The following is a 57671-nucleotide window of genomic DNA, read 5'->3' on the forward strand; positions in this document are numbered from 1 at the left end:
TAGCGGGTGATGAGGCCGAAGTTGCCGCCGCCGCCCCCGGTGTGGGCCCACCACAGCTCCCGGTGGGGGTCGTCCTTCTCGCGGGTGGCCAGCACGGTGCGGGCCTTGCCCTTGGCGTCGACGACGACGACCTCGACCGCGTACAGGTGGTCGGAGACCAGGCCGTGGGCGCGCGAGAGCAGGCCGTAGCCGCCGCCGCTGATGTGCCCGCCGGCGCCGACGCTGTAGCAGATGCCGCCGGGCACGGCCACGCCCCAGCCCTTGTAGAGGGTTTCGTAGACATTGAGCAGGCGGGCGCCGGGCTCGACGGTGAAGGCCCGCATCCGCTCGTCGTAGCCGACGGCCGTCATCGGGGAGAAGTCCAGGATGACCTGGGTGTCGGGGTGGGCGGCGAAGTCGGCGAAGCAGTGGCCGCCGCTGCGCACCGAGATCCGCTTGCCGTCCTTGACGGCCTGCTCCAGGGCTGCTTCGGCGTCCGCCGCCGATGTGATCAATTTGATGTAGTCGGGTCTGGCCACGAACCGCTGGTTGTTGCCGGTGGTCAGCAGCGGGTAGCGGGGGTCGTCGGGGCCGATGAGGGCCCCGGCCGCCCGCGGCGCACGCGCGGCCGGGGCCGCGGCGGCGGGGGTGCTCAGCAGGGCGGGGGCACCGGCTGTGGCGGCGACCGCGGCCCCCGCGACCGCGGCGCCGCGCCCTATGAGCGTGCGGCGATCGACATCGTTCATCGTCAGCTACCTCGTCTTTCGACAGCTCGTCACAAGCCCGCGCCACAGGCGGGGCCCGGGAGCGGACCGGCCCGGCGGATGCCGGGCCGGAGCACTTCGCCCCAAGGGGGCGGCGGAACAAGGGGGTTGAAGGGGCTGGAAGAGGGTGGGAGGGGGTCGGTAAGAGGGGGGTGGTCAGGCGGGGGCCTGGGCGGGGGCCGTGCCCGTCTCCTGCGGCTGGGTGTCACCGGCCTCGGCGGCGGGACCGCCGTCCGGGGAGCGTCCGCGGCCGCGGCGGTCCAGGCGCACCGAGTACGCGGCCACCGCCAGCGCGCCGCCGGCCAGGAGCGCGCCGATCCAGTTCGGCGCGGTGTAGCCCAGGTCGTGGTCGATGGCGAAGCCGCCCAGCCAGGCGCCCACGGCGTTGCCCAGGTTGAAGGCGGCGATGTTGGCCGCCGAGGCGAGTGCCGGGGCGCCCTCGGCCTTCTGCAGCACCCGCATCTGCAGCGCGGGCACGGTGGCGAAGCCCGCGGCGCCGAACAGGCCCAGGGTGATGGCCGCGGGCACCTGTGCGTGCGCGGTGAACACGAAGATCACCAGGACGGCGCTGAGGGCGGCAAGGGCGATCGACAGGGTGCGCATCAGGGCGCGGTCGGCCAGGCGGCCGCCGAGCACGTTGCCCGCGCACAGGCCGACTCCGAAGATGACGAGCAGCCAGCTGACCGCGCCGTCGGAGAACCCGGCGACCTTGGTCATCATCGGGGCGATGTAGGTGAAGGAGGCGAAGACCGCGCCGAAGCCGAGCGCGGTGACCGCCAGGGCCAGCCACACCTGGCCGCGGCGGAAGACGGCGAGTTCGCTGCGCAGCCCGCCGGAGTCCTCGCGCGGCTGGGGCGGCACCAGGGCCAGGATGCCCAGCAGGCCCACCACGCCCAGGCCGGTGACCACCCAGAAGGTGGAGCGCCAGCCGAAGTGCTGGCCCAGGAAGGTGCCCATCGGCACGCCCAGGACGTTGGCGACGGTCAGGCCGATGAACATCAGGGAGATCGCGCGGGCCTTGCGTTCGGGCGCGACCAGGTTGGCGGCGACCACCGAGCCGATGCCGAAGAACGCGCCGTGGGTCAGGGCGGCCACCAGACGGCCCGTCATCAGCAGGGCGTAGCTGCCGGCGACCGCGCACAGCAGGTTGCCCAGGATGAACACGGCCATCAGCACGGCCAGCATGGTCTTGCGCGGCAGCCGGGTCCCGGCGGCGGTCATCAGCGGGGCCCCGACGACCACACCGAGCGCGTAGCCGGTCACCAGCAGGCCGGCGGAGGGGATCGAGACGCTGAGATCGTCGGCGACCTCCTCCAGCAGGCCCACGATCACGAACTCCGTGGTGCCGATGCCGAAGGCGCCTAAAGCCAGCGCCAGAAGGGCGATGGGCATCTTCTAACTCTCCTTGTCGTGGTGGTGCCAGGTGTGGGTGCGCACACCGCGTCCCGGGTGGTCCTCGAGCAGGGCCCGCAGGCGTCTGCGGCCGCGGTGCAGCCGGGAGTTGACGGTGCCGGAGGGGATGCCGACGGCCGTGGCGATCTCCTCGTAGCGCAGGCCCTCGACATCGGCGAGGTAGACCACGATGCGCAGCGCGGCGGGCAGGGAGCGCATGGCCTGGCTGATCGCCGCGTCGGGGATGCGGTCGACGACCTGGGCCTCCACCGAGGCGAGCCCGGCGGAGGTGTGGGAGGCGGCGCCCGCCTGCTGCCAGTCCTCGATGTCGGGCACCGGCGCGAAGTGCGGCCTGCTCTTCTGGCGCCGGTAGGAGGTGAGGAAGGCGTTGGTCAGGATGCGCGACAGCCAGGCCCCCAGGCTGGTGCCGGGGCGGAACTGGTGGAACCCGCGGTAGGCGCGGGTGTACGTCTCCTGCACCAGGTCCTCGGCGTCGGCCCGGTTGCGGGTCAGCCGCAGCGCGTAGGCGTACAGGCGGGCCCGGTGGGCCAGCGCGTCGCGTTCGAAGCGGGCCGTGCGCTGCTCGGCCGTCTCCGGCCCCGGCAGGGCGGGCCCTGGGCCGGGGCCGGGCGGGGCCTTCGCCGCCCGCACCGCATGCCAGGGGCCCTCCGGCGCCGCGGGGCGGGTCGGGCTGGACAGGGTGCTGGTGCCGCTGCGGGCCGCGGCGGCCGCGGGCTGCGGTTCCATGGGGCGTTTCCTTCGGTACGGGGGCAAAGGGGCGAGTGCGGGACGAACAGGAGGGTGCGGAGCGGGCGGAAGAAGAGCGGGAGGGGCGGTGCGTCCCCGGCGGGGGAGACTCAGGACGCACCGCCGGTCTGGTGTCCCCGCGGCGGGCGCTGCCCCGCGGTGCTGCTCCCCCGCGTCCGGAGGCGGGCGGGCGGGCCGGGGGCTGCTACTGGGGGTGGCCGTGCTCGATGGTGTCGGCGAAGTGCTGCCAGGCTCTGGCGCATTCGGCGGCGGCGGCCGCGACCATGCCCGCCCGGTAGGAGGGCACGGAGGCGGTGATGCGTCTGAACTGGGCGGGCAGATGCATCTCCAGCAGGCGCAGCAGCAGCCGTCCCGTCTCGCTCTGGCGCAGCGAGGGGTCCTTGCACAGGCTGGTGAAGACCCGCTCCAGGCCCGGCCCCTGGCCCGTGGTGCGCGCCGCGGGTGCCGGGCGGTCCTGCGGCGTGGGCGCGGCCCGTTCGCGCCCGCCGGGCGCCGGGCGGACCGGGCCGGGGGCAGGTTCGGGGGCCGGTGCGGGGGCGGGGTCGGGGGGGCGCAGGGCCGGGGGCAGGGGGTCCTCGCCGCGCTCGAGGCGGGCGCGCACATCGCGCACGGTGCCCGGGGAGACGCCCGCGCGGCGCGCGATGTGGCGCAGCGAGGCCTGCGGTTCGGCGCTGATGAGCCGGCTGGCCGCGCGGCGTCCGGCCACCGGGTCCACGGGGCGGAACTTGCCGTCCTGGCCCACGCGCACCGCGGGGGCCGCCTCGGGCGGCATGCCGCGGCGGCGCAGGGCGGCGACCGTTTTGGGGTCCAGGCCCGCGACCGCGGCGATGGCCCGGTCCGACCACTGGGCGTGGGTGATGATGATGCGGGCGGCGGCCGCGGCGCGTTCGGCCAGGGTCAGCGGCATGCCGTGGGCGATGTTGCTCTCCACGGCGAGGACGAAGGCGTCTTCGGTGCTGCCGTCGAAGTAGGTGACCTCCACCAGGTCGCGCTGCTGCATCAGCGCCGCGCGCAGCCGGTGCATGCCGTCGATGACCCGCATCGTCTCGCGGTGCACCAGGATCGGCGGCAGCACCGCGCCGCAGGCGCCCAGGGTCCGCGCGTGCTGGAGGTTCTCCCCGATGCGCGGTGAGTCGGCCGGGCGCAGGATGCCGATGGGCACCTGGTGCACCGACCGGTCCAGGGCCGCCTCGACACCGGGGGCCGCCGTGCCGGGCGGGCCCGGCGGCTCCAGCAGGTTTGACCGGTGCGGGAAGCCGGGGTGTTCTGGGGGGTTGACGCCCATGCTCGGTGCACCTCCTCCACAAGGGGGTCGAAACCGGCGTCGGCGGTGCGCGCGAGGCGGCCCGCCGCTGGCGCGGGGGATGCCCCGTCCAGCACCCCCCGACCGTACATAGCTGTCGTTCGGTTTCTCCGCCGCCCGCGGGCGCCGCGGCGCGACCTGGGCAAGTCCCGCGGCCCGGGCGGGGCCGGGGTGTGCAACCGGGGAGTTTCCGCGGTTGCACACCCCGGGCGGGGCGGCTCCCGGTGTGCGGCCGGGGCCCGGCCTGGCGCGGCGGGGTCAGGCCGCGGAGGCCAGTGAGTGCTGCGCCACGAAGTCGCGCAGCCAGGAGCGGAATTCCGGGCCCAGGTCCTCGCGCTCCCAGGCCAGGCGCACGGTGGCGCGCAGGTAGTCCGCGCGGTCGCCGGTGTCGTAGCGCCGGCCGCGGAAGACCACGCCGTGCACCGGCCCGGCCGACGCGGTCGCGGCCAGGGTGCGCAGCGCGTCGGTGAGCTGGATCTCGCCGCCGCGGCCCGGGGCGGTGGTGCGCAGTGCCTGGAAGATCTCCGGGGCCAGGACGTAGCGGCCGATGACCGCGTAGTTGCTGGGGGCGGTGCCCGGCTCGGGCTTTTCCACCAGGTCGGCGATGGCCACCACGTCGCCGCCGGCGCCGGGGCGCAGGCGGGCGCAGCCGTACAGGTGGGTCTGGGCGGGGTCGACCTCCATCAGGGCCACCACGCTGCCGCCGTGCTGGGCCTGGATCTGGGCCATCTGGGCGAGCAGCGGGTCGCGCGGGTCGATGAGGTCATCGCCCAGGAGCACCGCGAAGGGCTCGGCGCCCACGTGGCGGGCCGCGCACAGCACGGCGTGGCCCAGGCCGCGCGGGTCGCCCTGGCGGATGTAGTGGATGTCGGCGAGGTCCGTGGGGGCGCTGACCCGCTGGAGGCGGTCGGCGTCGCCCTTGCGGCGCAGGGTCTCCTCCAGTTCGTGATTGCGGTCGAAGTGGTCCTCCAGCGGCCGCTTGTTGCGCCCGGTCACCATGAGGATGTCGGACATTCCTGCGGACACCGCTTCCTCGACGACGTATTGGATAGCGGGTTTGTCCACGACCGGAAGCATTTCCTTGGGCGTGGCCTTGGTCGCCGGGAGGAATCGGGTGCCCAGGCCCGCGACGGGAACAACTGCCTTGGTAATACCGACAGACGCGACATTCATGGGATTCACGCTAGGGGCGTGTTACCGGGCGTGGAAGCAATAGGGGGCGCGCAAGGGCGACTTCGGCAATTGTGCGGGGCACTGTTGTGGTGGGTGTTCTCCCCTCCCGTCTAGACTGCGCTGCTGACGGGGAATTCCGGCGGCCGCCCACGGCGGGCGGGCGGCACCGAGTGCGGGAGCGGGTACGACGTGAGGGCTGAGACGGCCGGGCGGCGCGGCGGGCAGCAGGTGCCCTCCATGGAGCTGGCGCAGCTCGCGGCGCGGCTGTGTGCCGCGCTGGATGCCACCACCAACAGCAGGGTGGCCCAGCACGGGCTGACCCGGGCGGACTACGACGTGCTGGCCGCGCTGCGCGGCGCGGGCGGTGAGCTGCGGCTCAAGCCCACCGAGCTGGCGGCGCGCTGCCGGCTCTCCTCGGGCGGCACCAGCAATGTGCTGCGCCGGATGTCGGAGTCGGGCTATGTGGTGCGCGAGGCCGACCTGGCCGACGGGCGCAGCGCCTGGGCCCAGCTGACCGAGGAGGGCCTGCTGATCACCTCGCGGATCCAGGACGGGGTCGCGGCCGTGCAGGAGCGCCGCCTGGCGCTGCTGCCGCCGGGCGCGGTGGACGCGCTGTCGGCGCTGCTGGCCCAGGCCGCCGAGGTCCTTGAGGCCCCCGAGTAGGACATCAGGGTGCTCAGGCCGGTACGCGGCTGCGGGCGTGCAGGGTGTGCACGGCGCGCAGCAGGCGGGCGGCGTCGGGGACGCCTTCGGTGCGCCAGGAGCCGATGACCAGGGTCGGCACGGTGTGGATGCGGTGGGTGCGCCGGGCCTCCTCCTGGCTGGCGCGGTGGTGTTCGGCCGCCTCCGGGGAGGCGGTCCAGGAGGTGAACCGCCTGCGGTCCAGGCCGCTCTGGCCGGCCAGGTCGGCCAGGGTGTCCAGGTCGGCGATGTCCTGGTCGTGGTGGAAGTAGGCGTCGAAGACGGCCGTGTCGTAGGCGTGTCCGGCGCCGTGGCGCCAGGCGAAGGTGTGCCCGTGCATGGCCAGGTCGGTGCGCGGCAGCGGCCCGGAGGGGGCGGTGGTGAAGGGCACGCCGAGCCGGTCGGCCATGGGCACCACGGAATTCTCCCAGACGCCTTGCGGATAGTCCTTCTTGCCGCCGGCCGGTATGCCCCCGGGGTGCAGTTCGTAGGGGCGCCAGCGCACGGCGTGGTCCTGGGCGAGGCCGGTGTCGGCGATCACTTTGCCCGTCATGACGGAGAAGGGGCACAGATAGTCGAACCAGACGTCGATGGTGAGGGACATCAGGACTCCTTACACAAAAACAAAAGCAGGAGGGGCGCGGTTTGCGGGGCGGCGCCGCGGGCTGCGGTGCCGCCCGCGGAAAGGCCGGCGCCGGGTGCCTGGGCCCGCGGCCCGGCACCGAAGGCAGGAAGAGGGGCCGGTGCCGCGGGGCGGGGCGAGACAAGTGCGGTGTGGCGGGAGGCTGTTGTCGCAGGGGGCAGGGGCGGGGGGGATATCAGGGCAGGGGGTGGTCTCCGGCACGGCAGAGCGCGGCCGGGACGCCCGGGGCTGCCGGGGCGGGGGGCTGGCAGATGACGACGTCGTCGAGGACGGCGATCAGGCGCGGGACCGCGCCCGCGGCCTCGGCCTCGGTCTCGGTGAGGTCGGTGAGGTCGCTCAGGGGGTGGATGGCGATGGCCAGCCGGCAGGTGCCGGTGGTGCCGTCAGCGTGGTGGGTGCGCAGGCCAAGGAGCAGGCCCAGGGCCTGCCCGGCGGGCCGGGGGCCGGGCGCGGCCAGGGCGAGCTCCTGGATGCTCACGCGCTCCAGCGCCTGCCCGGGCGGGCCGGGCCGGGCCCGCCGGGGCGAGCGGGCGGGCGAGCGGGCGGGCAGCCAGGCGGCCAGGGCGCGTTCCAGGCGGTCGAAGGGGATGGCCAGGGCGGTGCAGGTCACCGGGTCGCTCCGTGGCGGCACACGCAGAACCAGTAGAAGCTGTGGCCGGTCAGGCTCAGCTGGTAGGGGCGCGGGCCGATCGCGGGGAAGGTGGTCTGGCCGGTGACCTCCACCGGGATGACGCCGTTGTAGGCGCGCAGGTCGAGTTCGACCGGCTGGGGGTGGCGCGAGAGGTTGTTGACGCACAGCATCTCGGTGGGGTGGCCGTCCTCGTCGAAGTGGCGGCGCACATAGGCCAGGACCGCGGCGTTGGAGGTGGGTATCTCCTCGAAGTCGCCCAGGCCGAAGGCCTTGTGGTGGCGGCGCCGGGCGGCCAGCATGCGGCGCGTCCAGCGCAGCAGGGAGGCGCGGTTGTCGCGCTGGCTCTCCACGTTGACGGCCGGGTAGCCGTAGACGGGGCCCAGGTTGGTGGGCAGGGTCAGGCTGGCCGGGTCGCCGTCGGAGAACCCGGCGTTGCGGTCGGGCGTCCACTGCATGGGGGTGCGCACCGCGTCGCGGTCGCCCAGCCAGATGTTGTCGCCCATGCCGATCTCGTCGCCGTAGTAGAGGATCGGCGAGCCGGGCAGGGACAGCAGGAGCGCGGTGAACAGCTCGATCTGGTCGCGGTCGTTCTCCAGCAGGGGCGCGAGGCGCCGGCGGATGCCGATGTTGGCGCGCATGCGCGGGTCCTTGGCGTACTCCGCGTACATGTAGTCGCGTTCCTCGTCGGTGACCGTCTCCAGGGTCAGCTCGTCGTGGTTGCGCAGGAACAGGCCCCACTGGCAGGCGGCGGGCAGTTTGGGGGTCTTGGCGAGGATCTCCGAGACGGGGAACTTCGACTCCTTGCGCACGGCCATGAACAGGCGCGGCATGAGCGGGAAGTGGAAGGCCATGTGGCATTCGTCGCCGCCGCGTTCGTAGTCGCCGAAGTAGTCCACGACGTCCTCGGGCCACTGGTTGGCCTCGGCCAGCAGGATGCGGCCGGGGTAGTGGGTGTCGATGACCTCGCGCACCCGCTTGAGGAAGGCGTGGGTGGCGGGCAGGTTCTCGCAGTTGGTGCCCTCGGCCGCGTACAGGTAGGGCACGGCGTCCAGGCGGAAGCCGTCGATGCCCAGGTCGAGCCAGAATCTGAGGGCGGAGATGATCTCGTCCTGGACGGCCGGGTTGTCGAAGTTCAGGTCGGGCTGGTGGGAGAAGAAGCGGTGCCAGTAGTACTGCTTGCGCACCGGGTCGAAGGTCCAGTTGGAGGTTTCGGTGTCGACGAAGATGATGCGGGCGTCGGGGTACTTCTCGTCGTCGTCGGCCCACACGTAGTAGTCGCCGTAGGGGCCCTCGGGGTCGGCGCGCGAGGCCTTGAACCAGGCGTGCTGGTCGCTGGTGTGGTTCATCACGAAGTCGGTGATGATGCGCAGGCCGCGGGCGTGGGCGGCCTCCAGCAGGGCGCGGAAGTCCTCCAGGGTGCCGAACTCGGGCTGCACCGCGCGGTAGTCGGACACGTCGTAGCCGCCGTCGCGCAGCGGCGACTTGAAGAACGGCGGCAGCCACAGGCAGTCCACGCCCAGCCACTGCAGATAGTCCAGCTGGGAGGTCAGTCCCTTCAGGTCGCCGACGCCGTCGCCGTCGCTGTCCTTGAAGGAGCGCACCAGCACCTCGTAGAACACCGCCCGCTTGTACCAGTCGGGGGGGTCGGTCACCGCTTTGGTGGACGGGGTGACGGGCACGGGCGCGCGCCGGGCGGTGGTGGCTTCGGCCTGGTCGGTGCTCAAGGGTTCCTCCAGGTGACGATGCGGGTCCCGGAGTGCTCCGGGCGGTTCGAGGGGGCGTCGCTGAGCGGGGGTGCCGCGCGCCCGCCGCTGTCTTTCACCTCGTGTACGCGGGGCGGTGGCGGGCGGGCGGGGGGTGGGGCGGCACGGCGGGGGCCCGGCGGGGGCCGCAGGCCGCGGCGGTGCGGGGGTTGCGGGGGCCGGGTGCCGGGGTGCGGCGTGCGGCGGGGCCGGTGCCAGGGGTGCGGTCAGGGGCGGCGGGGCCGCTCATCGTCCACCCCCTTGGGCGGTCGTCGTTGACCTGGCAAGGGTTTCAGCATTCTGAGGCCTTCCGGCGCGGGCAAGGAATGGCCTTTCATCCCGGCAAGTTGCCCAAGTCGCCTAATCTCCGCGGGAATTGCCGGTGCGCTTTCGCGGCTTTCAGCGGAGGCCGCGAGCAGGCGCATCGCGGGTTTTTCCACCGCGTGGTGGAGCAGTGCGGCAAGGAGCAGGCTCACCGTGAAGGCGGCGGCCAGGACGAGCAGGGCGGCCGGGGTGCTGAACGCGCGCCGCCCCAGCGCCTGGTGGCCGTGGATGAGGACCAGGCGGTGCACCAGGTACAGCGCGAAGGACAGCCCGCCCAGGCGGACCCACACGGGCCGGGCCAGGGGGGTGGGGCGCCCGGTGGCATCGGCGTGGGCCAGGGCGCCGATCAGCAGGGCGATCGGCACGACGGTGGCGGCCACCAGCCCGGCCAGGTAGGGCAGCCGGGTGGCCAGCACATAGCCGGCGCCCAGCAGCAGGGCCGCGGGCAGCGGGCGCGGGCCCCTCCAGCGGCCCTCGCGCACGATCCGGGCCACGACCATGCCCAGCGCGAACTCCGCCGCGCGCACCGGCGGGAAGACGTACAGCAGCCAGTACTGCCACTGGCCGGTGGTGCCGTCGGGCAGCACCAGGGCCGGGGTGGCGGGCAGCAGCGCGACGGCGGCGGGCAGGGCCATCACCACCGCCGCCAGGCCCGCGGCCAGCGGCGCCAGGGCGCGGGCGGGCAGGGCGCGCAGGGCCCGCCACAGCAGCGGGAAGGCCAGGTAGAACAGCAGCTCGCAGGAGAGCGACCAGCTGACCGGGTTGCCGCTGACGTACAGGTGCGGCTGGGGGAAGAACGACTGCAGCAGCGTCACGTTGGCCGCCACCGCGCCGGGGCCGGGGGCCGCTGCGGTGGCGGCGAGCAGGACGAAGGCGGCCAGGGCGGTCACCAGATGGCTGGGGTAGATCTTGGCGAGGCGGCGCCGCCAGAAGCGGTGCGCGCGCTCGGCGGGCCGGGCCGACCAGGTCAGCACGAAGCCGCTGAGCACGAAGAAGAACGACACCCCCACCCAGCCCGCCTTGGACAGCGCCTCGGCCAGGCGGTGCTGGGTGCCCGCGTCGGCGAAGAAGCCCGCGAAGGAGGCGTGGAAGGCGAACACCGAGGCGGCGGCGGCGAAGCGCATGCCGGTCAGGGAGGGCAGGCGGTGCGGGCGGACGACAGCGACGGCGGCGGCCATGCGAAACACTCCTGGGCGATCACGGCACGCGGCCCCCGGCCCGGGCGGCACCAGGGGGTCTGCCCCGGATCCGGGGCGGCGCGGCGGGGCGCGGCGGGGCGCGGGGCCCCCGCCCGCCGGGGTCCGGCGGGGCGCGGGGCGGCGCGGGCTACAGGGCGGGCACGAGGGGGCTCGGCGGGCGGCGGGGCGGTGTGCGCGGGGCGGGGCTTGGCGGTGCGCGGGGCGCGGGGCGGCAGGCGCGGGGCGGGCGGTGCGGTGCGGTGCACAGGGCGGGCGCGGCACGCACGGGCGGGCTTGGCGGTGCGCGGGGCGCCGGGTGCGGGCGGGCCGGGCCGTGCGCGGGGCGGCGCGGATCACGGGGCGGGGGCGGGGCGGGGGCGGTGTGTGCGGAAGGCCGGGGGGGCGGGGCGGGAATGGGCGGGGTGTTCTCTTCACAGGTGACCAGTGAATTCGCCGCACCCTCGTACGGATTTGGTGACTCCGTTGCGACTGGGGCAAGTTGGCCGAGTCTCCCGATGCGTGCCGCCGTTTATTGCCCCCTTGCGCGAACAGCGGGTTGACTCCGAATGTCCCTGAATTCGGCCATCGGCCGGGCTATTTCTTCTCTCGCGGGGACGGATCTCATCCGACGACAGGGAGACCTCGTGTCCAAACGCATCCTGGTCGTGCTTTCCGAATACGGCTACTGGGGCGAGGAACTCGTGGGCCCAATCGAGGCTTTCGACGCACGCGGGTATCGCACCACGTTCATGACTCCGCACGGCAAGCGGGCGCAGGCCCTGCCGCCCAGTCTCGATTCCGAGTACATCGACCCACCGCTGGGCCGTGCGGTCACCTCGCGGGACATGGCCCGCCGCGCGAGGGCGCTGGATGACTCCAGCCGTCTGGACAATCCCCTGAGCCTGGCGGAGATGATCCCCGAGCGCCCGTACTACAGCGCGCTGAACCACCTGCGGGAGCTGGAGAGTTACCACAGCAACCTGGCGGCGGCGGTGCAGGAGCTGCTGGGCGGCTTCGACGCGCTGGTCATCGTCGGCGGCAGCGGCCCGATCGTGGACCTGGCCAACAACGAGCGGCTGCACGAGCTGGTCCTGGCCTTCGCCCGGGCCGACAAGCCGATCCTGGCCGAGTGCTACGGCGTGGCCGCGCTCGCCTTCGCCCGGGACTGGGACACGCGGGCCAGCCTGCTGTGGGGCAAGCACGTCACCGGTCACCCCAAGGAGTACGACTACAAGGACGGCACCGGGTTCGTGGGCGTCGACTTCAACATGGGGCCGCCGCCCTACCCGCTGGAGTACATCCTGCGCGATGCCACCGGCCCCGACGGCGCCTTCCACGGCAACGTCGGCAAGGAGGTCTCGGTCGTCGTGGACTTCCCGTTCATCACCGCGCGCTCCACGCCGGACTCGGTGACGGCCGGGGAGATGCTCATCGAGGTCCTGGAGAACGGCCTGCGCCGCTACGGCTGGTGAGCGTTCCGGGCGAGGGTGAAGGAGGAGAGGCCCATGACCGCCAGGCCCGCCAAGGCCGCGGTGTTCGAGCAGCTGGCCGCCGACGGGGTGCGTCATCTGTTCGGCAATCCCGGCACGGTCGAGCAGGGCCTGCTGGACCTCGCCGGTGACAGCGAGGTCGGCTATGTGCTGGCCCTGCACGAGAGCGTCGCGGTGGCCATGGCCGACGGCTACGCGCGCGCCGCCCAGCGCCCCGGCGTCGTGCAGCTGCACAGCGCGGTGGGCCTGGGCAACGCGATCGGCATGCTGTACCAGGCGCGGCGCGGCGGTTCGCCGCTGGTGGTCCTGGCCGGGGAGGCCGGGGTGCGCTATGCGGCGCTCGACGCGCAGATGGCCGCCGATCTGGTGGCCATCGCACAGCCGGTGACCAAGTACGCCGCCCGGGTCCTGGACGCCTCCTCGGTGCTGCGGGAGCTGCGCCGGGCGGTGAAGATCGCCATGACGCCGCCGCGCGGCCCGGTCCTGGTGGTGCTGCCCGCCGACGTCCTGGAGCAGCCCACCGCCGAGCCGGCGGTGCCCGCCTCGATCCCGCACACCCGTGCCGTGCCCGAGCCGGCCGCCCTGGCGCGGGCGGCTGCGCTGCTGGCCGGCGGGGCCCGCCCGCTGATCCTGATGGGGGACGGCGTCGCCGCCAGCGGCGCCCAGCAGGCCCTGACCCGCGTCGCGGAGGCGCTGGGCGCGCCGGTGTGGGGGGTGAACTCCTCCGAGGTCAACTTCGATGCCGCCCATCCGCTGTTCGGCGGCCTGCTCGGGCACATGTTCGGCGCCGACAGTGCGCGGGTGGTGGGCGGCGCGGACGCGGTCCTGATCGTGGGCACCTATGTGTTCCCCGAGGTCTTCCCCGAGCTGGCAAGCCCCTTCGCCCGGGGCGCGGCGATCGTGCACATCGACGCCGACGCCTATGAGATCGCCAAGAACTTTCCCGTCGATCTGGGGCTTGCCGCCGACCCCGCCCTGGCCCTGGACGCCCTCGCCGACCACCTCGCCGTGCTGGCGGGGCGGGCGGGGGGCGCACGCGGGCCGAGGGCCGCGCCCGCCACCGCCCCGGCCCAGGGGCGGGAGCGGCAGACGGACGGGGCGGACGGGGCGGAGTCGCTGATGGAGTGCTTCACCCGGGAGCTGGCCGCCCAGGCCCCGCCCGGCCTGGTGGTGTTCGACGAGGCGCTGACCGCCTGCGCCCCGCTGCTGCGCCACCTGCCGCCGCGGCGGGCGGGAAGCTACTTCCAGACCCGCGGCGGCTCGCTGGGGGTGGGCATCCCCGGCGCCCTGGGCGCCAAACTGGCCCGCCCCGAGCTGCCGGTGGTGGCCTTCACCGGCGACGGGGCGAGCATGTACACCATCCAGGCGCTGTGGAGCGCGGCCCGCTACCGCATCGGCGCCGCTTTCGTGATCTGCAACAACCGCCGCTACCAGCTGCTGGACGACAACATCGAGCGGTACTGGGCCGAGCTGGGCATCGCCCCGCACGCCCACCCCGAGGCCTTCGACCTGTCCGGGCCGGACATCGACTTCACCGCCCTGGCCGGCGCCCTGGGCGTGCCGGGGCGGCGGGTGGACAAGCCCGGCCAGGTGCCCGGCGCCGTGCGCGCCCTGCTCGCCCACCGGGGCCCCTACCTGGTGGACCTCAACACCGCCTAGCCCTGTCTGCCCCCGCCCTCCTTTCCAGGTCCGCCCCTGTGGGCGCAGGCCTGCCGGGGGGGGTGGGGGCGGGCGAGTCCTCGTGGAGCCAAGGAGCCTTGCCATGTCCCCCCTGCGGACCCCACCCGCCGAGCACACCGCCACCGCGGCGATCGGCCGGCTGGTCACCGACTGGTACCGGGCGCTGGACCGGCACGATCCGCTGCCGGTGCTGACCGCGCTGGTCACCGACGATGTGGTGCTGCACCTGCCCGAGGGCGCGGTGCACGGCCACACCGGCCTGGCCCAGTGGTACGAGGCCGTCACCCACCGCTTCTTCGACGAGGAGCACACCCTGACCTCGCTGGAGGTGCGCCTGGCGGCGGGCCCCTGCGCGGAGGTGGACCTCGTCGTGAACTGGCAGACCAAGGTGTGGCAGGCCCCCGCCGCCCGCAGCACCTGGCTGGGCTTCGACGCCCACCAGCGCTGGACGGTGGCCCACGACGGCGCCCGCTGGCGCATCCGCACCTACACCGTCACCGCGCTGGCCCCGATGCCCGGCTCGCCCCCGCTGTAACCGCGCCCGGCCCTTCATGTCCGCCCGGGCCCGCTCTGTGTCTTTGCCACGCCACCTATGACTTCGGGATCGTCCACATGGGAATCGTCAAGCCCCTGCCCACCGGCCGGCTCGCCGGCAAGCGCCTGGGCATCCTGCTGGAAAGCGGCTATGTCGAGGAGGAGATCGCCTACTACCAGCGCCGCTTCGCCGAGGAGGGGGCCGAGGTGACGCTGCTGACCCGTCTGTGGGGACTGTCGTCGATCACCTTCACCGGCCAGGGCCACCAGGCGCCGCTCACCGTCGAGGGCGACCTGGAGGCGGTCGACTTCCACGAACTGCTGCAGTACTCGGCGCTGATCGTGCCCTCCGGGCTGGTCGCCGAGCGGCTGCGCTACAGCGAGGACGTGGAGCAGATCTCGCCCGCCCTGGAACTGCTGCGCCGCGCCTTTCGGGTGCCCAGTGTCCTCAAGGCGTTCTCCTGCCACGGCCTGCAACTGCTCTCGGCCGCCCCCGAGCTGCTCCGCGACCGGCCGGTGACCTGCCACAACAACGTGGCCGGCGATGTGCGCAACATGGGCGCGGTCTACCTCAACCAGGACCTGGTCGTGGACCGCGACCTGATCACCTCGCGCACGGTCGAGCACTGCCACCTGCTGGCCCGCACCGTCATCGAGCGCCTGGACATCCCGGCGAGGGCGGCCGCATGAGCGCGCCCGCCCCGCTGCCGTTCTCCTTCTCCGACCTGAGCACCGGCTACGTCACCGGCCGGCTCGGCAGCCGTTTCACCCTCACCACCCCCGACGGCCGCGAGGTGCTGATCCACTTGAGCGCCGCCACCACCGGCCAGCGCCTGCGCAACCTCGGCGAGCCCTACCAGGACGTCACCGGGCAGCTGGCCGACCTGCTCACCCCGGGCACCTATGTGTTCGTCTACGGGCCCATCTACCCCGCGGGCAGCGGCCTGTTCTACCAGGCCGACCGGGTGGTCATCGCCGGCGGGCCGGGCGCCGTGCCGCCCTGGCAGCAGCGCGGCTGGTGGACGCGCCAGCTCACGGAGCTGGCCTGCTTCTACCGGCGCTCGCAGTTCGGCGCGGGCGCCGTCGACTTCGCCGAGTACCGCACCGAGATCCACGGCAGCGGCCACAAGACCACCCAGCACATCCAGGAGACCGACACCCTCTCCCGCCTGGTCTACGGCATGGCCAGCGCCTATCTGCTCACCGGCAACGAGGACTTCCTGGACGTCGCCGAGCGCGGCTCGCGCTATCTGCACGAGCACCTGCGCTTCCACGACCCGGACGAGGGCATCGTGTACTGGTACCACGGCGTGGACGTGGCCGGGCCGGTGGAACGCAAGCTGTTCGCCTCGGAGTTCGGCGACGACTACCGCGCCATCCCCGCCTACGAGCAGATCTACGCGCTGGTCGGGCTGGCCCAGACCTACCGCGTCACCGGCGCCCCGCACATCAAGCAGGACCTGGAGGCGACCGTCAAGCTCTTCGACACCGCCTTCCACGACCCGCGCCTGGGCGGCTACTTCTCCCACATCGACCCGGTCACCCTCAGCCCCCACCACGACAGCCTGGGCCCCAACCGCTCGCGCAAGAACTGGAACTCGGTGGGCGACCACGCCCCCGCCTATCTGATCAACCTGTACCTGGCCACCGGCGAGGAACGCTACCGGCGCATGCTGGAGCACACCTTCGACATGATCGTCACCCATCTGCCCGACCGCTCCCGCGACAAAAGCGTCTTCGTCAACGAGCGCTTCCACGCCGACTGGAGTCCCGACCACGACTGGGGCTGGCAGCAGAACCGCGCGGTCGTCGGCCACAACCTGAAGATCGTGTGGAACCTGATGCGCATGCACGCCGTGCTGCCCAAACGCGAATACCGCCAGCTCGCCGAGCAGCTGGCCGCCGTGCTGCCGTCCGTGGGCCGCGACGGGCAGCGCGGGGGCTGGTACGACGTCCTGGAGCGCGAGGCCGAGGACGGCCGGCACGCCTTCGCCTGGCACGACCGCAAGACCTGGTGGCAGCAGGAGCAGGCCATCCTCGCCTACCTGGTCCTGGCCGGCGCCACCGGCCAGGACACCTACACGCGCCACGCGGACGAGGCGGCCGCCTTCTACAACGCCTTCTTCCTCGACCACGACGAGGGCGGCGTCCACTTCACCGTCCTGGCCAGCGGCATCCCCTACCTGCTGGGCAACGAACGCCTCAAGGGCAGCCACGCCATGGCCATGTACCACAAGGCCGAACTGTGCTACCTCGCCGAGGTCTACACCCGGCTGCTGGTGCGCGGCGAGCCGCTGGACCTGTGGTTCAAGCCGCACGCCGACGCCGACTTCCCCGACAACCTGCTGCGGGTGGCCCCCGACCTGCTGCCGCCCGGCCGCGTCGAACTCGAGCACGTCCTGATCGACGGCGCGCCCTACAGCGACTTCGACGCCGACGAGCTGACCGTGCGCCTGCCCCGGCGCGCCCAGCGCATGACCGTCCAGGTCCGCCTGCGCCCCGCCCCCGCCCGCCCCTGACCCCCCGCCCCGGCCCCTTGTCCTCTTCTTCCTGCCCGTGCGCCGCGTGGCCGGGCGCTGCCGGCGCCCTGCCGCTTCCTTGTTTCCGCTGTTGATCCGTCCGTCCGTACTGCGATGACAGAACAGACCCCAAGGGATGACGTGATGAGTTTTGAGGCCTACTTCGGGTTCACCGGTGACACCGCCACGATCTACCTCAGCGGGGATCTGACCGACAAACGGGTGCCCGCCGTGCGCACCCTGATCGACCAGGCGCTGTCGCGTCCGGTGAACCGGCTGGTGCTGCGCATGCACGGGCTGACCTCGCTGTCCGCGGCCGGGGTGCGCTGCCTGTGCTGCACCCAGCAGCAGCTGCCCGCCGGCGCGCAGATCGTGGTGGACGGCGCCTGCGACCGCGTCCGGCGCGTGCTGCAGGCCAGCGGCTTCGCCCAGGCCGTCACCCTCATCGAGGGCTCGGTGAGCCTGCCCGACGAGCCCGCCGCCGCCTGACCCCGAAGACCCCTCTTATCTGCTGTATGTCCCGCCCTTCTTGTCCGTCCTGCGACACCCGCACTACCCAAGGGAGATTCTCCGACATGAAGGCTGTTGTGATGGCCGGCGGCGAGGGCTCACGGCTGAGGCCGATGACCTCGGACCTGCCCAAGCCGCTGCTGCCGGTCGCCGACCGGCCGATCATGGAGCACGTGCTGCGCCTGCTCAAGCGCCACCGCCTGGACGACACGGTCGTCACCGTGCAGTTCCTGGCCTCCCTCATCCGCGAGCAGTTCGGCGACGGCAGCGCGCTGGGCATGCGCCTGAGCTACGCCACCGAGCCCTACGCGCTGGGCACCGCGGGCAGCGTGAAGAACGCCGCCGGCCTGCTGGGCGAGGAGCCGTTCGTGGTGATCTCCGGTGACGCGCTGACCGACATCGACCTCACCGACCTGATCGCCTTCCACCGCGCCAAGGGCGCCCTGGTGACGGTGTGCCTGACCCGGGTGCCCGAGCCGGTGGAGTTCGGCATCACCGTCCTGGACGCCGGCGGGCGCGTGGAGCGTTTCCTGGAGAAGCCCACCTGGGGCCAGGTGTTCTCCGACACCGTCAACACCGGCATCTACGTCATGGAACCCGAAGTCCTCGACTACGTCGCCGCGGGCGAGAGCGTGGACTGGTCCAGCGACGTCTTCCCCCGCCTGCTGGAGGAGGGCCGGCCCGTCTACGGCTACGTCGCCGAGGGCTACTGGGAGGACGTGGGCACCCACGCCAGCTATCTGCGCGCCCAGGCCGACGTCCTGGGCGGGCAGGTGGGCGTGGAGCGCGCCGGGGTGGAGCTCTCCCCCACCGTGCGGGTCCACAAGAGCGCCCGCATCCACCCCACCGCCCAGCTGACGGGGCCGGTGTATGTGGGAGCGCACGCCCAGATCGGGGCGGGCGCCCGCATCGGCGAGCACACCGTGGTGGGCGCGCACGCGGTCATCGACCAGGGCGCCCAGCTGCGCCGCGTGGTGGTGCACCCGCACGCCTATGTGGGCCCCGGCGCGGTGCTGCGCGGCTGCGTGATCGGCCGCAACAGCAGCCTGCGCCGCGATGTGCGCATCGAGGAGGGCAGCGTGCTGGGCGCGGGCTGCGTGGTGGAGGAGGACGCCCACGTCGCCGCCGACGTCCTGGTCTACCCGGGCAAGACCATCGAGGCGGGCACCACCGTCAACGACAGCCTGATCTGGGAGTCGCGCGCCACCAAGTCGCTGTTCGGGCCGCGCGGTGTGCGCGGCGTCCTCAACAGCCAGGTCACCCCCGACCTCGCGGTGCGCCTGGCCAGCGCGTTCGCCACCACCCTGCCGCGCGGCGGCCAGGTCACCGTGGCCCGCGACCACGGCGTGGCCGCCCAGGTCCTGCTGCCCGCCATGATCTCCGCGCTGCGCGCGGCCGGCCTGGGCGTGCGCGATCTGGGGCACGTGCCGCTGCCGCTGGCCCGCCGGCACACCGCCGAGGACAGCCACGGCGGCATCGTGGTCACCACCACCCCCGGCAGCGAGGAGAGCGTCGACATCCTCTTTCTGGACGCGCACGGCATCGACGTCTCCCCCACCGCCCAGCGCGGCCTGGAGCGGGTCTTCAGCCGGCGCGAGTACCGGCGCGTGCTCTCCGGCGAGATGGGCCGCCTGCAGGCCGCGCCCACCAGCATCGAGGAGTACGCCGACGAACTCACCGCGCACCTGGGCACCCTGGACGGCGTGGGCCGGCGCCTGAAGGTCGTGGTGGACGCCGCCTGCGGCAGCACCGCCCTGACCCTGCCCGCGGTCCTGGGCCGGCTCAGCATCGAGGCCCTGACCGTCAACAACGCCCTGGTGCCCGCCTCCAGCACCGAGACCCCGGCCGAACGCCGCGCCGCCCTGCACACCCTGGGCCACTTCGTGGCCACCTCCGGCGCCGACTTCGGCGTGCGCTTCGACCCCACCGGCGAACGCCTGTCCCTGGTCGACGAACAGGGCCACATCATCGCCGACGACCGCGCCCTGCTGCTCCTGGTGCGCCTGCTGACCCGCGAGGCGGGCGGCGGGCGCACCGCGGTGCCGGTCACCGTCAGCCGCGCGGTGGAGCAGACCGCCCTGGCCCACGGCGGGCAGGTGCGCTGGGTGGCCACCGCGCCGGGCGATCTGAACCGCGCCGCCGCCGGCGGCGGCTTCATCCTGGCCGCCGACGGCGACGGCGCCTTCGTGCTGCCCCAGTTCAGCATCTACGCCGACGGCGTCGCGGCCTTCGTCAAGATCGCCGCCCTGCTCGCGGCGGACCACACCACGCTCAGCGAACTCATCGCCCCGCTGCCCGCCGTGCACGTGCGCCAGCGTGATCTGCCCACCGCCTGGCGCATCAAGGGCCAGGTCATGCGCACCGTCGTCGAGGCCGCCAGCGGGCGGCAGATCGACACCACCGACGGAGTGCGCGTGCTGGAGGACGACGGCCGCTGGGCCCTGGTCCTGCCCGACGCGGCCGCCCCCATCACCCGCCTGTGGGCCGAGGGCCCCGACCCCGCGGCCGCCGACGCCCTGCTCGACGAATGGAGCGCGGCCGTACGCGGCTCCGCCGCCGCCTGACCCCCACCCCCCGGCCAGGGGGGCGGGTGGCGCCCAAAAGAAGAGAAGAGGGGGTGCGGCCGGCGCCCGCGCAGGAGGGAAACAGCCCGCCCTCGTGCCGCGGGCGCCGGCCGCACCCCCCTCTCTCTTTCCCTCTCTTTCCCTCTCTTTCCGCCCGGCCCCCGCACACAGCCGCCCGTCCCGCCCCCGCCCCCTTCCGGTTCCGGAAAAGGGGGGCGGGGGCGCCGGTGTCGGCGGCCCCGGCGGGGGCTCAGGTGCCGTGCAGGCGGGTGCGGGTGCCCGGCAGCGGCTTGGGCACCGCGGCGGGCAGCGCCACCCCGGGCGGGGCGGGGGTGGTCATGTCCCACAGCCCCGGCCCCGCTCCCGGTGCGGCGGGCACCGCCGGCGCGCCGGCGGCGGCGATGGCCTCCTCCACGGCCCGGGCCAGCTCCTCGGCCGTGGGCACCCCGTCGATGCGCCGCTGCCCGGCCACGATCACCGGCACCATCGTCACCTGCGCCGGGCCCCGGGCGTGGGCCAGGCTCTGCTGATGGGCGCGGGCATAGCGCGCCGACATGATGGCCGCGCGGAAACCCGCCCGGTCCAGGCCCGCCTCCACCGCAAGGCCGGCCAGGACCGTGGGATCGGAGATGTCCTGCCAGTGGTGGAAGTAGGCGCTGAAGACCAGGTCGGTGTAGCGGGCCCCGGCCCCGTGCTCACGCGCGTACTGATAGCCCAGCAGCGCCATCCGCGCCCGGCGCAGCGGGGTGCCCGGCGGCCCGGCCAGGTGCACGCCGCGCTCGGCGCCCAGCGGGCGCACCGAGTTCTCCCACACCCCGCGCGGGTACTCCCCCGCCTCCTCCACGCAGTTGGGGTTGACCTCGAAGGGATGGAAGGCGGGGGCGGCGTCCCGGCCGTGCAGCGCCTTGGCCAGCACATGCCGGGTGATCAGGCTGTAGGGGCAGATGAAGTCGAACCAGACATCGACCGTGACAGTCATCGGGCCTCACTTGGACGCGGGAGTAGAACGGGAGTTGCCAACAGCACCGGAAGCACCGGCAGTTCCGGGAGGGCCGGGGGTGCCGGGAGGGCCGGGGGCGCGGGGGGTGGCGTAGCGGCGCAGCAGGGGCTGCTCGACAACCGTGTGCAGTACCCAGGCCGCCAGCAGGGTCAGGGCGCAGGCCAGCAGGAGCAGGCCCGCGGCCGCCCCGGTGCTGAACGTGCGGTGCTCGCCCAGGGCGCGGTGGCCGTGGAACTGGATGAGGCGGTGCAGCAGGTAGAAGGCGAAGGACAGCTCGCCCAGCCGTACCAGGGGGCGGCTGGCCAGCAGGGTGCGGGCCCCGCGCAGATCGGCGCGCGCGCCCGCGGCGACCAGCCAGGCCAGCGGGGCCGCGCCCAGGGCGGCGATGCCGTAGGCGACGGGCAGGGCCAGCGCCAGCAGGTAGGAGGCGGCCAGGGTCAGCACCGGCAGTGCCAGGTGGCCGCGGGCGCGGAAGCGGCCGGCGGCCACCAGGCGGGCCATCACCATGCCCAGGACGAACTCCGCCGCCCGCACCGGCGGGAAGGCCAGCAGGAACCAGTACTGTTTTTCGCTGATGGCCAGCCAGGACATGTCCGCGCCGGAGGGCAGCAGCAGGCCGGACAGCGCCGGCAGCGCGGCCACCAGGGCCGCCAGGGCAGTGGCCCACCACCACAGGCGCTCGGCGCGGATGCGGCGCACCCCCGCCCACAGGGCCGGAAAGGCCAGATAGAACAGGGCCTCCGCGCTCAGGGACCAGCTGACCGGGTTCGCGCTGAGGATGACGTCCACATCCGGCTGCCAGGCCTGCACCAGCAGCAGGTTGCGCAGCAGCCCGGGCCGGGGCAGACCGGCGGCCGCCAGCAGCGCCACGGCGGCCGCCAGCGTCACCAGATGACTGGGGTAGATCTTGACCAGGCGGCGGCGCCAGAACGCCCGCCAGGTGTCGTGGGAGCGGGCGGAGAAGGCCAGCACGAACCCGCTCAGCACGAAGAAGAACGACACACCCGTCCAGCCCGCCTGGCTGACCGCCCGGGCGAAGGCGTCGTTGACCTGCCGGTCGGCGAAGAGGTTCTCGTAGGAGGCGTGGAAGCAGAACACCAGCAGCGCCGCGGCGAAGCGCATCCCGGTCAGCGACGGCAGCCGCCCCGCCCGGCCCGGCTCCCCGCCCACGCTCACGCTCACGCTCACGCCCATGGCGTCACGGACACCCCAGGCACCCATGGCACGTCACCTCACAGCACAGACACAGACACAGACACAGCACGGCAGGACCCGCAGCAGCGCGGCCCGCACCGGGGCCGGGGGCACAGCCCCCGGCGGGGGCGGGGTGTCTCACGGCCGCGGGCCCGGCGGCGCGGCGGGGGCGCGCAGCAGGCGGGGCAGCAGGGCCAGCGCGGTCAGCGCCAGCAGGGCGGCGGCCGCCAGGCCCGCGCCGAAAGCACCGGACGCACCGGACGCGGTGGCCGTGGTGGGGCTGTCCGGGCCGGCCTGGGCGGTGAAGGCCAGGCCGGTGAGGGTGACGCCCAGGGCCATGCCGAGCTGGGCGGCGGTCTCCAGCACCCCCGAGGCCGCGCCCGCCAGCGCCGCGGGCATCTCGCGCAGCGCGGTGGCGAACAGCGGGCTGACCCCCAGGCCCTGCCCGAAGCCGATGACGGCCAGGCAGCCCAGGAGCACGGCGGTTTCGGGCCGGCCGGCCACCGCGGCGGCCAGCAGGGCCAGGGTGCCCGCGGCGTTGAGAACGTAGCCGGCCACCAGCAGCCGGGTGCCGATACGTTCCTGCAGCCGCGGGGCCAGCAGCGAGGCGAGGACGAACGTCAGCGCCAGCGGGGTGAAGCACAGCCCCGCGCGCAGCGCGCCGTAGCCCATGGTGCTCTGCAGGTGCCAGGTGAGCAGGAAGAACAGCCCGGCGTTGCCGGCGAAGAAGGCCACCGCGAGGGCGCTGCCCGCACGGAAGCGGCCGCGGGTGAACAGGCCCGGGTCGATCACCGCCTGTCCGCCGCGGCGGGCCAGGGCCCGCTCGTGGGCGGCCAGGAGGGCGGCGCCGGGCGGGAAGGCGGCCAGCATCACCACGCTCCACAGCGGCCAGTGCGCGCCGTGGCCCAGGGTCAGCGGTACCAGCAGCAGGGCCAGGGCGGCGCTCAGCAGCAGGGTGCCGCCCGCGTCCAGTCCCGCGCCCCGGCGGGCGGGGGCCGCGCGGCGGGGGGCTCGGGGCAGGGTCAGGGCGGCGCCCAGCAACAGCAGCAGTCCCAGGGGGACGTTGAGGAGGAAGACGGGGCGCCAGGACGTCCCGAACAGGTCGGCCTGCACCAGCAGGCCGCCCAGGAGCTGGCCGGCCACCGAGGCGCCGCCGATGGTGGCGCCGAAGGCGGCGAAGGCGCGGGCCTGGCGGGATCCGGTGAAGGCGGTCTGCAGCACCGACAGGACCTGGGGGTAGAACAGGGCCGCGCCCAGCGCCTGCACGGTGCGAAAGGCGATCAGTGCCGGGGCCGAGCCCGCCAGGCCGCAGGCCAGGGAGGCCGCGGTGAACAGCGCAAGGCCCGCGAGGAACAGCCGCCGGAAGCCGTAGCGGTCGCCCAGGCGGCCGCCCGTGACCAGGAACAGGCCGTAGGCCAGCAGATAGCTGGAGACCGTCAGCTGGGCCTGGGCGAAACTGGCGCCCAGGTCCGTGCGTACGGCGGGCACCGCCACGTTGACGATGAACCCGTCCATGATCGCCATGAAGGTGCCGCCCAGGACCACCGCCAGCAGCCAGCCGGGGCGGCGCGCGCCCGCGCGTGCGGGCGCGCCCGCAGCCGGGGCAGCAGCAGCGGCAGCGGGGGCGGCCGGGGCGGGGGGTTCGGCGGGGGTGCGGGCAGAGACGTCTGTGTCCGCCACGGGGCAGCTCCTTGCAAAGACACCGGCCGACAAGGGGGGTTCAGGGGGTATCTCCAGCCTCAAGCGCCCGGCGCCGGCGCGGCAACGCCGACTTGCGCAAGACGCAGCCGCCTACAGGCCGCGCCCGCAGCGGATGCCGTACAGGGCCAGCTCCCAGATGCGGGCCAGCTGTTCGGGGGCGCTCTTGTAGGTGTCGCAGCCCTGCGGTCCGCAGCTGCGCAGGTAGGACTCCACACCGGCCACCAGGTGCTGCACCAGGGCCAGGACGGTGCGCGGGTCGCAGCCCGCGCGCAGCTGGCCCGCGGGCATGGCCTCCAGCAGTTCCTCGATGGCCGGCAGCCAGGCCCGCGGCCACAGGACGGCGTCCTGGGCGCCCTCGCGTTCGCGGCTCAGGCGGGCCGCGGCGCGGACCGCGGGTTCCTCCTGGAGCAGGGCGGCCAGCTCCAGGGTGACGTCCACGACCGTCTCCAGGGCCGCCTGGCGGCCGTCCAGCAGCCGCTGGACGGCGTCGCGGGTGGTGGTGAGCCCGCGCAGCTGCACGGTGTCGGCCAGTTCGTCCTTGGTGGGGAAGTGGAAGGTCAACGCGCCCATGGAGATCCCCGCCGCCTTGCTGATCCGGCCAAGGGACGTGCCGTGAAAACCGGCGTGGTCAAAGGCCACGGCGGCTGCCTGCACCAGAGCCTCGCGGGTGCGTGCGGCGCGTTCCTGTTTCACTGTCGACTCCCTTGGGGACGTGGGACACCCCCGCGCACCACAGCGCGGCACGGGGGGTGAAGGCGGTACACGAGCGGTCAAGTCCCGGCACACGGCCGGCAGCCACCGGCGGGCCCGCCGGCCCGGCCCGCGCACCGCCCCCGCCGCGCACACCGCCCGGACAGGGCCCGCCGCCCTGGCCGGGCGGGCGGGTGTCCGGGCCGGATACGGGGCGGGCGGGCCCGGGGGTGCCGCTCGCCCGCCGGTGTGTGCGGTACGCCCTCACATACGCTGCGCCCACCGGCGAAGACAGCGGCACCGGCTTGGACGGCGACACCGGCGCAGACGGCAGGGGCGGCGGGGGCGGTGAAGGCGCGGTCCTGGGGCGCGCGTTCACCTCAGCGGGCACCCGCCGCACGCGGGTGCGGGCGCGGTGGGGCGGCGCGGAGGACGGTGGGGCGCACCTGCGGGCGCGGCCCGCAGGTGCGCAGGCCACAGCCTCAGGACCGCGGCCTGCACCGGCCGGAGCGGGCGGCGGGCCGCCGGGCATGCGGACCCGGTGCGGCGGTGCGGGTGCGCTGCTGGTGGAGGCGGGTGCCGTGTGCGGCGCGCTGCGCGTCACCGAAAGCCCTCCTTCCACCGCGGCCGACGTACCGGACTTTGAGCTTCCGACGCGGGAGGGGACACCACAACGCCAACGTGGGAAAGCCTCCGGCCTTTTTCTCTCCCCACTCCCCCTCTTTCCGCAGTTTTTCGCCCTTTCGTCCGACCGGACACCGAAAGCCCGGACTCTCCCGGCAACCCCCCAAAGCACCACACCGCCCCCACACCCGCGCCCCGGCCGGGGCGCACACCCGGCCCGGACCGGCCCGGAAACGCAGTACGGCACGGGATGGCGGGACGGAGTGCGGGGCGGGGTGCGTGAGGAGTGCGGGGGTGCGGCAGGGGGTGACGGGAGGGGGGCGGCGGGGTCCGGGGGGCGTTCGCGCGGGCGTGAAGTCCCGGGCGGGGCGCTGGAGTTCACCAAGTCGCACCGGTACGCTCCCCTCTCTCGAAAACAAAGCGAACGTTCGCTACGCTTTTTGGGTCGGACACGTCACGGAGGGGAACGACCATGGCCGGACAGCAGCAGGTGGGGGTGACGTCAGCGGCGGGGGGCAGTGATCCGCTGTCCGCGTTCGCCGCGGCGCTCTTCGGGCATCTGCCGCGCGCCGATCAGCGGCGCTGGGCACAGGGGTATCTGCAGGGACTGCTCTCGACGCCGGGCAAGAAGTCGGTGCGGCGCCTGGCGGCGGCGATCTCCGATTCGCCCACCGCCTCGCAGTCGCTGCAGCAGTTCATCAACGCCAGCCCCTGGGAGTGGGAACCGGCCCGCAAGGAGCTGATCCGCTATGTGGAGCAGCGGGCCGCCCCGCGGGCGTGGACCATCGCCACCGCGGTGCTGCCCAAGCGCGGGGGGCACTCCTGCGGGGTGCACCGGCGGTTCGTGCCCGAGGCCGGGCGCACCATCAACTGCCAGCTGGGGATCGGGGTGTTCCTGTCGCTGGGCGAGATGCAGCTGCCGGTGGACTGGCGCCTGATGCTGCCCGAGCAGTGGAACGCCGATGAGCGGCTGCGCGAGCGGGCCCGCATCCCGGCCGTGGCCCGCCACCGGCCGCTGTGGGCGCACGCGGCGGACCTGGCGGGCACGCTGGCCAGGCAGACCCGGCACGCGCCCGCGCCGGTGGTGGCGGATATGAGTGACCACACCGATGTCGCGCAGCTCATCGAGCAGCTGCACCGCCAGGGCCGGGCGATGGTGGTGTCGGTGCCGCCGGGGATGGGGGTGTGCCCGGCCACCGCCCGCACCACCGCCTCGCACCTGGGCGCCCACAGCCCGCACGGCGCAAGGCAGTTCCTCTACCAGCACAGCACCCGCCATCCGCACGTGGTCACCGTCACCACGCCCGAGCACGGCCAGCGCCACATCCGGATCCTGTCCGGCCTGATCCGCCTGCCCGGCAGCGCCCACACCCTGCGGATCTTCACCCAGTGGCGGCCCAGCCTCCAGCGCCCGGCCCGGGTCTGGGTCTCCAACCTGCTGGACGCGCGCCTGGACGAGCTGATGTCCCTGGCCCAGCTGCACGCCCGCACCCGGGCCACCATGACCCACTTGGAGCAGGAGTGCGGGCTGCTGGACTTCGAGGGGCGCTCCTACCCCGGCTGGCACCATCACATGACCCTGGTCTCGGCCGCCTACGCCTACAGCCGGCTGTGCGCGCCGGCCGCCGACCAGCCCCAGCCCCTGCCCCGCACCGCCTGACCCACCCCCCCCCGGCCGGTCCCCCGCCCCCGGGACCCGGCCCCCGGCGGGGCCCCGGCCCACACCCGGCCCCGGGGCCCGCCCCCTCCACCTCCACCCGACCGCCCCGCCACGCCGCCGCGCCGCCCGGCGGCCGCACCCGCCCTGAGCCCAGGGCGGGTTGCCCACCCCCACCGCCCCGGGCGCGGGATCCGGGGGCCGGAGCCCTCGTGCGCCGTCGCCGTCGCTGTCGCTGTCCAGGGCCTGAGGCCGTTCCGCCTTCTCCGCCGGTCCGGGGGCCGGGGCCGCCCCGCGCCCTCACCATCGGGAGACCGGGGCTGTCCACGCTTTCACCGTCCGGGGGCCGGGGCTGCTGCCCGCTCCCACCCGTCCGGGGCGCAGGGCCCGTTGTGCGCCCTCACCCACGCCCGCCTTCGGCCTCCGGGGCCTGAGGCCGTGACCGCGCCTCCACCCGCCCCGGGCGCGGGGCGCCTTGACCGCCCCAGGCCGGACGGCATTCCCCCACCGCCCGAGGCCGGAAGGCGTTCCTTCACCGCCCCGGGCCAGAAGACCGGTTGTTCACTGTCCCGGCCCCTGGGGGCCTTCGTGCGCCGTCGCCGTCCAAGGCCCGAGGCCGCCCCCCGTCCTCGCCGCACGGACCCCAGGGCCGCCCCGCGCCCTCGCTCTCCGGGAGCCGGGGCCGTTCACGCCCCCGTCCGGGGCGCGGCTGTCCCGCCCCCTCCCCCGTCCGGGGGCCAGGGCCCGTTGCCCGCCCTCACTGCCTGGGGCCCGGGGCCGCCTCCTGTCTTCGCCCGTCCGGGAGAGGGCCGGGGTGTGTCCTTCGTCTTCGCCGGTCCGGGGACCAAGCCGCACCCCTCACCCGCCCTGATTCCAGGGCGAGTTGCCTCCGCCGCCTGGGCCCCGGGGGCGCCCCGCGCCTTCACCTGCCCGAAGTCCGGGCCGTCCGGGCCCCGTCCGGCGCCGGGCCCGGCACATACGTGCCGCAAGGGCTCACCACCGGGCCCGGCCCCGGCGCACCCGCCCCCTTCCTGGCCGGGGCGGGTGTGCTGCGGGACCGGGCGCGGTGCGCGCCTCGGGCAGGGCCCGGCATCCACCGCGGCCCAACTGCCGGGCGCGGCCCGGTGTGCCGCCCGGCCCGCTGCCGCGCGCGGCGGGCTCGGCGCGCGCCGAGGCCGGGGGCGGCGGGGGGTCAGGCGGCGGTCCAGCCGCCGTCGACGGCCATCGCGGCCCCGGTGACGAACGAGGCACGGGTGCTGCACAGCCACGCGGCGGCCTGGGCCACCTCCTCGGGGCGGGCCATGCGCTTTTGCGCGGAGCGGGCCACGAAGGACTCCTCCAGCGCGGGCACCTGGGTCAGCACATCGTCCATCAGCTCGGTACGGGTACTGCCCACCACCAGCGCGTTGACCCGGATGCCCTGGCGCCCGTACTCCTCGGCCGCGGCCCGGGTCAGGCCGATCACCCCGTGCTTGGCCGCCACATACGGCGCCGCCGCCCCGGTGGCCACCACCCCCGCCACACTGGCGGTGTTGACGATCGCACCCCCGCACCCGCTCTCCAGCATCTGCGTGATCTGCGCCTTCAGGCAGTTCCAGGCCCCGCGCAGATTCACCTCCACGATCCGGGCGAACACCTCGTCGTCCGTCTCGTGCAGCCGGGTGCCCGCGGTCGCCCAGCCCGCGTTGTTGAACGCCGCGTCCAGACGGCCGAAGACATTGACCGCCTCCTTCACCGCCCGCGCCGCGTCCTCGGCGACGGTGACATCCCCCGGCACCGCCAGCGCCCGCCCGCCGCCCGCCGTGATCTCCTGCACCAGCGCACGTAACCGCTCCTGACGCCGCGCCATCAGCACCACCGCCGCACCCTCCGCGGCGAACAACCGCGCCGCGGCCGCACCGATCCCGCTCGAGGCCCCCGTAATCATGACCGTCGCCCCGCCCAGCAGATCCCGCCCCGCTCCCAGACCATCCCTCACCAGCAAACCCCTCCCCTTTGTGAAATCCGCTTCGCCATCTGCCGCGAACCCGCAACCCCCTACGCATACGCATACGCATACGCATACGAGACCCGCATCCGCCGCACACCTGCCGGCAACCCGCACACCGGCACGCACACCTGCCGCACCCGCCCGCCCCGGCCCGCGCACACCGACAGAAGAAACCTTTCCCCGCCCCAGGCCCCAGACCACCCCGCCCACCACTCACCGCACCGGCACACGGCCCCGCACCCCATACACAGCACAGGACAACGAGCAGGACCACGAACACAGGGACAGGGGCGGGCGTACGGGCGGCAGGCCGCGTCCCGAGCGGGACGCACCGCCGCGCAGCGCACCCCCGGCGCACCGAGCAGCACCTGGTGGCGACGGGGACATCCCCGGGGCAGGGCGCCTGCGAAAGGCACCGAGCACGGGAGCGCCGGGGGGGCGGGCCGCGGCAGGCGCACGGCAGGCCGCCCGCGCCGCGGCTAGCCGAAGAAACGGGCATGACGCCGGGCCCAGTCGGCAAAACCCGCCGGAGCACGGCCCATCACCTGCCGCACCCCCGGGCTCACCCCCGCCTTCGCCCCCGCCCGCTGGCGCTCGGCGCTCTCCACCAGCGCCCGCGCATACGGCTCCGGATACCGGCTGCGCCACAGCCGCCAGGCCTCATCCACCCCCATCTCCTCAAACCGCAACGCCCGCCCCAGCACCCGCCCCAGCACCCGCGTCTGCTCCCGCGCACACACCGGCCCCGGCCCCGTCAGCTCATAACAGCGCCCCCCGTGCCCGGGCGTGGTCAGCACCCGCGCCGCCACCGCCGCCACATCCGCGGGATCCACACACGCATTCACCGACGACCCGTACACCGCCCGCACCACTCCCCGCTCCCGCACCGACGGCGCCCAGGCCAGCGCCTTGGACATGAACGCCCGCGGACGCAGCACCGTCCACGCCAGACCACACTCGCGCACCCGCTGCTCACACATCCGCTGCCAGCACGTGATCACATCCCCGGCCCCCGTATCCGTCACCGCCAGCGCCGACACCTTCACCACATGCCCCACCCCCGCCCGCACCGCCGCCTCCAGCACCCGCTCATCATGATCAGGACGCAACGGATCACTCGTAATCAGCAACAACGCATCCATCCCCGCCAACGCCCGCTCCAACGAGGCCCGGTCACCGAAATCCGCCCGCACCTTCACACCCCCCACCCCCGCCCGCACCGCAGCCCGCGGATCCCGCGTCAACGCCCGCACGTAATGCCCCGCCTCCAACTCCCCCACCACCAACCGCCCCACCGTCCCCGAAGCCCCGGCCACCACCACCCGCACCCCACCACCGAAGCCGCCCGCACGGCCCGTGCCCCCCGGGCCCGCACCGACCTCGCCACCTGCGCCGACAGCACCCCCCACACCAGCCGAGCCACCCGCCATCACACCCGCCGCACCGTCAACTCCCCCCACACCGACGGCATCTCCCGCCCCGCCTGCACCAAGCCCGCTGCGCCCACCGCGCGCACGGGCCGCCCGGGCGGCCGTACGGGCGGCACCGCCCGTGCGGGCAGCCGTGCCCGCCCGCTCGTCCGTCACGTCCCGGGCCGTGTACGGCCCTGCCGGCAACGACACCCCCGCCCCCGTTTCCTCTTCGCCGGCTACCGGCCCCGGCCGGGATCCAGATCGATCGCAGCCGCGGCCTTCGCCCGCGCGATTCCCGGCAGCAGCAACTGCCACATATGCACAATCCGCTGCGGCAACGCCGCCGTCGTCCCCGTCAGATGCGCATGCTGCTGCGTGCCCGTCATCGCCCCGACCACGAACTCCGCCACCACGCCCGGCTCCACCCCCGCCGCCAGTTCCCCCTGCTCCCGCGCCACCTCCAGCCAGCCCTGGAAGATCTTCTCCCACTCATAGAACGACGTGTCGTCCTCAATCCCGTGGCTGCGCTGCTCCACCGCCAGGCGCACCCCCGCCCTCAGCAGCGGGTTCACATTCAGCTGATGCGCCCACACCAGCGACAGATCCACCAGCCGCTGCAACCCCTGCGAATGCACCCGCGGCACCATCACCTCCGGCTGCGCACGGATCACCGCACGCGCCAGCGCCTCCTTGCTCTCGAAATGGAAATACACCGCCCCCAGCGTCACCCCCGCCCGCCGCATGATCTCCCGCATGCTCGCCCCCCGGTACCCCAACTCATCAAAAGCCAGCGCCGCCGCCCGCAAAATCTCATCCCGGGTCTTCACCGCACGCTCCTGCTTGGGCTCCACCATCGAGCGTCCCCTGCCCTTCCTCGCCACAAAAACGAACGGCCGTTATTTTACGCCCCCACCCCACCCCCACACCAGGCCACCAACCCCACCCAAACCCACCCCCCACCCACCCGACCCCGCCGCAGCCCGGCAAGACAAGAGCGATGCACCGGGCGCGGCCAGCGAGAGCTGACACCGGACACGGCAACTCAGCACAGTCAAAGCCCCGCAGCGACGAGGCCCGGCACCCGGCCGGAGAACGCGGGCGGGGACCGCATGGCGACGCCGGGGCCCCCACCGCCTCGCCGCGAGGGCACGCTGCCGCGTGGTGCACAAATCAACAGCACGGCCAGCAGCACACGATGAGCGACCGCAGGCCGTCCCTGAGCCCCAGAGTCCCCCGGACGGGCCGCCCGCCCCGGCCCCCGGCCCCGCGCCCCGGCCCGAAGGCGGCCCCGGTTCTTCTCCCGCCGCCCGCAAGGGCGAGCACCCGGCAACCCCGGCGGCAGCGCCCCGCACACCCTGCGCCTGCAACTTCCGCTCTCCCGGCAGGTCGTACGGCAGCAGCACCGGCCCGCACCGCACAACAGCGCACGGGTACACGGAGCACCCGCCACACCGGCCAGAGCTCCAGGGCGCCCCGGTCCCGGGCGGGGCCGCTCCAGGCCACCTAGGCCCTGCCCGGCAGAGCCCGCAGACGGGTGCATCCCTGCGCGCCCGCACAGACGCACCGTCGAACCGGCGTTGACCGCCCGTTGATCGACGCCCGCTCTACTGCGTGCGTCAACCCCCTTCGCCCAAGCCCTGAAAGGACCCTCATGATCAAGCACATAGCCGTAGGCGCGGCAACAGCCGCCCTGTGCACCCTGGGCGCCACCACGGCCCTCGCCGACACGCCCGCCGGCAACCCCGCCCTGCCGGCCGCCGCCCACCCCGCCACACCCGCACACAGCCCCGTCACCACCCCCCAGACACGCGAACACCGCCTGGACACCCACCACATGACGACTTCCAGCTGGCTCGACAAACCCCGCCCCGGCGAGCTGTAACCCACCCCACACACGCCCCGCCGGACCCCCAGCCGCCGGCGGGGCACCCACCCCCACCACACAACCCACCCAGACACCGAGAGCAGCCCGGGAACGCACAGCACCGCAACACCGCAGCCGGGCCGCTGCACGAACAGGTCCTCACCGGAGCGGCAGCGGGCGCGCGGCCTGCGGCAGGTGGTGCGCAGCACCCCCGATGCCGCTGTATGATCTTCACGTAACTCCGGTGCAGGGCACGGGAGTCGCGCGTCTGTGGTCCAAGGAAAGACGTCCATCATCCGATGGGAAATGCAGGTGCAAGGCCTGCCGGGCGCTCCGCACGAAGGCCCCCTCCACACGGAGGGGGCCTTCACTGTTTCCGGGCGCCGGTCCGGTGACGGCGGGCCTGCACCGCCACCGGCGTCCAGGCCGCAGTGCCAGGGCAGCCCCGCCAAGCGCGGGCCCGCCCTACGGGCCGGCTCTGCTGCACGAGACGGCCGCGTTCAGCCGGGGAAGCGGCCCGATGAGCGCAGGGCCCAGCGCCGTTCGGCGTAGGCCAGGTCGTCGCGCCACAGCCGGCGCGCCGTGTACCGGATCAGCGGGCGCAGCAGCGCAGAGGCCCGGCGGGCCGCGGTGAAGCCGGGGCGGTCGGACGTGGCCATGACGGCTTCCACCACGGCGGTGCGCGGCCTGCCCCAGGGGTCGGGGGCCAGGGGTGTGGCGTGGGTTTCCACGACCGAGCCCCTGCCCTCTCCCTCGGTGATGCGCATGACGACGGTGCGCGGCCCCGGGGCGGTGAACACCGCGCGGACGGGGACGACGAGCCGTGCGGCGACCTTGAAGGAGACGTCGACGGTGAAGGCGTCCTCCTCGTCGTGCGGGCCGGGGGTGTCCACGACGGTGAGGTCGACGAAGGAGTGGGGGTGGAACCAGGCCCCGTGCCAGGGGTCGAGGCGGTTGGCGACCACGTCGTCCGGCTCGCAGAGGCCGACCCCCGTGTACACGGCTGTCAGGGCGGTGGCAGCGGCGGGGCGGGCCGCTGCCGGTGGTCGGGCGGTCGGCTCCTTGCCTCCGGCGGCGTCGAGGCGCACCCAGAGCAGCACCCCGTCGTCGTGGGCGGGCCACGGCTGCCAGCCGGCGAACGGGCTGCCGTCCAGGGCCAGTCCGTGCCAGTGGCACACCAGGGTGCCGCCGCACACCGGGCTGTCGCCCAGGGGCGCCCCCAAGTGCGGGCAGGCGCCGGGCCCGGCGACGAGACGGCCTTGCGCGTTGTGCCACAGGACCACTTCGTGGCCTGCGACGGTACGGGCCAGGGGCCGGTCGGCACGCAGTTCGCGGGAGGCGCCGAGCGCGTACCAGTTGCCGCCGGGACGGGCCCGGGCCCGCTGGAGCGCGTCGGCGATCAGCGCGGGCCGGGCCTCGCGCCAGGTGGGGCGCTGGCGCTGCCAGGGGGCGGGGGCGCGGCGCAGGCGCAGGGGCAGGCGGCCGCGCCGGGGCGGCTGAGCGGGTCTCACGCGGGCTCCTTCGGGCGGGAAGGCGTGGGGCCGTCCCCGGCGGGGGCCGGTGCGGGGCCGTGGCGGGCGGTGAGGCGGGCCGCGGCGAGGCGCAGCAGGCCGTCGGCCGCGAGGAGCGCGCGGCGCCGGCGGGGCACCACCGCGCGGCGGTGCAGCACCCTCCAGCCGTCGGCGGCGACGGCGTCGAGGATGCCGCCGTACAGCACGAGCGCGGTGCGGATGCAGGGCCGTGCGGCGGGGTCGAGCAGCGCTACGCCTGGCGCCGCGCGGCGGTAGGCGGCGCGGGTGAGGGCCTCGAACTCGCGCAGGGCCGCGGTGACGCGCTGCTCGCTGCGGCCGCTGTCGCGGCAGTGGCGCAGCAGTTCGCGGTCGGCGCCGTGCGCGGCGAGCAGGTCGAGGGGGAGGTAGAGGCGGCCCCGGTCGAGGTCCTCCCCCACGTCCCGCAGGAAGTTGGTGAGCTGGAAGGCCACTCCCAGTTCGGCCGCGTAGGGTGCCGCTTGTTCGCGCGGGACCACGGCACCGAGGACGGGCAGCATCTGCAGGCCGATCACCGCGGCGGAGCCGTGCATGTAGGCGCGCAGGTCGCGGTAGCAGGCGTACTGGGTGACGGTCAGGTCGCTGCGCATGGCGGTGAGGAAGTCGGTGAAGTGGCGGTGGTCGATGGCGTAGCGGCGGCTGGTGTCGGCCAGGGCGGCGACCACCGGCGCGCTGCCCTGTCCCGGTCCGTGTGCGAGGCCGTGTCGCAGGTCCTGGCTCAGCCGGTCCAGGGCGGCCCTGCGCCGGGCCGTGTCGCCACCGGTGCCGGGGGCGTGGTCGCCGGCGGGGGCGTCGACGATGTCGTCGGCCCAGCGTGCGAAGCCGTACAGGGCGTGGACGGCGGGGCGGCGTTCGGGGGGCAGCAGGCGGGTGGCGAGGAAGTAGGTGCGGCCGTGGCGGGCGTTCAGCTGGCGGCAGTGGGTGTAGGCGGCGCGCAGACGGCGGTCGGTGATGCGGGCGGCGTCCAGTTCGCGGGCGGTCACGGGCGTGCTCCCCGGGTGCGGCGGCCGGGTGCGGCGCGGTGGCCGGTGAGGCGGGCGGCGGCGAGCTTTCCCGACAGCAGCACGGGCGGCACTCCGACGCCGGGCGTGGTGCCGCAGCCGGCGAGTACGGCGTTGGCGGTGCCGCGCACCAGGTTGCGGGGGCGGAACGGGCCGGTCTGGGCGAAGGTGTGGGCGGCGGAGAAGGGGGTGCCCGCGGCGTGTCCTAGGCCGGTCCAGTCGGCGGGGGTCACCAGGCACTCCTGCTCGATGCAGGAGGCGATGCCGGTGAGGCCGCGGCGGTCGAGTTCGCGCAGCAGGCTGTCGCGGTAGCGCGGTGCCAGGGTGCTCCAGTCGGCGGGGCCGGGCCCGATCGCGGTGTTGGGGCAGGGCGCGAGGATGTAGTGCAGGTGCCGGCCCGGCGGTGCGAGGGCGGGGTCGGTGGCGGTGGGGCGGGTGATCAGCAAGGAGGGGTCGCTCATCAGCTGGCCGGTGCGGGTGAGTTCGTGGAAGGTGCGCTGCCAGGCGTGGCCGAACGACAGGGTGTGGTGGGCCAGTTCGGGCCAGGTCCGGTCGCAGCCGGCGTGCAGGACCACCGCTGAGGGTGCGTGCCGCAGGCGGGCCGGGCGGCGCGGGGTGTGTCCCAGCAGGTGGTAGGCGAGCGGCAGGTCGGGGGTGAGGACGACGGCGTCGCAGGCGATGCGCTGGTCGTCGGTGACCACGGCGGTGATGCGCTCGCCCGTGCGCTCCAGACGGGTGACCTGCTGCCCGTAGTGGAACCGTGCCCCGGCCCCGGCCGCGGCGTGGGCCATCGCGCGGGGCAGGGCGTGCATGCCGCCGCGCGGGAAGTACACCCCGGCGATGGTGTCCATGTAGGCGATGACCGCGTAGGCGGCCAGGGCGCGCTCGGGCGCGACGCCGGCGTACAGGGCCTGGAAGCAGAAGACGCGGCGCAGGCGTTCGTCGCGCAGGTGGCGGGCGATGCGTGCCTGCCAGCGGCCGAAGCCGCCCAGTGCGGCGAGGCGGAGCAGGTCGGGGGTGAGCAGCTGGAGCGGTGAGTCGAAGTCGGCGTCGAGGAAGCGGGCGTGCTGGGCCCGGTAGAGCCGGCGCAGCCAGCGGCGCAGCCGGCGGTAGCCGGCGGCGTCGGCGGGTCCGGCGAACCGTTCGATCTCCGCCTCCATCGCGCTCGCGTCGGTGTGCACGTCCAGGGTGCTGCCGTCGGCGAAGCGGGCCCGGTAGGCGGGGTGCAGCGGGATCAGGTCGACGTGGTCGCGCAGCGACGTGCCGACCGCGGCGAACGCCTCGTCGGCGATGTCGGGCATGGTGAGCACGGTGGGTCCGGTGTCGATCAGGTAGCCGCCCAGGGCCCGGCGTCCGGCCCGTCCGCCGGGCTTCGGGTCACGTTCCACGACGGTGACCTGGCGGCTCGCGCCCAGCAGGTGCAAGGCGGCGGACAGCCCGGCGAGGCCCGCGCCGACCACCACGACGTGATCGGTCGGTCCTTTGACGCTCCGGGTCACCGCTGTGCCTGCGTTCCCGGGGCGGTCAGGGCCGCGGCCAGGGGAAGGCCGCCGCCCGCGCACGCCTGGCCGGGCGTGCCGGTGATCTCGGCGAGCAGGGCCCGCAGCCGGGCCGCCGCGCGCGGCTCCAGGGCGGCGTCGCCCAGGTGGCGCAGGCACTGCCCGCACAGGCGGGTGATCTTCGCGGCCACCAGGTCGCGCGCGCCGGTGGAGACCAGGACGTCGCGTACCGCGGCGAGTTCGCTGCCGGGCAGGTCCGCGCGGCCCACGGCGCGTTCCAGCACGCCGAGCGCGGTGCGGTCGTCGGCGCTCGTGGCCAGCGCGCGGGCGGCGGCCAGCAGGTAGGTGGGCTTGCCCGCGCGTACGTCCCCGCCGGAGGGCTTGCCGGTGGCCTGGGGGTCGGCGAAGAGGTCGTCCAGGTCGTCGCGCAGCTGGAAGGCCAGTCCCGCGCAGCGTCCGGCGCGGCACAGCGCGAGCGTGGTGGCGTCGTCGGCTCCGGCGAGCACGGCGCCCAGCTCCAGCGGCCGTTCGACCGTGTACAGGGCGCTTTTGAGGCAGGCGGAGCGGACCGCCCGGTCCAGGGTGTGGGCGCAGGTGGCCTGGCCCTGCACGTCGAGGTACTGCCCGGCCACCATTTCCGTGCGCAGGGTGCGCCACACCTCGTTGAGCCTGTGTGCGGTGCCGGGCGCAAGGCCGGGGTCGAGCACCAGGTCGGCCAGCACGTCGTCGGCCCAGGCCAGCGCGAGGTCCCCGGCGAGCACGGCGGCCGATCCGCCGAGGCTGCTCGCGGCGGAGGGGGGTGCGCTGCCGGCGTACTGGCGGGTCACGTCGGCGTGCAGGGCGCTCTGGCCCCTGCGGGTGGCTGCCTGGTCCATCAGATCGTCGTGGACCAGGGCGCAGGTCTGGATCAGTTCGAGCGCCGCCGCCGTGCGCAGCGCCGCGCGCGCGGGGGCGGCGTCGGCTGCGCCGCCGCAGGCGCGCAGGGACCACCACACCAGGCGGGCGCGGATGCGGCGGCCGCCGCTGCGGGTGAAGCGGGCGACCCGCTCGGCGATGTCATGGGTGAACACCGTGTCCAGGGCGCGGCAGCGGGCCAGGCGGTCGGTGAGCAGCCGCTCCAGCTCCCGGCCGACGGCAGCGGGCACGTCGTCGTCGACCGCGTGCGCCTGGCCCGGCCCGCGCGCGCGGCCGGTGGCCCCGGGGCGGGGCGCGTCCCTTGTGCCCTGGGGGCCGTGCGGCCGGTGCGGCGGGTCCGCCGTGAGCCGTCCGGTCGCCTGGGTGGAGCACATCGCGGATCCTCTCGCCGGTCGGGGCGGGGCCTGGTGTCCCGCACCCTCTGCCTCTGGCCTACGTCGTGCCGTTGTGTTGCTGTTCCTTCCTTGCCAGACATTCCGCGCGGCAGGGGTGCGCGGATGCGCTGCTTGGCGGATATCCCGCCGCGGCGGGATATCCGGGCCACGGCACCCGCCCGGCTGCATCCGCACGGAGCGCCGGGCGAGAAGACTGAGCGCAACACCCGGCCGGGGTAAGGAAACAGACGTGGATGCGGACGTGGACGTGGACGTGGATGTCGCCGTCGTGGGCGCCGGAGCGGCCGGCCTGTCGCTCGCGCTGCGCCTGGCCCGGCCGCCGCTGGGCGCGCGGCGGGTGACGGCGGTGCTCCTGGCCGCGCCGCCGGGCCCCTCGCGCACCGCGCGGCGCACCTGGTGCTACTGGGAGTCCGGGCCGGGGCCGTACGACGAGGCGGTGACGGCGTCCTGGCAGCGGCTGCGCGTGCGCTCTGCGGGCGGGCGGATCGTGGATGCCGCCATCGCGCCGCTGCGCTACAAGATGCTGGACTCCCAGGCCTTTGAGGCGCTGGCCGGGCGGGTGCTGTCCGACAGCTCGTGCGTGCGGCGTGAGGAGGCCCTGGTGGAGCGGGTCGAGTCCGTGCCGGGCGGCGCCGTGGCGCACGCCCGGCGGGCCGACGGCACCCGGGTGCGGGTGCGGGCCCGCTGGGTCTTCGACTCCCGGCCGCCCGCGCGCCTGCCGCCCGCGCGCACGACACTGCTGCAGCACTTCCGCGGCTGGTTCGTGCGCACCCGCACGCCGCGGTTCGACCCCGCCGCGGTGGAGCTGATGGACTTCCGCACTCCCCAGCCCGCGCACGGCCTGTCCTTCGGATACGTCCTGCCGACCGGTGCGTGCGAGGCGCTGGTGGAGTACACGGAGTTCTCCCGCGGCCCGCTCGGCCGCGACGGCTACGACCGCGCGCTGCGGCACTACCTCACCCAGGTGCTCGGGGCCGGCGCGTACGAGATCACCGCGACCGAGCAGGGCGTCATCCCGATGACGGACGGGGACTTTTCCCGGCGCGCCGGCGCGTGCGTGTTCCGCGTGGGAGCGGCGGCCGGGGCGACCAGGCCGTCGACCGGGTACACCTTCAGCGCCGTGCAGCGCCAGGTCCTCGCCGTGGCCGCCGCGCTGCACGCCGGGCGCCGCCCGCTGCCGCCGCGGGCCCACTCCGCGCGCTCCCACCTGATGGACGCCGTGCTCCTGCACGCCCTGGACCGCGGCCGCGTGGACGGCCCGGCCTTGTTCACCCATCTGTTCTCACGCGTGCCCGCGCCCCGCCTGCTGCGGTTTTTGGACGGGCGCACCAGCCTGTTGGAGGACTTGTCCATCGGCCTGCACGTGCCCGTGGCCGCGATGCTCGGCTGCGCGCTCGCCCTGCCCTTCACGCCGCGCCGCGCCCACCGCCCGACCTGATGCCCCCGCCCCCGCCCCCCGTCCTCGAGAACCCGACGATCCGTTACGGAGATGGCATGACCGTGCTGCGCGACGCCGACCTTGCGGCCGCGTTCGACCGCGCCTGCCGCAGCTACGACACGCTGGTGGCGGCCAACCCCGGCTACCGTGCCCAGCTGCGCCGCTCCGTGCGGCGCCTGGGGCCGGCGCGGGCCGGCGCGGGGCTGCGCGTGCTGGACCTCGGCTGCGGCACGGGCGCCTCGACGGCGGCCCTGGCCGCGGTGCTTCCCGGCGCGGACCTCACGGCCGTCGGCGCCTGGGCCGGCATGCTGCGCCGCGCCGCCCGCCGGCCGTTGCACCGGCCCGTGCGGTTCGTGCACGCCCCGGTGGAACGCCTGGCCGAGGCCGGCGTGCACGGCCCCTTCGACGCGGTCTTCGCCGCCTGCCTGCTGCGCAACACGGCCGGCCCGGACGCCGTGCTCGCCCGCACCCTGGACCTGCTCGCCCCGCACGGCCGCCTGGCGGTGCACGAGTACGCGCTGAGCGGGAGAGCGGCCCACCGGGCGGTGTGGAGCGCGGTGTGCGCCACGCTCATCCTGCCGGCCGCCACGCTGCTGGGCCAGGGGCCGCTCTGCCGGCACCTGTGGCGCAGCGTCGTCACCTTCGACACCGCGGGACACCTCGCGCAGCGCATGCGGCGAGCCGGTTTCGAGCGGGTGCGCGTGCTGCCCCTGCCGGGCTGGCACACCGGCATCGCCCACACCTTCCTCGCCCGCCGCCCGGCACCCGGCTCCCAGGAGGCGGCCCGATGACCGCAGGCCCGCGCCACCGCCCCTGCCGCCCGGGCCGCGACCGGCAGGCGCAGCTGCTGCCCGCCGCGCCCGGCGCCCTGCGCGCGCAGCGCAACGCAGCGCCGCGCGCGGCGGTCGTCGGCGGCGGCATCGCCGGTCTCACCGCGGCCACCGCCCTGGCCGAACGCGGGGTGCGCGTCACGCTGTACGAACGCCAGGCGCAGCTGGGCGGCCGGGTCGCCGGATGGCCCACGCGCCTGGCCGACGGCACGAGCGTGACGATGAGCCGCGGCTTCCACGCCTTCTTCCGGCAGTACTACAACCTGCGGGCCCTGCTGCGCCGCACCGACCCCCTGCTGTCCAACCTCGTTGCTCTGCCCGACTATCCCCTGCGCCACAGCAGCGGCAGGCAGGACGGCTTTAGGCACGTGCCGCGCACCCCGCCGCTGAGCGCGCTCGGGTTCGTGGCCCTGAGCGAGTCCTTTGCTGCGCGCGACCTGAGGCGGATGCGGCCGCGGGCGGCCCTGCCCCTGCTGGATGTGCGCGTGCCCGAGGTGTACGCACGGCTGGACCGCGTCAGCGCCCACGACTTCCTGGAAGCGATCAACTTCCCCGCCGCGGCCCGGCATCTGGCCTTCGAGGTGTTCTCCCGCAGCTTCTTCGCCGACCCCCGTGAGCTGTCGGCCGCGGAGATGGCGTTGATGTTCCACGTGTACTTCCTCGGCTCGTCCGAGGGCCTGCTGTTCGACGTGCCCGGGGAACCCTTCCCGCAGGCCCTGTGGGACCCGGTGGCCGAGCGCCTGGGACGGCTGCGCGCCCGCGTGCGCACCCGCACCGCCGTGCACGCAGTGTCGGCCCTTGCCGCGGGCGGCTTCACGGTGAGCGCCGCCAGCGGCGAGGAGCCCTACGACGCGGTGGTGCTCGCCCTGGACCCGGCGGGCCTGCGCTCCGTGGTGTCCCGCTCCCCGGGCCTGGGGGACGAGCGGTGGCGCGAGCAGGTGGCCGGGCTGCGCACCGCGCCGCCCTTTGTGGTGTCGCGCCTGTGGCTCGATGCCCCCGTGCGCGCCGACCGGCCCGGCTTCCTGGGCACCAGCGGATTCGGGGCGCTGGACAACGTCAGCGTGCTCGAGCGCTGGGAGGGCGAGGCCGCGCGCTGGGCCGCCCGCACCGGCGGCTCGGTCGTGGAGCTGCACGCCTACGCGCTGCCCGAACACGCCGACCGGGCCACGACGCACAAGGAGCTCCAGAGCCAACTGCACCGCCTCTACCCGGAGACGAGCCGCTGCCGGGTCATCGACGCACGGCACGAATGGCGGGCCGACTGCCCGCTGTTCCCCCTGGGCGGCCACGCCGAGCGCCCGACGGTGGACACACCCGCCCCCGGCCTGGTCCTCGCGGGCGACGTGGTCCGCACCGATCTGCCCGTCGCCCTGATGGAGCGGGCGGCCACCAGCGGCTTCCTGGCCGCCAACACGCTGCTGCGGCGCTGGGGGCTGCGGGGGCACGCCCTGTGGACGGTGCCCGACCGCGGCCGCTGCGCCGTCCTGCGGTGGGCGGCCCGGCGGGCTGGGCGCTGAGCGCGGGCCTGCGCTCAGCCGCGCTCACCGGCCTGCTTGCCCCCCCCGGGGGCCGAGCAGGCCGCTGCCCCGGAGGCGGGTTGGCGTTCTCCAGGGCGGGCAGGCGGGCGGGCCACACCCAGGACCAGGAGCGCCAGCACGGCGCGCACCGGCGGGACCGCACGGAGCCGGGCCTCCACGCAACTCCTCCCGCCCCAGGCGGCGCACCGGCAGGAGCAAGGAGCGCGCCAGGCGCAGGCCGCCGAGGGCGGGGCCCAGCTCCTGCCCCACCTCGTGCAGCCGTATCCAGGCGGCGCCGCCGCCTGCGGCGAAGGCGTCCGGAAACGCTGCGGTCGCCTCCAGGCGGCGGTCGAGCACCGCGCAGCTGCCGCCGGTGCGCGGGCGCGCCAGGACCTGGGGGGGTGTGGGGGGGCGTGGGCCCGGCGCGGTCCGTGGTCCTCCAGGCGCGGCCGGGCCAGGGGGCCGCGGCCAGCGGGGAGAAGGAGCTGGAGAGGCCGTTGACGAAGTCGGGGTCCACGCCCCGGTCGTGGCGCACCGCGCCTCCCGGGCCGGGCCCCGCCTCCAGCACCCCGCGCTCCCCCGGCGTCGGCGAGAAGGCCGGCGGCCACGAGCCCGTTGGGCCCGGCGCCGATCACCACGGCGTCAGGCACGGCCGGGCCCGCTCCCGCCGCCCGGCACGGTCGTGGCCGGGCTCGCGGTCTGCGGCGGGCCGCCGCGGTCACGTGCGCCTGGCCCGCCCTCTTCGCACAGCCGGGCCAGGCGGCCGAGCATCGCGCGGTGGCGCAGCTGGATCAGGGCCTCGAACCCGGCGTTGTGCAGGCGTCCTCCCGCGCCCCGCAGCGGATGCTCGTCCAAGGTCACCAGGCAGTGTTCGCCCCAGGCACGCAGGTCCAGGGCGATGCGGGCCGTTCCCAGCGGCCCGGCGTGCGCCTCCAGCTCCAGCGTGGAGCCCTCCTGGCACCGGCGGACCACTGTCTCGTTGGCCAGCCGCAGGGGTCCCAGGCGGATCTCGTAGGCGAGGGCCGCGCCCTGCCCGGGCCACTGGCCGCGCACCGGGCGGGACCGGGCCGTGCCCACGACCCACTGCGCGTACCGGGTGCCGTCCGCGAGCACGGCCCACACCTCGGCCGGCGGCTTCCTGATCAGACGGTGGCGCACCGCCACGAGGACCTCCCACAGTCGTGCCCGCTGCCGGGGACCAACCCTGGTGCGCCGGCGCGCCTCCCGGGGCGCGGGGGGCTTGGTCCTCAGGCCGCCCCGGCGGGGGCCGGGGCCTGGTGCGGCCGGGTGCCGCTGCGCGTGCGCGGACGATGCGGGGTACACGCAGCGCATCCGCCCGCCCGCCCCCCCGGCCCGTGAGGACAAGCGCGACGGGCAGCGCCCCGGCCCGCCCCGCCCTCGCTGCCGGCCCGGTGCGGCCGGGCAGGTCGTGGGCGGTGTGCGTGCTGACCGGCGTGGCCGTGAGGGCCGCCGTCGACGCGACCGTCTTGCGTCAGCTCCTGCACTGCCGCCCCTTTGTACGACCGCCCCGCCCTGGGCATTGGTTTGCTGCCCGAGGGCCTGCCGCCCACCGGTGAACTCCCTTGCCTGGCCGCCGGGTTCGTCTTCTGCGCAGACCTTGCGGCGCCGCGGTGCGCCGGCTCCCGCCCACGCCCGGGCAGGCTTCTTCCTGGGGCTCGGCGCCTTCCCCGCCCCGGGGGGGGCAGGGTGCCCGTTTATGCGGCGGGGGTGAGTTCGGCGCGGCCGAACAGCAGCGCGTAGCCGCAGGGGAGCCGGTGCAGGATGCGGGTGATCAGGTCGCCGGCACAGGCCGCGGCGGCGGCGAGGACGGAGCCGGTGTCCCAGCGGGTGGCAGCGAGGGAGGCGCCGGTGCGGGCGGCGAGGTCCGTGACGAAGGCCCAGCCCGTCAGCGGCCGGGGGGCGGGGATCTGCGCCGTCAGGACGCGGGCGGCCTCCCGGGGCAGCCGGGCGGCCAGGCCGGCGCGTTCGTCGCCGGTCAGCCGACGTCCCAGCCCTGAGAGGACCAGGCGGACGGCTTCCTCGGCCCGTTCGCGGGTGGAACAGGCGCTTTCGTAGCGGACCTTGTCCAGCATCTGCTCCTGCGCCGCCCCGGAGGGCTGCTGGTGCTCGAGCGGTGCGCGCACGCCGGTGTTCACTGCGGTGGGTGCCTTTCGTGGAGCCAGGGCGGGGCAGCGCCGACAAGGGGGCACCCGGGCAGGGGTCAGGTGGGCTGGGGGCGGCCGAAGAGGAGGTCGTAACCGGCGGGGAGCTGGAGCAGGATCTCTTGGAGGAGGTCGTCGCCGGCGGTGTCGGCGGCCGTGGACAGCACCGCGCTGACGTCCCAGGTCGCGGTCTGCTCGGTGGCGCCCTCGATCCAGGCCGCGGTCGCTCGCACGAACCGCTCCGGCGAGAGCGGTTCAGCGCTCTGGAGCGGGTTGAGCAGGATCAGGGCGAAGTCCTCCGGCAGGCGTGCCGCGAGATGGGCACGGACGTCGCCGACCAGGTGCGCGCCGAGCAGGGCGAGCACCACGCGGGCGGCGCGCTCGGCTTCCTTGGTGGTGGCGTACTCGCCGCGTTCCTTCACACGGTCGAGGAACGCCTCACGTCGCAGAGTCATCTCGGCCACTGCCCCTTTGGTCTTCGCACGGCCCGCGCGGGGTGCGGAGGGCGGGATGAAGGGGGAGGTCGGGCACCCTCCGCACCATGTCCGGGCGGCTGTCAGCCGGAGATCTCCTTGCGGGCGGAGCCGACGCCGATGGAGACCTTGCGGGGCTTGGCGCGCTCGGCGATCGGGATGCGCAGGGTGAGCACGCCCGCGTCGTAGTCGGCCTGGATGTGCTCGGTGTCCAGGGTGTCGGCGAGCACGATCTGGCGGGAGAAGACACCCAGCGGCCGCTCGGACAGCTCCACCTTCACGTCCTCGGCCTTGGCCACGGGGCGGCGCTCGGCCTTGACGGTCAGCATGTTCCGCTCGACGTCGATGTCGATCGCCTCCGCGCTCACGCCGGGGAGGTCGAAGGCCACCACGTACTCCTCGCCCTCGCGGTAGGCGTCCATCGGCATCACCGAGGGCTTGGACCAGGTGCCCGGGCCGATCAGCGTCTGGGCCAGCCGGTCCAGCTCGCGGAAGGGGTCAGTGCGCATCAACATCGTGACAACACCTCCAGCAGGTTCGAGCAGTTGCTGCCAATGCGCTGCACTGACACCGTTGTAACATGTCATCCAATGGATGACAACCATCATGTCGTCGACATGATGACAAGCGGGGGGTGGCCGATGGCCCCGGCCGGCCAGTAGGCACCGGCCAGTCCCGGCACCCCGGCCCCGGCCTCCTTGCCTGCCGCCGCGGCAGCCCTTCACGCCCTCGACGATGCCCTGCAGACCGCCCGGCACCAGGACCCCGGCACCAGCCCCCAGGACCTCGCCCCGCAGCAGGCCCTGGCCTCCCCGATGCTGCTGCGCCCGGCAGGCGAGCAGCTCGCCGGCCGGGAGACCGGACTGACCGAAACCGCCCGCGACGCGGGCGCCAGCCGGGCCGGCCTCGCCGCTCCCCTGGGGGCCGCCAGCCGGGCCGGCCGCCGAACGCCGCTACCTGCGCGGCCGCCCCGGCCCCGCGGGCACCACCGGCGAGCAGCGCGTGACAGCCACCCGCGAGCGCCGCGCCGCCGAACGCGCCACCACCGCCTGGGCCCGCACCACCACCGTCGGCCTGCGCCGCCTCGCCGGGCAGATCACCGCCCTCACCGGCCTGCCCCCCCCCCCGCGGCCCGCACCCCGCTCAGTCAGCTCCACGCGGCCCTCGCCCACGACGGCCCCGCTGCCTCATCCACCCCCTGTATGCCACCCGCCCCCACCTCGCCGCCCGGCCCGGGGCCCTGACCAACCCCGCCACGGTGGGCGGCGTTCCCGAGCGGGCTGCCTCCCTGCGGTGCCGTCGCCGCCCCAGTGCCCGTTGCGGCGGGCGTCGTGCATCCGCCCTGGGCGCCAAGGTGTCGGCCCGGAGCGTGCGGCCCTGGTGGCCGGCGATGACGGTGGCCTTCATGGTGCCGCGCTTCTTCTTGCCGGAGGCGAACGCCCGCCGCGGCAGACGGCGGGCGGAGCCGGACCTCGGCGGCGGCCGGCCGCAGCTGAACACCCTCGGCCCGGGCATAGACGGACACGTCCTCCAGGGCCGCGGCCGCACGCCGGGCCGGTCCGCGATGGCGTACCCCCACTCGGCCAGCAGCCGGAGTACCTCACCGACCGCGCGGGCGACGGCAGAGCGGCCCACCCCGCAGAGCAGCGCCAAGACCACGCACGGAAGGCCGTGACGCACATGGATCAGCACGGCCACCAGCCGATCCACGAACACCAACCGATGCCGGGCGCCAGCCCCCGGCGCCCGCTTCCCCGACCCGCCCCGTGCCTGGTACCGGCCTCCTTCGGGCCTCGACCGAGGAGCAGAGCGCGCCGACCAGGGCTGCGCTCGCGCGGCGACTGCTGCCGTCACGGTGACGCTGCTCCGGGCCGTGGCCGCACAGGCCGCTGCCGACCGCTGAGCAGCGCCTCCCCGAACCATTTCCGGCAGTCAGTGCAAACCGGCTGATCCGCCGGGTGGCGCATAGGTGAAAGGGGGTCCCTATCCCCGCATCGGAAATTGCTTACAAGCCCAATTTCGGCGCTTAAACGGAACTGGTGCGTGGCAGAATGTTCGGCACGGCGGCGAGTGGGACTGCTAAATCGCCGCCACCTCGTTCCACGGAACGCTTCGAGTGGAAAGGCAGGAGAAAATGCCCCTTGTCTCCGATGTTGACGTCACGGCAAAGGATGCGGGTGACGGGATCGAAAACCCTGGGGAGCGGAAGGGATTTATGGTCCCGACGTACGTTCCGACGATCGAAGAAACTGTCACTGCCAGTGGTGGGCACTGCCAGGGAGGCTGTGCGAGTGCTTCCGGGGTCACTGAAATCCGATAGCGAGGAATCCATAGGGTGCGTGTAAGGCGCGAAGACCTTCGCGTTCCCGATGCTCAGGCCGACCTCTATCTGGTCGGTCTGGGTATCGGCGGACTCGAGCGCAGGACCGTGGAGGCGGACGAGGTGCTGCAGCGGGCGGATGTGATTCTTCACCACACCGCCTTCGGTCCCGATCTGCGGCATATGTACCAGGCGAAGGTGGTGGACCTGGAAGCTGCCTATGCGGGCGGCCCCAGTCCGATGGAGGCCTACCGTGCCATGGCGGACCAGGTTCTCCAGGCGGTCCGGGATGGCGAGGGAAGCTCCGTGTGCTTCCTGACGTACGGGCATCCTCTGTATCTGGTTGACTCGGCGTGGATCCTGATGGAGGCTGCCGGATCCGAAGGCATATCGGTGAAGGCGCTCCCTGCGACTTCATTCCTGGACGCGATCCTAGTGGACCTGGGGGCCAGGTTCGACTTCGGCGTTCAGGTCTACGATGCAAATATGTTCTATGCGCATGGCGTTGAGCCGGATATTCGCTTCCCTGTAATTCTGGCGCAATTCGGGAGCTTTGGTATTCGGCGGCTCCGGCAGTCCGGAGATATGTACGGCCGCATGTCTCCGCTCACTCGCAGGCTTCAGGAAGTCTACCCGCCCGCCCGCGCTGTTGCGGCGATTCTTTCCTCCTGGCGGCCGGACATGGCCCCGCAGATCAGCCATACGACGATCAGGGACCTCGACTCCCTGATTTCCAGCAGCCACAGCGGTACGACTCTGTTCATCGGGGGGAGCGAACCATGGGCGAACGCCCAACAGGATTGGATGAAGCTGAGGTAGCTCCGTTCGCGTTCTGGGGTGTGACGGTCGACGTCCACCTCCAGCATCCCGAGGATCGCGACCATGTCCGCTACTACTTCCAGGACTACCTGCGGCCTCCCGGCGCTCTTCCGGACCTTTCGATCGCCCTGCTGCCCGCCGAGGGGCGATTCGTCGGGGGAGCCGCTGACGTCCGCAAGGACATCCACATCCAAAGGGCCGGAAGCTCCTGGCAGCTTTACGAGAGCTACGTGGGAGAGCCTGCCCGGCCGACGCCGTTCCCGCCGTTCCTGCTCACTCCTTTGAACTCCCTCGTCCGACCTGTGCACGCGAGCGCAGTGGCCTCCCCGTGGGATCCCTCCCGAGCCGTCCTGCTGCACGGCCCCTCCAAGGCCGGCAAGTCGTCCGTCCTGCTCGAGCTGACCCGGCTGGGTTGGCACTTCGTCTGCGACGACACCGCGCTGCTGCACGACGAACGCACCGTCTTCTCCTACACCCGGCCCATCGGGGTCAGGGAGTCGACTCTGGAGACCCACCCCGGACTGCGCGCGCACCTCGCCCACGCTCCCCGTTTCACCACGCCGACCGGGACCACCTGGGCCGTCCACCCGAACCTCCTGCCGGCCAAGCGCTCCCCAGCCGCGACCGACTGGGCCTGGACGGTAATTCTGCGTCCGTCTCCCACCTACTGCGTCACGCGTCTGGCGGAAACCCGTTGGCAGATCGAACTGGACTCAAGACAGGACATCCGGCGAGCCGCCGCGGACATCATCACGGAACTTGCCGGAGCCCCTTCATGACCCAGAACCTGTACTTCGACTTCTACGGGGTGACCACCCGCCTACGGGTGGCCCCGGCTGACGTCGACGAGGCCCTGTTCTACTTCCGCGACCAGCAGGTGGCGCCGCCTCCTGCACGGGAACCTGACGTGGTGGTGACCCTGAGCTGCCCCGAATGGCCCGAGCGCGGCTTCTTCACCAGCCTGCTCCGCAAGGACAACCTGACCAAGCGCATCGAAGTCGACCGGCGCACCGACTGCGCCTGGACCCGGGTGGCCGATCACACGTTCACGGGCTGGTCCGGCATACCGTCCCCGCTGCCGCCTTTCCGCTACTCCGACCTGTGGATGACCACCGCGGTCGGCCCGGGAACCTGTCTGCAGATGTCCGACGGCCAGGGAGTGCTCATCACCGGGGCCAATTATGTCGGCAAGACCTCGACCTCCCTGGTGCTGTGTCGACGCGGTGCGCGCCTGGTGAGCGACAGCCTTGCCGTGCTCGACCTGACCACCGGTCTGTTCCGCCGGCACGACAGCCCGCTCGGTTTCCGCAGGGGAAGCCGTCGGCACCACCTCGACAAGATCACAGACGGTGCGCACCGCGAAACCGTGTCCCCGGACACCGGACTGGTGCTCCTGGTGCCTCCCGCGGAATTCCTGGGCGCCCCCAACCTGGCGACGGCCAACGTCGGCCGAATCGTGCGCCTCGAGCGCCGCGTATCACCCGCTGCGCCCTTCACCACGGACACGGACCTGTCTCTCTGGTTCTCCGGCGCTCACCGACAGGAGATCGCCCGGCGCCTCCCCGAGGCCACCGTTGTCGTGCCCATACCGGAGGAGGCCTCGCCTCCTCAGATCGCAGACCTTCTCGAAAGCGCCCTATGAGTGACCTGTTGACCGCTGACGCCGTCTCCAAGACCTACGCCGACGCCTCCCCTCCAGCCCTGTCCGACGTCTCGTTGCGCATCGGAGAAGGAGAAGTCGTTGCTCTGCTCGGACACAACGGCGCGGGGAAGTCGACCCTGTTCGAGATCGTGTGCGGTCTTCAGCGGGCCGACTCGGGGAGGGTGATCCGCTCGGTGGGACCGGCCGAGTTCGGCTGGTGCCCACAGCGGGAGATCATCGACTGGTCGTTGACCGTCCGTCAGAACGTCGAGATGGGTCTGGCATTCCGCCGCGGCACCCTGCACCGCGTGCGCGTCCTGACGGAAGAGGTCTGCCAGGTGGTCGGCCTCGAGCGCTTCCTGGACCGGCAGGTGCAAACGCTGTCCGGCGGGGAACTGCGCCGCTGCCAGATCGCCCGAGCCATCGTCGGCCGACCTCGGCTGATGGTCCTCGACGAGCCGACCACCGGCTTGGACCCCGACGCTGTCGCGCAGGTCTTCGACTACTTCCGCGACAGCGCCAAGGAGGGATCCACCGTCCTGGTCAGCACCCACGACACCTCGCGCTTCGCCGAACACTGCACACGCGTGCTGGCCCTCAGCGCGGGCCGTCTGCTCGCCGACCAGCCAGTGCGGGCCTTCTTGGCCCCCGTAGGCGAGTCCAACGACCTGTGGGAGGGCTACCGGCACCTCATCCGTCAGCCCTCCACCCCGCCCGAGCCCCCCTCGCCCGAGGCGGCGCAACCATGAGCACCCTGAAGCCGCCCCCGCGCGCCCGCCGTCTCGCCCGCCCTCTGATCGCGGTCCGCTTCCACTGGCTCTCCCTGTGGAACTGGCGACAGGTCTACTACGGCCGGATCATCGAGCCGATCGCCTACCTGCTCTTCCTCGCCGCCGGTATCGGCGGAGCAGTTGCCTCCGGACACCACCAGAGCCTGGGTGACTACCTCGCGTTCGTCACCCCCGGCATGCTCGCGATGCTTGCCTTCCGCTCGGGTACCGCCGCCGTCTCCGATGTTGCCAACGACCGCAAATGGGGCGTCTTCGCCTTCTACACCCTGCACGGAGGCGGCTCCGCCGGATACCTGTCGAGCATCGTCACGATCCTCGGCACGGTCTTCCTCGCCCAACTCGCGCTGGTCCTCGCCCTCGCCGCCGCACTGGGAGGCCTCGACGGCGTTCCGGCGCGGCACCTGACGGCCACGGTGCTGACTGCGCTCCTCGTCGACGCCGGCTGGATCGCCGCAGGAGGAGCCGTCGCTGCCCGGGTGCAGTCGTACGCCGCCCGAGACCTTCTGCTGACCCTGACCACCCTGCCACTCGTCCTGGCGGCGCCGCTGTTCTACCCCCTGGACTCCGCACCGCACTACCTGCGTGCCCTGGCCCATGCCGACCCGCTCACCTATCAGGTCGCCTGGCTGCGCGGCACCTGGTCAGGCGATCCCTCCGGCCTGCTCTGGGCGGCCCTCTGGGCGGCAATCGCCACGGCCGTAGCCGTGCCGATGCTGACCCGGGCCGACCGCGTCACCCGGGAAAGGTGACCGATCCAGGTGCGTGAATACCACCACGATCCAGTTGCAGCCGGTGCCATCACATCCTGGGACTTGGAACCGAGGGTGGCAGCGAGTGCTCGCTGACCTGCCGGACAGTGGGGCCGGCCGGTGCCCGGAGAATTCCACACCACAGCAGGATCACAAGAACCCGCCGCCGGCCGCCGGCGGCACGGCGTCTCGTACTTCGCCGCAGACGACTCCTTGATCAACTGACGGCTCTCCGCCGCCGGGAAGCGAGGAGCCGTGCGAAGCCGTGGGCCGGCCCCCGCACAGCAGCACCCGCCTTCTGCCGACTCGCTCCTGCCGAATCTGCCCGGCCTTTCCTCCAGACAGGCTCCTTTGGCGGCAGCAAGCGCAGTTCCAGTGACCCGTTCCCCCCGGTGAGGGCCCGGTGCCCGCCGGGCAGTGGGGGCGGCTCTCGGTGGCTGTGACTGCACCGGAGCTTCCCGGGCTCAGGCGTTGACGCGAGGCTGCTTCTGCCGCTCGTTGCCGTATCCGGGCGGGCAGGCCCGCACACCGTCCCGGGCCTGCGCCGGGCCCGCCCTGAGCGCACACCCCCCTCACGCCTCACATGCGCAGCCCGCTTTGCCACCCCCGGCGCCGCCGGGGCGCGCCGCAGGCGGCGAGGAGACGAACGGGCCGCGGCAGGCCCGCCCTTGAGCGGGACACGCCGGGCCGGGCATGGCATACCTTGCGCAGGGCAAGAGAATCCCAGAACCCGGCAGTCCCGCTTGCTGATCGGAGGCCCGTCGTGCTCGCCACCGCTGCCCACGCGCCCGCGCCCGTCGCCGACCAGGTACGGGAGCTCCAGGAACAGGTGGAACAGCTCAAACAGGCCGTGCGCTCGCACGCGGTCATCGACCAGGCCATCGGCGTCGTCCTCACCGTCGGACAACTGACACCCCAGGAGGCCTGGGACATCCTGCGCGAGATGTCCATGCGCAGCAACACCAAGCTGCGCACCGTGGCCGAGCACCTGCTGGCCTGGGCCCAGACGGGCGACCTGCCCGCAATCCTGCGGGCCGAACTGGCCCGCCAGCTCACCCTGCGCGACGCCGATGGTGCGACAGTGTCCCGCACGGCACGGCAGCCGGGCCGGACACGGGGCACTCATGCCACAGGCCTCTCAAGCACCGCCCACGGGGAGTTCTCCCGCGTCCTGCCGGGTGCTTGAGGCAGGAACGGGCCCCGCCCCACAGGCAGGCGGCGCCCCGTGGCGGGGCCCGTGCAGACTCACCGGCACCAGCGCAGCCTGCCCGCCCCGACACGGCACCGCATCCACACGGAACGCTCACCCCACCCAGCGTCGCGCGAACCCCGCGACGAGGAAGACCCCTTTCCGGGGAAACCGACAGAGCACCGGACAGCACTGATGCACCCGGCGTGCCCCCACCCCGCCGCCCGGCCCGCGACACGCGCCGCCCCCTTGCCGGCGGGCATCACGGCATGCGCGGGGCATGCCCTGCGGCCCTGCCGGGCAGCCGGCGGCCGGCCATGCGGGCTTCGTGAGCGAGGTGCGCCTACGCCTTGAGTGACGCCGCCCCCGGCCCCGCCCACACCTGAACGGCCCGCATTCCCCCAGGGGTTGCAGATCCCGCGCGGGTGACCTGGCCGGCGGGCGCTGAGCGGACAGACCACGACACCTCCCAGCGGCGGTCCGGCTATGGCTCCGCCGCGGGCCTGCCCGGCAGCCCCCTGATACGACAGGGCCACCCAGCCCGGCCGGCCTGCTTGCCCGGGCTTTGCGTGCAGGCACTTCAGGAGTTCATCCGGGGCAGGCAGCACGTCGCAGCCGGTGCCGGCGCCCCGGGCGCCCTCTCCACCGCGCCTGGCAGTCAGCGGGCACATGGCCGGCACGGCATAGGGCACGGAGCCGCTGCCCCCCGCGCCCTCCTCCAGCAGGGCTCCAGCAGGGCCCCGGCCTCCCCGGCCCCCGAAACAGCCCCGGGCTTCACCGGCCTCCCCGGCCCCCGAAACAGCCCCGGGCTTCACCCCTGGCCCGCGCCGGCGCAGCGGCCCCAGCCGGCCCATGACCATGGCTCCTGGCCAGGGCTGCCGGCCCCGGCCCCACCCCGAGCTGCCCTCGCCGCCCCTGGCCCGCCCTGCCCGGCCCCGGCAGGGGTCCGCTGGAAGCCCTTGGAGAAGGAGACCTTGACGATGCCGCAGGCGCTGCCCCCCTTCCCCTGTCGAGCGGGGGCGGAGGATCGCAGGACCGGACAGACCACCGTCCTGCTCCTCAGCAGAGGGGGACGGGTGCGCAGCCGTTCCACGTCTTCAGCGCCTTCAGCGTCTTCAGCTTCTTCGGTGTCTTCGGTGCGGTCCGGGCCTGCTCGGCCGGCGGGCAGGAGCCCTTCCGCACCCCGTGTGATCCACCGCCTGGCGCGGGCATGACGCGGGCGCGCGGGGAGACCCGGGGCGTGCGGCTCCCCCTGCCGCAGCCGCGAACCGGAGGTAGTGATGCGAGCACTGACCTGGCACGGCAAGCGCGACGTGCGCGTCGAGACCGTTCCCGACCCGGTGATCAAAGAGCCGGCCGACATCGTCATACGCACGACGTCCACCGGGATCTGCGGCTCCGACCTGCATCTGTACGAAGTCCTCGGGCCCTACCTCGACCCCGGTGACATCCTGGGCCACGAACCGATGGGCATCGTCGAGGAGGTGGGGGCCGACGTCACGGAGGTAGCGGTCGGCGACCGTGTCGTCGTGCCCTTCAACGTCAGCTGCGGCCACTGCTACATGTGCGGTCTGGGGCTGCATTCGCAGTGCGAGACCACACAGGTCACCGAGCGCGGAACGGGCGCCGCGCTGTTCGGGTACACCAAGCTCTACGGCCAGGTCCCCGGCGGCCAGGCACAGTTCCTGCGGGTCCCCTTCGGCAACACGCTGCCCATCAAGGTTCCGCACGGCCCGCCCGATGACCGCTACGTCTACCTCTCCGACGTCCTGCCCACCGCCTGGCAGGCCGTCCAGTACGCCGGCATCCCGCCCGGCGGCAGCGTCACCGTCCTGGGCCTCGGACCGATCGGCGCCATGGCCGCCCGCATCGCACTGCACCAGGGCGCGAGCCTGGTCATCGGCGTCGACCTCGTACCGGACCGGCTGACCAGGGCAAGCCGGGACGGCGTCAAAGCCCTTGACCTGCGCCGGCACAGCAAGGACCTCGGTGACAGCATCCGCGACCAGACACAGGGCCGGGGCACCGACGCCGTGATCGACGCGGTGGGCATGGAAGCACACGGCGCGCCAGTGGCCAAGGCCGCGCAGTGGGGCGTGGGCCTGCTGCCCGACGCACTGGCGGAAAAACTCATGGAACGCCTCGGCATCGACCGGCTCGGCGCCCTCTACGCCGCCATCGACATCGTGCGCCGCGGCGGCACCATCTCCCTCAGCGGCGTCTACGGCGGAGCCGCCGACCCCCTGCCACTGCTGACCCTGTTCGACAAACAGATCCAGCTGCGCATGGGACAAGCCAACGTCAAACACTGGGTGAGCGACATCCTGCCGCTGCTCACCGACGAGGACCCCCTCGGCGTGGACAGCTTCGCCACCCACCACATCCCCCTGGAAGACGGCCCACAGGCCTACCGGACATTCCAGACCAAGAAAGACGGAATGATCAAAACGCTCCTGCAGCCCTGACACCCGCACCCGCCCGGCCCGCCCCACGACCAGGCAAGACCGCCAGAGACGCCGCGCACCGCACCCCACACGCCAGCCGGCCAGCCCCACGCAGCCACCCGACGGCCCGGCAGCCCGGCAGCCCGGCGGCCGGGCGGCCCGGCGGGGCTGGCCGCCGCCGAACTCCACGCCCGAGCACCGCCCCGCCCAAGACGAGCGCCGCCTTGGCCAAGACGAGCGCCGCCTTGGCCAAGACGAGCGCCGCCTTGGCCAAGAGGAGCGGATCACGGGCAGCTGCCCCCAAGACCCAGGACCGGTGACAGGGAGCTGACGCCTTCCTGTGTCCTGCCCTGACGCGCGGCGTGTTCCCCACCGGCCCGGCCCGGCGCAGCACCCGCGGCCCGGGGGGGCGGTGGCCTGGCAGCGGCGCCCCGCACGGTCCCGCTCACCGATCGCAAGCAGCCGGGCGCCGCGGGCCGGGACGCGCCAGCACCGGTCCGGCCCGGGCGTCTTCGCTCACGCCCTGGCCACCGCGGTCTGGTGCAGCTACGGTGCCGCACCCGCCCTGCACTGCGCCTGCACAGCACCGCGCACCGTCAGGGCCTGCGCAGCCCGCACGGCGCGGATCCGGGCGCAGAAGGCCGTACACAAGCTCCAGGCCTCCCAGGAGGCGGGGCCGCGCCCCGAAACACGTCCCCGCCGATGCGCCGAAGGACAGACAGGACAAGCCGCCCGCTTCCTCACCACGGCAAAAGAAGGGGGGCGTCCGCGAGATGGCCGGGCGCAGGAGCAGCCCCGGCAGCGGCACTACGCCGCCGCAGCCCCCGCCTGCCAAGGAGCGGCCCCACGCATCCCGGCGTCCGCGCGAGCCGTCTCCTGGCCGTCGACCGCCCAACGCGGGGCCAGGGGGCGGCGGGGCGAGGGGGCGGCGGGTGAACTCCCTGGCCCCCTCCCATACGTGCGCGGTGCGCACGCGGCCGCAGCGTGCACCCCCTCCCGGCCGCCCCGGCCCTGGCCCCGGCCGGGGCGGCCTGCGCACGAGCCAGGCCCGCGGCCGCCAAAGCAAGTGCCGCCGCTGCCGGGCCCGGTGCGGGCGCTCACGCACCCGATTCCCTTGGGGAGGCGGCCGGGGACCGGGCCGGGCCTGCGGGGCGGCCGGGCGCGTCCTGCGGGGCGGCGCGCACCGTGCGGGCCGCGCCCGAGCGCGGCAGCGCGAGCGTGAGGAGCAGACCCGCGAGCATGCCCGCCGCCGCCAGGAGCACCACGAGGAACGCGCCGCCGGCACCCGCCGTACACAGCGCGGTGCCCGCCCTGCCCCGCATGCCGAGGCCGGCGACCACGCTGAACACCGCGAGCCCGATGGCGCTGCCGAGGTTCAGGGCCGTGGAGGCGATGCCGCTGGCAACGCCCTGCCCGTGTACGGGGATGCCGGTGGCCGCGGCGATCCACCTGGCCCTCCACACCACGCCCTGGCCCACACCGGACACCACACGCCCCGGCACGAGGAAGATGCAGCCCGCGCCGGCGTCGAAACCGGGGGCAAGCACGGCTGTGCCGGCGGCGCCGGCCACGAAGCCGGCCAGGAGCGTGGCGCGGGTGCCAAGGCGGGGGGCGGCACGCTCGCCGAGCCGGGGTGCCGGCGGCGATGGCCAGGGACGGCGCCAGGAAACCGAAGCCGCTCCGGCGCGCGGAGCAGCCCTGGACGCCCTGCATCAAAACGGTCAGGAAGTACGCCAGGACACCGAAAGCGGCCATGCAGACGAACGCAAGGGCCATGGCAACGGTGAGGCTGCGGCTACACAAGAACCGCAACGGCATCAGCAGGCCGCCACTGCCGGGCCCCGACCGCCGCGAAGGCCGCCAGGAGCACCGCGGCAACGGCGATAGCGGCCCCGGCCAGCCGGGCCCCCCAGCCCCGTTCGGGCCCTTCGACCAGAGCGAACACCACAAGCATCAACCCGGCAGTGACGCTCAGCGCGCCGGGCAGGACGAAGCGGCGGCGCCCGCCGCACGCCGCATCGCGCGAGATGACATACAGCGCGGCAAGCGCGATGAGCCCGGCGAGCGGCACACTGACGCAGACCACAGCCAGCCAGCCGAAGCATTCAGTGAGCACACCGCCGGGCAGCGCGCCCAGGCCGAGCCCGCTGACGCCCGCGCCGCCCCACCCCACCAGCACGCGCTTACGGCTCAGCCCCTGCCCGAAAAGATTGCCGATGAGCCAGAGCATCGCGGACAACAGCAACACACCCCCGATACCCACTACCGCCCCCACCCCGAAACCGAGACAGCCCGAAACACCACAGCAAAACGAGAAGCACCGCAGCAGAAAGAACAGAAGAACCACCAGCCAGCAACGGACACAAGAGCACACAAGCAGCAGCCCGGCTACAAGCCAGGACCCCCCAGCCAACAACTCCGCCCCCCGGCAGCAAAGAGCAGGCCGATACAGCGGGGCACGCAAGCAGGCACAGCCCTGCACCACCCCGCAACCGAAGAACAGAGCGATACAGCAGGACACGTGAGCAGACACGGCCATGCGACACCACACCCACCACCACCCCTGACAGGCCCCCAACCCACCCACCACCAAAGACCCGGCCGCCCACCCCAGCAGCACCGGCCAGCACCCGCCCACCCACAGCCCAGCCGACAACCACAACCACAATCACGGCCACGGCCACGACCACGGCCACGGCGCCAGCACCACCCCACCCCACACCCCCAGCAGAGCCGACAGCCGGGAACAAGCACGAACACCACCCCCACACCAACCAACACAACACCAACAACCAGAACACAGCCAGAACACAGCCAGGATGCAGGCCAGGGCACGGGCCAGAACACGGCCAGGGCACAGGCCAGAGCGCAGGCCAGAACACAGCCAGGACGCAGGCCAGAACACGGCCAGGGCGCGGGCCAGGGCGCGGGCCAGAACACGGCCAGGGCGCGGGCCAGGGCGCGGGCCAGGGCGCGGGCCAGAACACGGCCAGGGCGCGGGCCAGAGCGACATCCCGCCTCACAGCACCAGGACACCACCACACCCACCAGACAGACACAACACCCCACACCAGAAAGCCAAAACACCCCCAGACACCCCGGCAACACCCAGCCACCCGGGGACACCCAGCCACCCCGGAGACAGCCAGCCACCCCGGGGGAAGCCAGGCACCCTGAGGGCAGCCAGCCACCCCGGAGACGGCCAGCCACCCCGGGGCCAGCCACCCCGGGGGGGGGGCGGCCAGGTGCCCGGCGGGGTGTGCGGTCACTGCAAGGAACTGACACACCCTCACACCACAGGGCGGGGGGCGGGAAACAGCCACCCGCCCCCCTCACGGATGACGACCTTCCACTTTCAGCCATCCACCCGCCCCGCCCGCCCCGCCTCACACCCCCAACTCCCCGCCCCGGGCGAACAGTTCCGGTCAACTCCGCCACCGCCCCCGCCCCCGCCGCGCCCCGCGCCGGCCCCCGCCCCGCACCCGGGTACACCCGCCCGACGAGCCCGCCTTCCCCCGCCGCCCCGCACCCCGCCCCCCGGCCGCGGCACCCCGTGCCACGGGCAGGATCCGGACACCCCTCGACAACAAAAAGAACACTCGTTATGTTGCTGAACGGCGAGACAGCGCCAACCGAGCACAAGTGCAAGCGGTCACTCGCAACCACTCAACGGGGGCTCACCATGCCTGTCACCCAGCACCTCACCCACACACCCGCACACCCCGCCCACACACCTGCACAACCCACCCTCGCACCCCACCACGTGCACAAACACAACCCCGCCGAAGTCCTCCTCACCGGCTACGACACCCTGCGCCCCGACACCTACACCGTCACCGCCCAATGGCCGACACACCACCCCTTCTACACCCCCACCCCCCACCTCAACGACCCCCTCCTGTTCATCGAAACCATCCGCCAGTGCTTCCCCCT

General features: G+C 74.0%; 47 protein-coding genes and 3 pseudogenes (2 of these 50 running past the window's edge). 22 read left to right on the forward strand and 28 right to left on the reverse strand.

Annotated elements, in window-relative coordinates:
* The 5 genes from AC5WAM_RS00515 to galU form a co-directional block, all read right to left on the reverse strand.
* Window positions 1–725 carry the beginning of an FAD-binding oxidoreductase gene (locus AC5WAM_RS00515; RefSeq protein WP_495521092.1) on the reverse strand. 958 nt of this gene lie to the left of the window's left edge, so 725 of the gene's 1683 nt are visible here — the first part of the coding sequence; it begins with the start codon at window positions 723–725; its stop codon lies beyond the left edge, outside the window.
* A gap of 174 nt (window positions 726–899) precedes the next feature.
* Complete coding sequence (locus AC5WAM_RS00520) at window positions 900–2135, reverse strand: MFS transporter (protein WP_495521093.1); 1236 nt, start codon at window positions 2133–2135, stop codon at window positions 900–902.
* Window positions 2136–2138: 3 nt separating this feature from the next.
* Window positions 2139–2882, reverse strand: a complete 744-nt coding sequence (locus AC5WAM_RS00525) for a sigma-70 family RNA polymerase sigma factor (RefSeq protein WP_366796302.1) — start codon at window positions 2880–2882, stop codon at window positions 2139–2141.
* A 205-nt stretch (window positions 2883–3087) separates the two neighbouring features.
* The gene (locus AC5WAM_RS00530) at window positions 3088–4188 is read right to left on the reverse strand and encodes a ParB/RepB/Spo0J family partition protein (RefSeq protein ID WP_495521094.1); all 1101 of its coding nucleotides are present in this window, start codon (window positions 4186–4188) and stop codon (window positions 3088–3090) included.
* 276 nt (window positions 4189–4464) lie between these two features.
* The gene (gene galU, locus AC5WAM_RS00535) at window positions 4465–5379 is read right to left on the reverse strand and encodes a UTP--glucose-1-phosphate uridylyltransferase GalU (protein ID WP_366795520.1); all 915 of its coding nucleotides are present in this window, start codon (window positions 5377–5379) and stop codon (window positions 4465–4467) included.
* A 189-nt stretch (window positions 5380–5568) separates the two neighbouring features.
* On the opposite strand from galU, the gene AC5WAM_RS00540 reads away from it, so the two are divergent.
* Window positions 5569–6042, forward strand: coding sequence for a MarR family winged helix-turn-helix transcriptional regulator (locus tag AC5WAM_RS00540; RefSeq protein WP_249401525.1), 474 nt, complete (start codon window positions 5569–5571; stop codon window positions 6040–6042).
* A 13-nt stretch (window positions 6043–6055) separates the two neighbouring features.
* On the opposite strand, the gene AC5WAM_RS00545 is transcribed toward AC5WAM_RS00540, so the two are convergent.
* The 4 genes from AC5WAM_RS00545 to AC5WAM_RS00560 form a co-directional block, all read right to left on the reverse strand.
* Window positions 6056–6664 carry a DsbA family oxidoreductase gene (locus AC5WAM_RS00545; RefSeq protein WP_366795521.1) on the reverse strand — a complete coding sequence of 203 codons (609 nt, stop codon included), beginning with the start codon at window positions 6662–6664 and terminating at the stop codon, window positions 6056–6058.
* Window positions 6665–6878: 214 nt separating this feature from the next.
* Entirely contained in the window at window positions 6879–7313 is a 435-nt protein-coding gene (locus AC5WAM_RS00550) for a hypothetical protein (RefSeq protein ID WP_495521095.1), read from the reverse strand.
* Window positions 7310–9013, reverse strand: coding sequence for a maltose alpha-D-glucosyltransferase (treS, locus tag AC5WAM_RS00555; RefSeq protein ID WP_495523773.1), 1704 nt, complete (start codon window positions 9011–9013; stop codon window positions 7310–7312). Before treS ends, AC5WAM_RS00550 begins: the two co-directional genes overlap by 4 nt.
* A gap of 290 nt (window positions 9014–9303) precedes the next feature.
* Window positions 9304–10578, reverse strand: coding sequence for an acyltransferase family protein (locus AC5WAM_RS00560; protein ID WP_495521096.1), 1275 nt, complete (start codon window positions 10576–10578; stop codon window positions 9304–9306).
* Window positions 10579–11222: 644 nt separating this feature from the next.
* Between AC5WAM_RS00560 and AC5WAM_RS00565 the strand changes: the two genes are divergently transcribed.
* The 7 genes from AC5WAM_RS00565 to AC5WAM_RS00595 all read left to right on the forward strand — a co-directional run bounded on the left by AC5WAM_RS00565 (window position 11223) and on the right by AC5WAM_RS00595 (window position 19875).
* Window positions 11223–12050, forward strand: coding sequence for a type 1 glutamine amidotransferase domain-containing protein (locus AC5WAM_RS00565; protein WP_366795524.1), 828 nt, complete (start codon window positions 11223–11225; stop codon window positions 12048–12050).
* A 33-nt stretch (window positions 12051–12083) separates the two neighbouring features.
* On the forward strand, window positions 12084–13727 hold the full coding sequence (locus tag AC5WAM_RS00570; RefSeq protein WP_495521097.1) for a thiamine pyrophosphate-binding protein: 1644 nt from the start codon (window positions 12084–12086) through the stop codon (window positions 13725–13727).
* Between the two features lie 103 nt (window positions 13728–13830).
* Window positions 13831–14283 carry a nuclear transport factor 2 family protein gene (locus AC5WAM_RS00575; RefSeq protein WP_366795526.1) on the forward strand — a complete coding sequence of 151 codons (453 nt, stop codon included), beginning with the start codon at window positions 13831–13833 and terminating at the stop codon, window positions 14281–14283.
* 77 nt (window positions 14284–14360) lie between these two features.
* Entirely contained in the window at window positions 14361–14972 is a 612-nt protein-coding gene (locus AC5WAM_RS00580) for a DJ-1/PfpI family protein (protein ID WP_366795527.1), read from the forward strand.
* Window positions 14969–16801: an AGE family epimerase/isomerase gene (locus AC5WAM_RS00585; protein WP_366795528.1), complete on the forward strand. Its 1833-nt coding sequence runs from the start codon at window positions 14969–14971 to the stop codon at window positions 16799–16801. The genes AC5WAM_RS00580 and AC5WAM_RS00585 overlap by 4 nt, the downstream gene beginning before the upstream one ends.
* 144 nt (window positions 16802–16945) lie before the next feature.
* Window positions 16946–17290 (forward strand): STAS domain-containing protein, encoded by a 345-nt coding sequence (locus AC5WAM_RS00590; RefSeq protein ID WP_138957354.1) that lies wholly within the window; start codon window positions 16946–16948, stop codon window positions 17288–17290.
* Between the two features lie 86 nt (window positions 17291–17376).
* Complete coding sequence (locus tag AC5WAM_RS00595; RefSeq protein ID WP_495521098.1) at window positions 17377–19875, forward strand: sugar phosphate nucleotidyltransferase; 2499 nt, start codon at window positions 17377–17379, stop codon at window positions 19873–19875.
* Between the two features lie 250 nt (window positions 19876–20125).
* On the opposite strand, the gene AC5WAM_RS00600 is transcribed toward AC5WAM_RS00595, so the two are convergent.
* The 4 genes from AC5WAM_RS00600 to AC5WAM_RS00615 form a co-directional block, all read right to left on the reverse strand.
* The gene (locus tag AC5WAM_RS00600) at window positions 20126–20854 is read right to left on the reverse strand and encodes a DsbA family oxidoreductase (RefSeq protein WP_495521099.1); all 729 of its coding nucleotides are present in this window, start codon (window positions 20852–20854) and stop codon (window positions 20126–20128) included.
* Between the two features lie 6 nt (window positions 20855–20860).
* Complete coding sequence (locus AC5WAM_RS00605) at window positions 20861–22096, reverse strand: acyltransferase family protein (protein WP_495521100.1); 1236 nt, start codon at window positions 22094–22096, stop codon at window positions 20861–20863.
* Between the two features lie 111 nt (window positions 22097–22207).
* Window positions 22208–23749: an MFS transporter gene (locus tag AC5WAM_RS00610; RefSeq protein ID WP_495521101.1), complete on the reverse strand. Its 1542-nt coding sequence runs from the start codon at window positions 23747–23749 to the stop codon at window positions 22208–22210.
* Between the two features lie 111 nt (window positions 23750–23860).
* Window positions 23861–24463 (reverse strand): TetR family transcriptional regulator, encoded by a 603-nt coding sequence (locus tag AC5WAM_RS00615; protein ID WP_366795533.1) that lies wholly within the window; start codon window positions 24461–24463, stop codon window positions 23861–23863.
* Between the two features lie 1093 nt (window positions 24464–25556).
* Here AC5WAM_RS00615 and AC5WAM_RS00620 point away from each other — a divergent pair.
* Window positions 25557–26744, forward strand: a complete 1188-nt coding sequence (locus tag AC5WAM_RS00620) for an IS701 family transposase (protein ID WP_495521102.1) — start codon at window positions 25557–25559, stop codon at window positions 26742–26744.
* Window positions 26745–27933: 1189 nt separating this feature from the next.
* Here the strand turns inward: AC5WAM_RS00620 and AC5WAM_RS00625 are convergent.
* From AC5WAM_RS00625 to AC5WAM_RS00635, 3 genes are all read right to left on the reverse strand, one after another.
* Complete coding sequence (locus tag AC5WAM_RS00625) at window positions 27934–28707, reverse strand: SDR family NAD(P)-dependent oxidoreductase (protein ID WP_495523774.1); 774 nt, start codon at window positions 28705–28707, stop codon at window positions 27934–27936.
* A gap of 503 nt (window positions 28708–29210) precedes the next feature.
* Entirely contained in the window at window positions 29211–30059 is an 849-nt protein-coding gene (locus AC5WAM_RS00630) for an NAD(P)H-binding protein (RefSeq protein ID WP_366795535.1), read from the reverse strand.
* Window positions 30060–30379: 320 nt separating this feature from the next.
* Window positions 30380–30997 carry a ScbR family autoregulator-binding transcription factor gene (locus AC5WAM_RS00635; RefSeq protein ID WP_366795536.1) on the reverse strand — a complete coding sequence of 206 codons (618 nt, stop codon included), beginning with the start codon at window positions 30995–30997 and terminating at the stop codon, window positions 30380–30382.
* Between the two features lie 797 nt (window positions 30998–31794).
* On the opposite strand from AC5WAM_RS00635, the gene AC5WAM_RS00640 reads away from it, so the two are divergent.
* Window positions 31795–32025 (forward strand): hypothetical protein, encoded by a 231-nt coding sequence (locus AC5WAM_RS00640; RefSeq protein WP_495521103.1) that lies wholly within the window; start codon window positions 31795–31797, stop codon window positions 32023–32025.
* 482 nt (window positions 32026–32507) lie between these two features.
* On the opposite strand, the gene AC5WAM_RS00645 is transcribed toward AC5WAM_RS00640, so the two are convergent.
* Genes AC5WAM_RS00645 through AC5WAM_RS00660 form a run of 4 tightly spaced genes read right to left on the reverse strand, consistent with a single transcriptional unit; the run spans window position 32508 to window position 37343 of the window.
* Window positions 32508–33518 (reverse strand): Rieske (2Fe-2S) protein, encoded by a 1011-nt coding sequence (locus tag AC5WAM_RS00645; RefSeq protein WP_495521104.1) that lies wholly within the window; start codon window positions 33516–33518, stop codon window positions 32508–32510.
* On the reverse strand, window positions 33515–34537 hold the full coding sequence (locus AC5WAM_RS00650; RefSeq protein WP_495521105.1) for a phytoene/squalene synthase family protein: 1023 nt from the start codon (window positions 34535–34537) through the stop codon (window positions 33515–33517). The genes AC5WAM_RS00645 and AC5WAM_RS00650 overlap by 4 nt, the downstream gene beginning before the upstream one ends.
* On the reverse strand, window positions 34534–36054 hold the full coding sequence (crtI, locus tag AC5WAM_RS00655; protein ID WP_495521106.1) for a phytoene desaturase family protein: 1521 nt from the start codon (window positions 36052–36054) through the stop codon (window positions 34534–34536). The genes AC5WAM_RS00650 and crtI overlap by 4 nt, the downstream gene beginning before the upstream one ends.
* A complete protein-coding gene (locus AC5WAM_RS00660; protein ID WP_495521107.1) occupies window positions 36051–37343 on the reverse strand; it encodes a polyprenyl synthetase family protein in 1293 nt (430 codons plus the stop codon). The genes crtI and AC5WAM_RS00660 overlap by 4 nt, the downstream gene beginning before the upstream one ends.
* 250 nt (window positions 37344–37593) lie before the next feature.
* Between AC5WAM_RS00660 and AC5WAM_RS00665 the strand changes: the two genes are divergently transcribed.
* The 3 genes from AC5WAM_RS00665 to AC5WAM_RS00675 are packed head-to-tail and all read left to right on the forward strand — an operon-like array spanning window position 37594 to window position 41149.
* Window positions 37594–38802 carry a lycopene cyclase family protein gene (locus AC5WAM_RS00665; RefSeq protein ID WP_495521108.1) on the forward strand — a complete coding sequence of 403 codons (1209 nt, stop codon included), beginning with the start codon at window positions 37594–37596 and terminating at the stop codon, window positions 38800–38802.
* Window positions 38803–38858: 56 nt separating this feature from the next.
* A complete protein-coding gene (locus AC5WAM_RS00670) occupies window positions 38859–39593 on the forward strand; it encodes a class I SAM-dependent DNA methyltransferase (protein WP_495521109.1) in 735 nt (244 codons plus the stop codon).
* A complete protein-coding gene (locus AC5WAM_RS00675) occupies window positions 39590–41149 on the forward strand; it encodes an FAD-dependent oxidoreductase (RefSeq protein ID WP_495521110.1) in 1560 nt (519 codons plus the stop codon). Before AC5WAM_RS00670 ends, AC5WAM_RS00675 begins: the two co-directional genes overlap by 4 nt.
* Window positions 41150–41323: 174 nt before the next feature.
* On the opposite strand, the pseudogene AC5WAM_RS00680 reads toward AC5WAM_RS00675, so the two are convergent.
* From AC5WAM_RS00680 to AC5WAM_RS00700, 5 genes and pseudogenes are all read right to left on the reverse strand, one after another.
* Window positions 41324–41799: pseudogene (locus AC5WAM_RS00680) on the reverse strand (NAD(P)/FAD-dependent oxidoreductase); the annotation flags it as partial.
* Entirely contained in the window at window positions 41792–42313 is a 522-nt protein-coding gene (locus AC5WAM_RS00685) for an SRPBCC family protein (protein ID WP_495521111.1), read from the reverse strand. The gene AC5WAM_RS00685 and the pseudogene AC5WAM_RS00680, both read right to left, overlap by 8 nt.
* Before the next feature lie 551 nt (window positions 42314–42864).
* On the reverse strand, window positions 42865–43305 hold the full coding sequence (locus AC5WAM_RS00690; protein ID WP_495521112.1) for a DUF2267 domain-containing protein: 441 nt from the start codon (window positions 43303–43305) through the stop codon (window positions 42865–42867).
* A 65-nt stretch (window positions 43306–43370) separates the two neighbouring features.
* The gene (locus AC5WAM_RS00695; protein WP_495521113.1) at window positions 43371–43766 is read right to left on the reverse strand and encodes a DUF2267 domain-containing protein; all 396 of its coding nucleotides are present in this window, start codon (window positions 43764–43766) and stop codon (window positions 43371–43373) included.
* Between the two features lie 101 nt (window positions 43767–43867).
* Window positions 43868–44299: an Hsp20/alpha crystallin family protein gene (locus AC5WAM_RS00700; RefSeq protein WP_495521114.1), complete on the reverse strand. Its 432-nt coding sequence runs from the start codon at window positions 44297–44299 to the stop codon at window positions 43868–43870.
* A gap of 183 nt (window positions 44300–44482) precedes the next feature.
* Here AC5WAM_RS00700 and AC5WAM_RS00705 point away from each other — a divergent pair.
* Window positions 44483–45018 (forward strand): annotated as a pseudogene (locus tag AC5WAM_RS00705) (type III effector protein); the annotation flags it as partial.
* Between the two features lie 91 nt (window positions 45019–45109).
* Here AC5WAM_RS00705 and AC5WAM_RS00710 read toward each other — a convergent pair.
* A pseudogene (locus tag AC5WAM_RS00710) lies at window positions 45110–45707 on the reverse strand (transposase family protein); the annotation flags it as partial.
* A gap of 412 nt (window positions 45708–46119) precedes the next feature.
* On the opposite strand from AC5WAM_RS00710, the gene AC5WAM_RS00715 reads away from it, so the two are divergent.
* From AC5WAM_RS00715 to AC5WAM_RS00745, 7 genes are all read left to right on the forward strand, one after another.
* On the forward strand, window positions 46120–46923 hold the full coding sequence (locus tag AC5WAM_RS00715; protein WP_495521115.1) for an SAM-dependent methyltransferase: 804 nt from the start codon (window positions 46120–46122) through the stop codon (window positions 46921–46923).
* Window positions 46884–47702 (forward strand): hypothetical protein, encoded by an 819-nt coding sequence (locus AC5WAM_RS00720; protein WP_495521116.1) that lies wholly within the window; start codon window positions 46884–46886, stop codon window positions 47700–47702. The genes AC5WAM_RS00715 and AC5WAM_RS00720 overlap by 40 nt, the downstream gene beginning before the upstream one ends.
* Complete coding sequence (locus AC5WAM_RS00725; RefSeq protein WP_495521009.1) at window positions 47699–48565, forward strand: hypothetical protein; 867 nt, start codon at window positions 47699–47701, stop codon at window positions 48563–48565. The genes AC5WAM_RS00720 and AC5WAM_RS00725 overlap by 4 nt, the downstream gene beginning before the upstream one ends.
* 8 nt (window positions 48566–48573) lie before the next feature.
* Entirely contained in the window at window positions 48574–49314 is a 741-nt protein-coding gene (locus AC5WAM_RS00730; protein ID WP_495521008.1) for an ABC transporter ATP-binding protein, read from the forward strand.
* Window positions 49311–50105, forward strand: a complete 795-nt coding sequence (locus AC5WAM_RS00735; RefSeq protein WP_495521007.1) for an ABC transporter permease — start codon at window positions 49311–49313, stop codon at window positions 50103–50105. The genes AC5WAM_RS00730 and AC5WAM_RS00735 overlap by 4 nt, the downstream gene beginning before the upstream one ends.
* Before the next feature lie 763 nt (window positions 50106–50868).
* A complete protein-coding gene (locus tag AC5WAM_RS00740; RefSeq protein WP_495521006.1) occupies window positions 50869–51291 on the forward strand; it encodes an ANTAR domain-containing protein in 423 nt (140 codons plus the stop codon).
* Window positions 51292–52574: 1283 nt separating this feature from the next.
* Window positions 52575–53759, forward strand: coding sequence for an alcohol dehydrogenase catalytic domain-containing protein (locus AC5WAM_RS00745; RefSeq protein ID WP_495521005.1), 1185 nt, complete (start codon window positions 52575–52577; stop codon window positions 53757–53759).
* A 1076-nt stretch (window positions 53760–54835) separates the two neighbouring features.
* Here the strand turns inward: AC5WAM_RS00745 and AC5WAM_RS00750 are convergent.
* Complete coding sequence (locus AC5WAM_RS00750; RefSeq protein ID WP_495521004.1) at window positions 54836–55309, reverse strand: hypothetical protein; 474 nt, start codon at window positions 55307–55309, stop codon at window positions 54836–54838.
* A gap of 224 nt (window positions 55310–55533) precedes the next feature.
* Window positions 55534–56085, reverse strand: coding sequence for a hypothetical protein (locus tag AC5WAM_RS00755; protein WP_495521003.1), 552 nt, complete (start codon window positions 56083–56085; stop codon window positions 55534–55536).
* A 1335-nt stretch (window positions 56086–57420) separates the two neighbouring features.
* Here AC5WAM_RS00755 and AC5WAM_RS00760 point away from each other — a divergent pair.
* Window positions 57421–57671 carry the 5' end (the start) of a ScbA/BarX family gamma-butyrolactone biosynthesis protein gene (locus AC5WAM_RS00760; protein WP_495521117.1) on the forward strand. Its footprint extends 835 nt past the window's final position, so only the first 251 of its 1086 coding nucleotides appear in the window; the start codon lies at window positions 57421–57423; the stop codon falls past the right edge of the window.

The sequence above is a fragment of the Streptomyces sp. JLYT201 genome (genome assembly GCF_059448825.1).

What these genes read in the sequence shown, in the direction of transcription:
- AC5WAM_RS00520 (WP_495521093.1), bottom strand. Translation starts at nt 2,135, where the DNA reads ATGCCCATCGCCCTTCTGGCGCTGGCTTTAGGCGCCTTCGGCATCGGC.
- AC5WAM_RS00525 (WP_366796302.1), bottom strand. Translation starts at nt 2,882, where the DNA reads ATGGAACCGCAGCCCGCGGCCGCCGCGGCCCGCAGCGGCACCAGCACC.
- AC5WAM_RS00530 (WP_495521094.1), bottom strand. Translation starts at nt 4,188, where the DNA reads ATGGGCGTCAACCCCCCAGAACACCCCGGCTTCCCGCACCGGTCAAAC.
- galU (WP_366795520.1), bottom strand. Translation starts at nt 5,379, where the DNA reads ATGAATGTCGCGTCTGTCGGTATTACCAAGGCAGTTGTTCCCGTCGCG.
- AC5WAM_RS00545 (WP_366795521.1), bottom strand. Translation starts at nt 6,664, where the DNA reads ATGTCCCTCACCATCGACGTCTGGTTCGACTATCTGTGCCCCTTCTCC.
- AC5WAM_RS00560 (WP_495521096.1), bottom strand. Translation starts at nt 10,578, where the DNA reads ATGGCCGCCGCCGTCGCTGTCGTCCGCCCGCACCGCCTGCCCTCCCTG.
- AC5WAM_RS00570 (WP_495521097.1), top strand. Translation starts at nt 12,084, where the DNA reads ATGACCGCCAGGCCCGCCAAGGCCGCGGTGTTCGAGCAGCTGGCCGCC.
- AC5WAM_RS00575 (WP_366795526.1), top strand. Translation starts at nt 13,831, where the DNA reads ATGTCCCCCCTGCGGACCCCACCCGCCGAGCACACCGCCACCGCGGCG.
- AC5WAM_RS00580 (WP_366795527.1), top strand. Translation starts at nt 14,361, where the DNA reads ATGGGAATCGTCAAGCCCCTGCCCACCGGCCGGCTCGCCGGCAAGCGC.
- AC5WAM_RS00585 (WP_366795528.1), top strand. Translation starts at nt 14,969, where the DNA reads ATGAGCGCGCCCGCCCCGCTGCCGTTCTCCTTCTCCGACCTGAGCACC.
- AC5WAM_RS00590 (WP_138957354.1), top strand. Translation starts at nt 16,946, where the DNA reads ATGAGTTTTGAGGCCTACTTCGGGTTCACCGGTGACACCGCCACGATC.
- AC5WAM_RS00595 (WP_495521098.1), top strand. Translation starts at nt 17,377, where the DNA reads ATGAAGGCTGTTGTGATGGCCGGCGGCGAGGGCTCACGGCTGAGGCCG.
- AC5WAM_RS00600 (WP_495521099.1), bottom strand. Translation starts at nt 20,854, where the DNA reads ATGACTGTCACGGTCGATGTCTGGTTCGACTTCATCTGCCCCTACAGC.
- AC5WAM_RS00605 (WP_495521100.1), bottom strand. Translation starts at nt 22,096, where the DNA reads ATGGGTGCCTGGGGTGTCCGTGACGCCATGGGCGTGAGCGTGAGCGTG.
- AC5WAM_RS00620 (WP_495521102.1), top strand. Translation starts at nt 25,557, where the DNA reads ATGGCCGGACAGCAGCAGGTGGGGGTGACGTCAGCGGCGGGGGGCAGT.
- AC5WAM_RS00635 (WP_366795536.1), bottom strand. Translation starts at nt 30,997, where the DNA reads ATGGTGGAGCCCAAGCAGGAGCGTGCGGTGAAGACCCGGGATGAGATT.
- AC5WAM_RS00640 (WP_495521103.1), top strand. Translation starts at nt 31,795, where the DNA reads ATGATCAAGCACATAGCCGTAGGCGCGGCAACAGCCGCCCTGTGCACC.
- AC5WAM_RS00660 (WP_495521107.1), bottom strand. Translation starts at nt 37,343, where the DNA reads ATGTGCTCCACCCAGGCGACCGGACGGCTCACGGCGGACCCGCCGCAC.
- AC5WAM_RS00670 (WP_495521109.1), top strand. Translation starts at nt 38,859, where the DNA reads ATGACCGTGCTGCGCGACGCCGACCTTGCGGCCGCGTTCGACCGCGCC.
- AC5WAM_RS00675 (WP_495521110.1), top strand. Translation starts at nt 39,590, where the DNA reads ATGACCGCAGGCCCGCGCCACCGCCCCTGCCGCCCGGGCCGCGACCGG.
- AC5WAM_RS00695 (WP_495521113.1), bottom strand. Translation starts at nt 43,766, where the DNA reads ATGACTCTGCGACGTGAGGCGTTCCTCGACCGTGTGAAGGAACGCGGC.
- AC5WAM_RS00700 (WP_495521114.1), bottom strand. Translation starts at nt 44,299, where the DNA reads ATGTTGATGCGCACTGACCCCTTCCGCGAGCTGGACCGGCTGGCCCAG.
- AC5WAM_RS00720 (WP_495521116.1), top strand. Translation starts at nt 46,884, where the DNA reads ATGGGCGAACGCCCAACAGGATTGGATGAAGCTGAGGTAGCTCCGTTC.
- AC5WAM_RS00725 (WP_495521009.1), top strand. Translation starts at nt 47,699, where the DNA reads ATGACCCAGAACCTGTACTTCGACTTCTACGGGGTGACCACCCGCCTA.
- AC5WAM_RS00735 (WP_495521007.1), top strand. Translation starts at nt 49,311, where the DNA reads ATGAGCACCCTGAAGCCGCCCCCGCGCGCCCGCCGTCTCGCCCGCCCT.
- AC5WAM_RS00745 (WP_495521005.1), top strand. Translation starts at nt 52,575, where the DNA reads ATGCGAGCACTGACCTGGCACGGCAAGCGCGACGTGCGCGTCGAGACC.